The organism is Actinotignum timonense (assembly GCF_900155575.1).
GTDB classification, from domain to species: Bacteria; Actinomycetota; Actinomycetes; order Actinomycetales; family Actinomycetaceae; genus Actinotignum; species Actinotignum timonense.
The window spans coordinates 1,226,171-1,283,841 of sequence record NZ_LT706966.1 but is presented as its reverse complement, the minus strand read 5'-3'; the positions used below and the strand labels follow the sequence as shown (position 1 = coordinate 1,283,841).

The 57,671-nt window shown below is 63.3% G+C and carries 49 protein-coding genes (2 of these 49 running past the window's edge); 22 read left to right on the top strand and 27 right to left on the bottom strand.

Annotation, left to right across the window (positions count from 1 at the left end; genetic code table 11):
• From mtrB to CZ322_RS05345, 3 genes are all read right to left on the bottom strand, one after another.
• Positions 1 to 1,583 carry the 5' portion of an MtrAB system histidine kinase MtrB gene (gene mtrB, locus CZ322_RS05355; RefSeq protein WP_459543376.1) on the bottom strand. 940 nt of this gene lie to the left of the window's left edge, so only the first 1,583 of its 2,523 coding nucleotides appear in the window; it begins with the start codon at positions 1,581 to 1,583; its stop codon lies off the left edge, out of view.
• Between the two features lie 44 nt (positions 1,584 to 1,627).
• Positions 1,628 to 2,311 (bottom strand): MtrAB system response regulator MtrA, encoded by a 684-nt coding sequence (gene mtrA, locus CZ322_RS05350; protein ID WP_026428307.1) that lies wholly within the window; start codon positions 2,309 to 2,311, stop codon positions 1,628 to 1,630.
• Between the two features lie 152 nt (positions 2,312 to 2,463).
• Positions 2,464 to 2,853: a DUF3499 domain-containing protein gene (locus CZ322_RS05345; RefSeq protein ID WP_087070520.1), complete on the bottom strand. Its 390-nt coding sequence runs from the start codon at positions 2,851 to 2,853 to the stop codon at positions 2,464 to 2,466.
• A gap of 105 nt (positions 2,854 to 2,958) precedes the next feature.
• On the opposite strand from CZ322_RS05345, the gene CZ322_RS05340 reads away from it, so the two are divergent.
• On the top strand, positions 2,959 to 3,327 hold the full coding sequence (locus CZ322_RS05340; protein ID WP_087070519.1) for a metallopeptidase family protein: 369 nt from the start codon (positions 2,959 to 2,961) through the stop codon (positions 3,325 to 3,327).
• 61 nt (positions 3,328 to 3,388) lie between these two features.
• Here CZ322_RS05340 and CZ322_RS05335 read toward each other — a convergent pair whose 3' ends face one another.
• The 3 genes from CZ322_RS05335 to CZ322_RS05325 form a co-directional block, all read right to left on the bottom strand.
• Entirely contained in the window at positions 3,389 to 4,768 is a 1,380-nt protein-coding gene (locus tag CZ322_RS05335; protein WP_087070518.1) for a DUF5719 family protein, read from the bottom strand.
• Entirely contained in the window at positions 4,768 to 5,922 is a 1,155-nt protein-coding gene (locus CZ322_RS05330) for a glycosyltransferase (RefSeq protein ID WP_087070517.1), read from the bottom strand. The genes CZ322_RS05335 and CZ322_RS05330 overlap by 1 nt, the downstream gene beginning before the upstream one ends.
• A gap of 36 nt (positions 5,923 to 5,958) precedes the next feature.
• Entirely contained in the window at positions 5,959 to 6,309 is a 351-nt protein-coding gene (locus CZ322_RS05325; protein WP_425319833.1) for a WhiB family transcriptional regulator, read from the bottom strand.
• A gap of 301 nt (positions 6,310 to 6,610) precedes the next feature.
• On the opposite strand from CZ322_RS05325, the gene rfbA reads away from it, so the two are divergent.
• Positions 6,611 to 7,501, top strand: coding sequence for a glucose-1-phosphate thymidylyltransferase RfbA (rfbA, locus tag CZ322_RS05320; RefSeq protein WP_087070516.1), 891 nt, complete (start codon positions 6,611 to 6,613; stop codon positions 7,499 to 7,501).
• 111 nt (positions 7,502 to 7,612) lie between these two features.
• Here rfbA and rfbD read toward each other — a convergent pair whose 3' ends face one another.
• Both rfbD and CZ322_RS05310 read right to left on the bottom strand, forming a co-directional pair.
• Entirely contained in the window at positions 7,613 to 8,470 is an 858-nt protein-coding gene (gene rfbD, locus CZ322_RS05315) for a dTDP-4-dehydrorhamnose reductase (RefSeq protein ID WP_087070515.1), read from the bottom strand.
• 38 nt (positions 8,471 to 8,508) lie between these two features.
• A complete protein-coding gene (locus CZ322_RS05310) occupies positions 8,509 to 10,203 on the bottom strand; it encodes a DUF2142 domain-containing protein (protein ID WP_143231859.1) in 1,695 nt (564 codons plus the stop codon).
• A 166-nt stretch (positions 10,204 to 10,369) separates the two neighbouring features.
• On the opposite strand from CZ322_RS05310, the gene CZ322_RS05305 reads away from it, so the two are divergent.
• From CZ322_RS05305 to CZ322_RS05290, 4 genes are all read left to right on the top strand, one after another.
• Positions 10,370 to 10,987, top strand: coding sequence for a dTDP-4-dehydrorhamnose 3,5-epimerase family protein (locus tag CZ322_RS05305; protein WP_087070513.1), 618 nt, complete (start codon positions 10,370 to 10,372; stop codon positions 10,985 to 10,987).
• 2 nt (positions 10,988 to 10,989) lie between these two features.
• Positions 10,990 to 11,922, top strand: a complete 933-nt coding sequence (locus CZ322_RS05300; protein WP_087070512.1) for a glycosyltransferase family 2 protein — start codon at positions 10,990 to 10,992, stop codon at positions 11,920 to 11,922.
• A gap of 164 nt (positions 11,923 to 12,086) precedes the next feature.
• Positions 12,087 to 13,475 carry a DUF2142 domain-containing protein gene (locus CZ322_RS05295; RefSeq protein ID WP_159455003.1) on the top strand — a complete coding sequence of 463 codons (1,389 nt, stop codon included), beginning with the start codon at positions 12,087 to 12,089 and terminating at the stop codon, positions 13,473 to 13,475.
• Between the two features lie 57 nt (positions 13,476 to 13,532).
• On the top strand, positions 13,533 to 15,167 hold the full coding sequence (locus tag CZ322_RS05290; protein WP_087070510.1) for a glycosyltransferase family protein: 1,635 nt from the start codon (positions 13,533 to 13,535) through the stop codon (positions 15,165 to 15,167).
• Here CZ322_RS05290 and CZ322_RS05285 read toward each other — a convergent pair.
• The 3 genes from CZ322_RS05285 to CZ322_RS05275 are packed head-to-tail and all read right to left on the bottom strand — an operon-like array spanning position 15,081 to position 18,228.
• Positions 15,081 to 16,004 carry a lysylphosphatidylglycerol synthase domain-containing protein gene (locus CZ322_RS05285; RefSeq protein WP_087070509.1) on the bottom strand — a complete coding sequence of 308 codons (924 nt, stop codon included), beginning with the start codon at positions 16,002 to 16,004 and terminating at the stop codon, positions 15,081 to 15,083. The two genes, CZ322_RS05290 and CZ322_RS05285, sit on opposite strands and share 87 nt — an antisense overlap.
• Entirely contained in the window at positions 16,001 to 17,167 is a 1,167-nt protein-coding gene (locus CZ322_RS05280) for a glycosyltransferase family 4 protein (RefSeq protein ID WP_200807174.1), read from the bottom strand. The genes CZ322_RS05285 and CZ322_RS05280 overlap by 4 nt, the downstream gene beginning before the upstream one ends.
• Positions 17,164 to 18,228: a glycosyltransferase family 2 protein gene (locus tag CZ322_RS05275; RefSeq protein WP_087070508.1), complete on the bottom strand. Its 1,065-nt coding sequence runs from the start codon at positions 18,226 to 18,228 to the stop codon at positions 17,164 to 17,166. The genes CZ322_RS05280 and CZ322_RS05275 overlap by 4 nt, the downstream gene beginning before the upstream one ends.
• A 188-nt stretch (positions 18,229 to 18,416) precedes the next feature.
• Between CZ322_RS05275 and CZ322_RS05270 the strand changes: the two genes are divergently transcribed.
• Positions 18,417 to 20,468, top strand: coding sequence for a glycosyltransferase (locus CZ322_RS05270; RefSeq protein WP_159455002.1), 2,052 nt, complete (start codon positions 18,417 to 18,419; stop codon positions 20,466 to 20,468).
• A 58-nt stretch (positions 20,469 to 20,526) separates the two neighbouring features.
• Here CZ322_RS05270 and CZ322_RS05265 read toward each other — a convergent pair whose 3' ends face one another.
• Genes CZ322_RS05265 through CZ322_RS05255 form a run of 3 tightly spaced genes read right to left on the bottom strand, consistent with a single transcriptional unit; the run spans position 20,527 to position 24,621 of the window.
• A complete protein-coding gene (locus CZ322_RS05265) occupies positions 20,527 to 22,365 on the bottom strand; it encodes a hypothetical protein (RefSeq protein WP_087070506.1) in 1,839 nt (612 codons plus the stop codon).
• Between the two features lie 54 nt (positions 22,366 to 22,419).
• Positions 22,420 to 23,670, bottom strand: coding sequence for an ABC transporter ATP-binding protein (locus tag CZ322_RS05260; protein ID WP_087070505.1), 1,251 nt, complete (start codon positions 23,668 to 23,670; stop codon positions 22,420 to 22,422).
• A gap of 24 nt (positions 23,671 to 23,694) precedes the next feature.
• A complete protein-coding gene (locus tag CZ322_RS05255; protein WP_087070504.1) occupies positions 23,695 to 24,621 on the bottom strand; it encodes an ABC transporter permease in 927 nt (308 codons plus the stop codon).
• A 230-nt stretch (positions 24,622 to 24,851) separates the two neighbouring features.
• On the opposite strand from CZ322_RS05255, the gene CZ322_RS05250 reads away from it, so the two are divergent.
• Both CZ322_RS05250 and CZ322_RS05245 read left to right on the top strand, forming a co-directional pair.
• Positions 24,852 to 26,375 carry a hypothetical protein gene (locus CZ322_RS05250; protein ID WP_087070503.1) on the top strand — a complete coding sequence of 508 codons (1,524 nt, stop codon included), beginning with the start codon at positions 24,852 to 24,854 and terminating at the stop codon, positions 26,373 to 26,375.
• Positions 26,372 to 28,819, top strand: a complete 2,448-nt coding sequence (locus CZ322_RS05245) for a glycosyltransferase (protein WP_087070502.1) — start codon at positions 26,372 to 26,374, stop codon at positions 28,817 to 28,819. The genes CZ322_RS05250 and CZ322_RS05245 overlap by 4 nt, the downstream gene beginning before the upstream one ends.
• A 155-nt stretch (positions 28,820 to 28,974) precedes the next feature.
• Here the strand turns inward: CZ322_RS05245 and CZ322_RS05240 are convergent, their stop codons facing one another.
• Entirely contained in the window at positions 28,975 to 30,393 is a 1,419-nt protein-coding gene (locus tag CZ322_RS05240) for a glycosyltransferase family 39 protein (RefSeq protein WP_143231858.1), read from the bottom strand.
• Positions 30,394 to 30,519: 126 nt separating this feature from the next.
• Here CZ322_RS05240 and CZ322_RS05235 point away from each other — a divergent pair, with 126 nt between their 5' ends.
• The 4 genes from CZ322_RS05235 (at position 30,520) to CZ322_RS05220 (ending at position 33,891) form a co-directional block, all read left to right on the top strand.
• Positions 30,520 to 31,275 carry a glycosyltransferase family 2 protein gene (locus tag CZ322_RS05235; protein ID WP_087070500.1) on the top strand — a complete coding sequence of 252 codons (756 nt, stop codon included), beginning with the start codon at positions 30,520 to 30,522 and terminating at the stop codon, positions 31,273 to 31,275.
• Positions 31,250 to 31,624, top strand: a complete 375-nt coding sequence (locus CZ322_RS05230) for a DUF2304 domain-containing protein (RefSeq protein WP_234984475.1) — start codon at positions 31,250 to 31,252, stop codon at positions 31,622 to 31,624. The genes CZ322_RS05235 and CZ322_RS05230 overlap by 26 nt, the downstream gene beginning before the upstream one ends.
• 32 nt (positions 31,625 to 31,656) lie before the next feature.
• Positions 31,657 to 32,724, top strand: a complete 1,068-nt coding sequence (locus CZ322_RS05225; protein WP_087070499.1) for an NAD-dependent epimerase/dehydratase family protein — start codon at positions 31,657 to 31,659, stop codon at positions 32,722 to 32,724.
• An 87-nt stretch (positions 32,725 to 32,811) separates the two neighbouring features.
• Positions 32,812 to 33,891 (top strand): acyltransferase family protein, encoded by a 1,080-nt coding sequence (locus CZ322_RS05220; RefSeq protein ID WP_087070498.1) that lies wholly within the window; start codon positions 32,812 to 32,814, stop codon positions 33,889 to 33,891.
• A 61-nt stretch (positions 33,892 to 33,952) separates the two neighbouring features.
• Here CZ322_RS05220 and CZ322_RS05215 read toward each other — a convergent pair whose 3' ends face one another.
• Positions 33,953 to 34,840: a glycosyltransferase family 2 protein gene (locus CZ322_RS05215; RefSeq protein ID WP_087070497.1), complete on the bottom strand. Its 888-nt coding sequence runs from the start codon at positions 34,838 to 34,840 to the stop codon at positions 33,953 to 33,955.
• 213 nt (positions 34,841 to 35,053) lie between these two features.
• Between CZ322_RS05215 and CZ322_RS05210 the strand changes: the two genes are divergently transcribed.
• Positions 35,054 to 36,391: an MATE family efflux transporter gene (locus tag CZ322_RS05210; RefSeq protein WP_087070496.1), complete on the top strand. Its 1,338-nt coding sequence runs from the start codon at positions 35,054 to 35,056 to the stop codon at positions 36,389 to 36,391.
• A gap of 63 nt (positions 36,392 to 36,454) precedes the next feature.
• A complete protein-coding gene (locus CZ322_RS05205; RefSeq protein WP_087070495.1) occupies positions 36,455 to 37,444 on the top strand; it encodes a glycosyltransferase family 2 protein in 990 nt (329 codons plus the stop codon).
• A 52-nt stretch (positions 37,445 to 37,496) separates the two neighbouring features.
• Here the strand turns inward: CZ322_RS05205 and CZ322_RS05200 are convergent, their stop codons facing one another.
• Together CZ322_RS05200 and CZ322_RS05195 are read right to left on the bottom strand one after the other, a co-directional pair.
• Positions 37,497 to 38,273, bottom strand: coding sequence for a hypothetical protein (locus tag CZ322_RS05200; protein WP_087070494.1), 777 nt, complete (start codon positions 38,271 to 38,273; stop codon positions 37,497 to 37,499).
• 12 nt (positions 38,274 to 38,285) lie between these two features.
• Positions 38,286 to 39,557 (bottom strand): gamma-glutamylcyclotransferase family protein, encoded by a 1,272-nt coding sequence (locus CZ322_RS05195; RefSeq protein WP_087070493.1) that lies wholly within the window; start codon positions 39,555 to 39,557, stop codon positions 38,286 to 38,288.
• A 216-nt stretch (positions 39,558 to 39,773) separates the two neighbouring features.
• On the opposite strand from CZ322_RS05195, the gene rfbB reads away from it, so the two are divergent.
• Positions 39,774 to 40,766, top strand: coding sequence for a dTDP-glucose 4,6-dehydratase (gene rfbB / locus CZ322_RS05190; RefSeq protein ID WP_016443166.1), 993 nt, complete (start codon positions 39,774 to 39,776; stop codon positions 40,764 to 40,766).
• 212 nt (positions 40,767 to 40,978) lie between these two features.
• Positions 40,979 to 42,145, top strand: a complete 1,167-nt coding sequence (locus CZ322_RS05185) for a nucleotide sugar dehydrogenase (RefSeq protein ID WP_087070492.1) — start codon at positions 40,979 to 40,981, stop codon at positions 42,143 to 42,145.
• 117 nt (positions 42,146 to 42,262) lie between these two features.
• Here CZ322_RS05185 and CZ322_RS05180 read toward each other — a convergent pair whose 3' ends face one another.
• The 3 genes from CZ322_RS05180 to CZ322_RS05170 form a co-directional block, all read right to left on the bottom strand.
• The gene (locus tag CZ322_RS05180) at positions 42,263 to 42,892 is read right to left on the bottom strand and encodes a hypothetical protein (protein WP_143231857.1); all 630 of its coding nucleotides are present in this window, start codon (positions 42,890 to 42,892) and stop codon (positions 42,263 to 42,265) included.
• Positions 42,893 to 42,917: 25 nt separating this feature from the next.
• Positions 42,918 to 43,433 (bottom strand): N-acetylmuramoyl-L-alanine amidase, encoded by a 516-nt coding sequence (locus CZ322_RS10460; RefSeq protein ID WP_459543375.1) that lies wholly within the window; start codon positions 43,431 to 43,433, stop codon positions 42,918 to 42,920.
• 1,260 nt (positions 43,434 to 44,693) lie between these two features.
• Entirely contained in the window at positions 44,694 to 45,422 is a 729-nt protein-coding gene (locus CZ322_RS05170; RefSeq protein WP_087070489.1) for a glycosyltransferase family 2 protein, read from the bottom strand.
• Positions 45,423 to 45,531: 109 nt separating this feature from the next.
• On the opposite strand from CZ322_RS05170, the gene CZ322_RS05165 reads away from it, so the two are divergent.
• Genes CZ322_RS05165 through CZ322_RS05155 form a run of 3 tightly spaced genes read left to right on the top strand, consistent with a single transcriptional unit; the run spans position 45,532 to position 48,856 of the window.
• Positions 45,532 to 46,905 carry an LCP family protein gene (locus tag CZ322_RS05165; protein WP_234984474.1) on the top strand — a complete coding sequence of 458 codons (1,374 nt, stop codon included), beginning with the start codon at positions 45,532 to 45,534 and terminating at the stop codon, positions 46,903 to 46,905.
• Positions 46,906 to 46,907: 2 nt separating this feature from the next.
• Positions 46,908 to 48,317, top strand: coding sequence for an LCP family protein (locus CZ322_RS10260; RefSeq protein WP_234984473.1), 1,410 nt, complete (start codon positions 46,908 to 46,910; stop codon positions 48,315 to 48,317).
• Between the two features lie 20 nt (positions 48,318 to 48,337).
• A complete protein-coding gene (locus CZ322_RS05155) occupies positions 48,338 to 48,856 on the top strand; it encodes a GtrA family protein (protein WP_087070487.1) in 519 nt (172 codons plus the stop codon).
• Between the two features lie 76 nt (positions 48,857 to 48,932).
• Here CZ322_RS05155 and CZ322_RS05150 read toward each other — a convergent pair whose 3' ends face one another.
• The 3 genes from CZ322_RS05150 to CZ322_RS05140 all read right to left on the bottom strand — a co-directional run bounded on the left by CZ322_RS05150 (position 48,933) and on the right by CZ322_RS05140 (position 52,240).
• Positions 48,933 to 50,006: a sensor histidine kinase gene (locus CZ322_RS05150; RefSeq protein ID WP_087070486.1), complete on the bottom strand. Its 1,074-nt coding sequence runs from the start codon at positions 50,004 to 50,006 to the stop codon at positions 48,933 to 48,935.
• A 9-nt stretch (positions 50,007 to 50,015) separates the two neighbouring features.
• Positions 50,016 to 50,687, bottom strand: coding sequence for a response regulator transcription factor (locus CZ322_RS05145; protein WP_087070485.1), 672 nt, complete (start codon positions 50,685 to 50,687; stop codon positions 50,016 to 50,018).
• 77 nt (positions 50,688 to 50,764) lie between these two features.
• Positions 50,765 to 52,240: a hypothetical protein gene (locus tag CZ322_RS05140; protein WP_087070484.1), complete on the bottom strand. Its 1,476-nt coding sequence runs from the start codon at positions 52,238 to 52,240 to the stop codon at positions 50,765 to 50,767.
• 197 nt (positions 52,241 to 52,437) lie between these two features.
• Between CZ322_RS05140 and CZ322_RS05135 the strand changes: the two genes are divergently transcribed.
• Positions 52,438 to 54,114 (top strand): DUF885 domain-containing protein, encoded by a 1,677-nt coding sequence (locus tag CZ322_RS05135; RefSeq protein ID WP_234984472.1) that lies wholly within the window; start codon positions 52,438 to 52,440, stop codon positions 54,112 to 54,114.
• A gap of 19 nt (positions 54,115 to 54,133) precedes the next feature.
• Positions 54,134 to 55,348 carry a Maf family nucleotide pyrophosphatase gene (locus CZ322_RS05130; RefSeq protein ID WP_234984471.1) on the top strand — a complete coding sequence of 405 codons (1,215 nt, stop codon included), beginning with the start codon at positions 54,134 to 54,136 and terminating at the stop codon, positions 55,346 to 55,348.
• Positions 55,349 to 55,416: 68 nt separating this feature from the next.
• Here CZ322_RS05130 and fdxA read toward each other — a convergent pair whose 3' ends face one another.
• The 3 genes in view from fdxA to CZ322_RS05115 are tightly spaced (at most 51 nt apart) and all read right to left on the bottom strand, a layout consistent with a single transcriptional unit that may run on beyond the window.
• The gene (gene fdxA / locus CZ322_RS05125; RefSeq protein ID WP_026428348.1) at positions 55,417 to 55,746 is read right to left on the bottom strand and encodes a ferredoxin; all 330 of its coding nucleotides are present in this window, start codon (positions 55,744 to 55,746) and stop codon (positions 55,417 to 55,419) included.
• A gap of 51 nt (positions 55,747 to 55,797) precedes the next feature.
• Positions 55,798 to 57,660: a VanW family protein gene (locus tag CZ322_RS05120; protein WP_234984470.1), complete on the bottom strand. Its 1,863-nt coding sequence runs from the start codon at positions 57,658 to 57,660 to the stop codon at positions 55,798 to 55,800.
• On the bottom strand, positions 57,630 to 57,671 hold the final stretch of the coding sequence (locus CZ322_RS05115) for a hypothetical protein (protein WP_087070480.1). It continues 516 nt past the right edge of the window; 42 of the gene's 558 nt are visible here — the last part of the coding sequence; its start codon lies off the right edge, out of view — the gene reads right to left on this strand; it ends in the stop codon at positions 57,630 to 57,632. Before CZ322_RS05115 ends, CZ322_RS05120 begins: the two co-directional genes overlap by 31 nt.

Here is a 57,671-nt window from a genome sequence, read left to right as displayed (position 1 = left end):
ATATCCCCGCTGTCCTGCCAGTCTTCGGCAGCCGCCACCCGCAGGGGCAGCGGCGGGGTGAAGGCCGCTTTTTGGGTGCGGGGCACGGTGAGGAGGAAGGTGGATCCCACACCCAATTCGCCGGTGGCTTGCAGTCGCCCTTCGTGGAGCAGGGCGTCCTCGCGGGCGATGGTCAGGCCCAGGCCGGTTCCCCCGGATTTGCGGACCCGGGAGGTATCCGCGCGCCAGAAACGGTCGAAAACGTGGGAGGCCTGCTCGGGGCTCAGGCCGATACCGCGGTCGGATACTTCCACCGCCACCGCGGTATCCGAACCGACCACCCGCACTTTGACGGGCCCGCCTTCGGCATGCTCCACCGCGTTCACCACGAGGTTGCGCACGATGCGTTCGATGCGGCGCGAGTCCACGCTCGCCACGGTTTCCCCGCGCGCGGAGAGCGTGACGGGCACCCCGTTCGCTTCGATGAGGGGAGCCTGGGAGATGATCACGCGCCGCACAATTTCTACGACGTCGATTTTGCTGGTTTCCAGCACCATCGAACCCGCATCGAAACGGGAAATCTCCAGCAGATCGGAAAGCATGGTGTCCAGGGAAATAAGTTGGGAATGCTGGAGTTCAGCCGAACGGCGCAGGCTGGAGGGCAGTTCGGAACGCTTATCGTAAATGAGCTGGCCGGCCATCCGGATCGTGGTGACCGGGGTGCGTAATTCGTGCGAGACCGCGGATACGAAATTCTGCTGCACCTGGGAGAGCCGCTCGAGGCGGGTGAATTGGTCCTGGAGCGATTCGGCCATCTGGTTGAAGGCGGAACCGAGCTGGGCTAATTCATCTTCCCCGCGGTCATCCATACGCACATCAAAAGCGCCTCCGGCCAGCTGACGGGCATTTTCCGCCGCCGCCCGCACCGGCTTCAAGACCACATTGACGAGCACCCCGGTGGCCACCGCCACGATGGTGAGCAGGGCGATGGTGGCGAGCATCAGCACCCGGGAAACCTGGGCCACCGTCACTTCTTCGTTTTCCAGGGAATAGAGCGTGTAGAACTCATACATGCCGGCATTGGGCAGGCGTACGGTTGCGCCGATAAGAATCCCGGGGAGGGTGTATTCCTCCCCTTTAGCAATCGCCACCGCCTGCCATTGCGGGCTGGAAGATTCCTGCACGGCTTCGCGTAATTCGGGGGTGAGCACATCCATGACGGTTGCCGGGGTGGGTGCCCCCACATCGGCTACCAGGTAATTACCGGTATTCTGCCCCGGGGAGCGGATGAGGGCCGTGCCCACCACCCCGCGGATCGGCTCAAATTGGGAGCGCACCTGCGCGTTGGCGATTTCCTGAACCGCCCCGGACGTTTGGGCGTTCGCGGAGTCAAAAACGTACTGGGCTTGGGAGCGGGCGCCGTAGAACTGTTCGGTGGCGGCGCTCACCGCGCGCTCATAAAGTTGCGAACGCGTTTGATTGGCAACAATCACCGCGGTGACGATACTGGTGAGCACCCCGATCGCCACAATTGCGGAAACCACCCGCGCGTTGAGGGAAGTGCGCCACGATTGTGAAAATGAGGTGAGGGCGCCACGCCCCATGCTCCCGAGGCTGCGATGAATATAGCCGCGCCGCGAAAATTGACTCACTCCTGGGTTGCCCCCGCCCGGTAGCCCACCCCGCGCACCGTAATAACCACCTCGGGATTATCCGGGTCCTTTTCCACCTTGGAGCGCAGGCGCTGGATATGCACATTGACGAGGCGGGTATCGGTGGAATCGTGGCGGTAGCCCCACACCTGCTCCAGGAGTTCTTCGCGGGAAAACACCTGGTAGGGCTTGCGCGCCAGGGTGGTGAGCAGCTCGAATTCGAGGGGTGTCAGGTGCAGATCTTCCCCGTTGCGGGTGACCTGGTGGGCGCGCGGATCGATAACCAGATCGGCAACCCGCAGGGTTTCCGCTTCCGGTTCGGTACGCCGCAGCCGCGCCTTAATGCGGGCCAGCAGCACCGAGTTCTCAAAAGGCTTGGTGACGTAATCATCCGCCCCGGCCTCCAGGCCGGCCACCACGTCCACCGAATCGGTGAGCGCGCTCATCATAATGATGGGCACATCGCTTTCTTCGCGCAGCTGGCGGGCCACTTCCACCCCGCTCATCCCGGGAAGCATGACGTCCAGCAGCACAATATCCGGTGTTTCCGCCCGGAAAATAGGCAGGGCATTGGTGCCGGTGGCACACACCGTCACGGCGTATCCTTCCGATTCCAGCAGGATCGCCACCATTTCAGAGATACCGGGATCGTCATCGACCACAAGAACGCGCATAGTCATAGCGCCATTTTCTCACGTTCGTGCCATTCGTGCAGAAAAACGCACGAATGGTGTGCGCGGTTGCGTGCGGCGGCTGCGGGGCGTGCGGCGTGCGGCGTGGGTACGAAGCCGGGACGCGGTAGGCGCGGGGCCGAAGATGCGCCGTCGTACCTCTAGTTGTCTTTCGGCGTTTCCGGCTCTTCACTGCGCACCACGCTCAGGCGCGGGCGCACCTCCACATCGGAGGGGCGGCTCACCCGCCGGGTAGCGCGGGTGGGTTCGGGTGGCTGGCGGGTGGCGGTTTCGCGGATGGCGTCCGCGAGCGCCATGAGGTCGGTATCCGAGGGCGGGGCCGGTTCAAATTCGGTGCGCAGGCGGATCATCTGCCAGCCGCGCGGGACGGTCACCGATTCGGCGTGGGCTTCGCACAGGTCGAAGGTGCCCGGGGAGGCCACCGGTGAGAGCGGCCCGATCACGGCGGTTGCTTCCGCGTACTGGTACGTCAGCGTGGCAACGGCCGGCTGCTGGCACGTGGTGCGGGAACACTTTCTCAACGGACTCACGCCTTAGACGTTAGCACGCCCGTGTAACCTTGGGGTATGGACACTTTTCCTTCCCAGCCTCGCCCCCGCCGCCGTGATCGGCACGGACGGGGCATTCGAGGACCGGTGATCCCCTATACCCTGCCCGCCTGGCGCACCCGCGCCGATAAATTCGACGATATTATCGCCGCCGAACTCGCCACCTACCGCGCCCATTTCGGTGATGACATGCGCGATCTTGATTTCGCGGTGATGGACGTGCCGGCCTCCGATCCTTCGCCGTGGGAGGACGGCGTGCCGCTCGCGCGCCTGCTGCCTTTCGAACGCGGCGGCGCGGTGCGGGCGCGGCTGCTGTTTTACCGGATGCCGATGATGCGCACCGCGATGGCCAGCCCCTTCCCGCGTATCGTCATCCACGATATCGTCACCGAGCAGCTCGCCGCGGCGATTTCCCGCCACCCCGAAGACATCGATTTTTTGCGGCGCGGTTTTTAGTTTTTTGGTACGACGCCGCAGCTGCGGCCCGCGTGCCTGCCGTTCTTGCGCGCCGCGGCTTCTAGTTCTGGCGCACCGCGACGCGGGCGGAGAGCGCTTCGCGCTGGTCGGCCACCGCGCTCACCCAATCAATTCCGCTGGCCCCGCCGGCTTCCCCATTCGGGGCTAGGATAAGCGCCGCGGCACTCACCGGGTTTTCCGCCTCGATGCGGTAGCCGCGAGCCGCCTCAGGTAGCTCCACAGTGGCGTATCCGCGCACCTGAGCATTCACGGGATCGAGGTCCACGCCGTCGGCTCCCACCGGGGTGATGTCAACGTGGCCGCGCCCGGCAAGTGCCAGGCGGGCCGGGCCAGGCCCGAAGCTTCCCGCGGTGCGAGCGGCCGGAGCAACCGGGCTGGCCCAGGCCGCATCTCCCCCGCCGCCCAGTAACACGCCCGCGGCGAGGAGCGGCGCTCCGCGCACCTGCACCGCGTAGGTGCCCGGGTCGATACCGGCCAGGGTGAGGTCCATAACGGAATTCGCGGCGATCTCCACATCTTCCCCGCCGGGCAGGGTGCGGGTGGTGCCATCTTCCCCGGTGAGCTGCACCGTGAAGGTGGTGGCCTCCCCGGGGTTGGCAATGCGCAAGGTGGAACCCTCCGGGATTCCCGGAATGGTCAGCTCCGTGGCGGCCGGGGCGCCGGCCGCGAAATCCACCCCGGCGCCGCTGGTCCCGGAAATGTGCTGGTTTTGCAAGGTGGCTCCGAAAGTGCCGGCCTGGGTGCTCAGATGAAGAGCCAGGCGGGAATCTTCGGCGAGCAGGCCGTCCAGGGTGTGGCGTACGGTGGAACGCCCCGGTACCGCCACTCGCACCGTGCCGAGCGGCCCGGCCCCGCCCAGCCCGTCCACCCGCACGGTGATCGGCGCGGCTCCCGGATTGGTGAGGAGAAGCTGGTTGGAGTACCCCACGCTGGTGGCCGAGGCAGTAATCCACAGGTCTCCCGCCCCGCTCACGCAGGTATTCGTGGCCAGGCCGCGCCCGTTACCGCCCTGGGCGCTGTAGGCGACCGCGCCGGAAAGAACTTCGCCGGGATCCGCGCTAAGGATGGTGCCGGTGGGGAGCGCCGCGCGCGCCTCCTTATCCGCGGTACCGAAAAGCAGCACCTGGGTGGCGATATTTTCCGCGGTCCCCCCGGGGCTACCCTCCACGGTCATGCCCGCGGAAATGGTTTGTTCGAATCCGCCCCCGCAGAGCAGCTGGGTGGGGGCTTCTCCCGCGCTCGCCACCTCGGCTTCTACCGCGCGCGGCGCCCCGGTGGGAAGAACGACGCCGGCCGCCGCTACCGCGGCGGCGATTCCCAACACCGCGAGCGCACTACCGGCCCGCACCGTGAGGTGGCGCCAGCGCGCCCCGCGCCCGCTGGCACGCCCCACTTCGGCTTCATCGCGAACCTGGTCCATTACTCCACCACCTTCCGACGCACCGGGATGGCCACCACGAGCGCCGCGGCCACCGCGAGGAGCCGCGCGGCGGCCACCAGGGCGTCCCCGGTGCGGTTATAGGTAATCCTCAGGCGCCCGGAGCTCCCGGCCGGTATCTCAAAAGCTTGGGCCCACCCGGCGTTATAGGCGGGGNCGCGCCGTGCCGCGCGCACGTCGCGCCCGCGCGCTTCGAGGGCCGCGAGTCCGGCACGACTTTTTTCGGTGCGCCGGCGCCGCCGCCGGGCCCGCATCAGCGCGGGAAGGCTCCCGAGCAGGCGCGCGGCCCCGCGAATTTCACCGTCCGCGAGCCGTGCCTCTTTGCCCAGCAGCCGCACCAGTGCCCTCGCGGGGCCGAGCAGCACGTACCCGAGGAACAGGAAGGGTGCGAGCAGCGCGGGGGCGGCAAGCACCGCGTTGTAGAGTTGCGCGCCGCGGCGGGCCGCGAAGGAATCACGACCGTCGTTGCCGAGGGAGACGCGCGCGTGGCGCACGGTGGCGGAAGGTTCAACGACGACGCGCCAGCCCGCTCCGCGCAACCGCCGCGAGAGTTCGAGCCCATCCCCGAAAGGCCCCAGCCAGGTATCAAAACCGCCCACCTCGCGCAGGGCGCTGGCGCGCACGAGCATGCCGGCGCTTCCCACCGCGAGTACGTCGGAGCGCCCGTCCAGCTGACCGCCGTCGCGGTCATCGAGGGCGACTTCCGGGACTCGCCGCGCGCTGCGGGTGGCGCGGATTCCGACTTCCAGGAGGGCGCCCGGGTCCGCCCAATCCACCTGTTTGCAGCCCACCGCGCCAATATTGGCGCCGTTTTCCAGAGTGCGGGCGAGGTTCGCGAGGGCATCCGGGGCGGGTGCGCTATCGTCGTGCAAGATCCAGTAGGCGTCATAGGTGCCGGTGGTGGGTTCCGCGGAAGTCGATTCAGCCGGGGTGGACTCACCGGTGCCGCGTGCTTCGCCGCCCCTTGTATCACGGGCATCCGCGGCAACCGCGTCATTGACAGCTACCCCGAGTTTTCCGGTGAGCACGCTGATGGCATCGGGTTTTCGGGTGGAGGATTCCAGCGCGGCGAGGGTGTCCTCCAGGTAGGCGGAGCCCGGCCGGGTAATAACGAGAGCGCGAATTCTGAACTGCATTGCTGTTGATGCTACGCCAGCGCGGGCGCTGGGCGGTTATGCCTCGCCGACGCGGCGGCGTTGCCGGCTCAGGCGCCGGCGGTCATTATCCGACATACCACCCCAAATACCGTGACGAATATCATGTTGGAGGGCGTATTCCAGGCATTCCTCCCGCACCGGGCATTCGTGGCAGATCGACGTGGCAGGGGCGGTTGAGCCGCCTTTTTCGGGGAAGAAAATATCGGGATCGGTTTGGGCACACAGCGCGGATTCACGCCAATGCAGCGATGCCGAATCCGCTTTATCGTAACCGAGGTCGAAGATATCGAGCATGGCGTCCTGGGCGTCCTGCGGCGTCAATCCGCCGCTCCCCGCGACGCGCAAGCCGGGGTTAATCCTCCGCACATGTCCTCCTCTAACCAAGGTCTCTTTGTAAATTACAAGCGTGTCATACCCAAAAAGTCAAGCGAAAGCGGTATATTGCCCACCCGAACTTTCGTTCGAGTCCGGCGTGTTGCCGCGGCCAGGTGCGCTTTAGGCCACGTGAGCGATTTGCTCACAATCACGAGGAGCGTAACCGGTCGGTGGGGCTCGAACCCGGCCGGCAGTACCAGAAACCGGCCTGAAGGCACTGAAACCGGCCCGGCAGCCCCCGAAAGCGGCCCGGCCGGTGGCGCCCGGCCTGCAAATAGGCAAAAATGACCCTATGCGTGGAATCATTCTGGCCGGAGGCTCCGGCACTCGACTTCATCCCGTTACGCTGGGCACCTCCAAGCAGCTGGTACCCGTGTATGACAAACCGATGATCTACTATCCCCTGAGCACGCTCATGCTCGCCGGGATTCGCGATGTCATGGTTATTACAACGCCCGAAGATGCCCCGGCGTTCCACCGGCTCCTCGGGGACGGCAGCCAATTCGGCATCAGTATTTCCTTCGCGGTACAGGAAGTTCCTAACGGCCTGGCTACCGCCTTCACCATCGCCGCTGATTTCATCGGTAACGAACCGGCCGGCCTGGTGCTGGGCGATAATATTTTCTACGGTCCCACGATGGGGCGCCGCTTGGAACGCAATACCAATCCGGATGGTGGCGCTATCTTTGCGTACCATGTTTCGGATGCGCGAGCCTACGGCGTCGTCGAATTTGACGAGAATTTCAAGGCGATCTCCATTGAAGAAAAGCCCGCCCACCCGAAGTCCAATTTCGCGGTGCCGGGCCTATACTTCTACGACAATGACGTTATCGAAATCGCCCGGAACCTCGAACCCTCCGCGCGCGGGGAATACGAAATCACGGACGTCAATCGCAAGTACTTGGAGGCAGGCAAGCTCAAGGTTGAGGTGCTCGACCGCGGTACCGCGTGGCTGGATACCGGTACTTTCGATTCCCTCGCGGATGCCACCAGCTTCGTGCGCACCATCCAGGCCCGCCAGGGTCTCTCGGTGGGCTGCCCGGAGGAAGTGGCGTGGCGGCGCGGATTCCTCAGCGATGAGGAATTGCGAGCACGCGGAGAGAAGCTGCGTAAATCCGGGTACGGGGATTACCTGCTCGGGCTACTGGAAGCCCAGCACGATATTCCTTCGGCGAGCTACTAGAGCGGGCGCTCGCGCGAACGCGGCGGGCGAGTAACTCGGACCCATTCACACAATCGGGGCGGCTGACATGGTGTCGGCCGCCCCGTTCTTTTCTCGTGCTAACTCACATAACTAGCCGAGGTACTCCGCGAGCACGCTCGGGGCCGCGGCCTCCCAGCGTTCCTTCCAATCCCCGATGGGCTCGATACCGGCCCGGCGCAGGGCGCCGTGGGATAGCACCGAGAAATGCGGGCGCGGGGCGGGCCGGTTGAAAGCAGCCGCCGTCGTCTCCCCCACCATCGCGGGGTCTTTGCCGAGCGTCGAGACGATCTCGCGGGTGAAATTCCACCAGTTCGTCTTCCCCGAGGACGTACCGTGGTAGGTCCCGGAGGGAATATTCGCCTCGACCATGCGGTAGATGAGATCGGCGAGGTCCACGGTCCAGGTGGGCTGCCCCACCTCATCGGTCACCACGGACAGCGCATCGCGTTCGCAGGCCAGGCGCGCCATGGTTTTCGGGAAGCAATTGCCCTGGGCGCCGTACAGCCACGCGGTCCGCACGATGTAGTAGTCCTCCGTTTCGGCGCGTACCGCCCACTCCCCGGCCGCTTTGGTGCGCCCGTAGGCGCCCTTGGGGTTCATAACGTCATTTTCTTCGTACGGGTCCACGGCGTCGCCGGAAAATACGTAATCTGTGGAGACCTGTACCAGTTTCGCGCCGATCTGCGCGGTGCGCCGCGCCAGGATTTGCGGTCCGGTTGCGTTAATGGTGAAGGCTGCCGCCTCCTCACTTTCGGCTTTATCCACGGCCGTATGCGCAGCAACATTAACGACGACGTCGACCTTATCGACCAGGTGCGCCACCGCGGCCGGATCGGTAATATCCAGCTCGCTCTTATCCACGGCGAGCACGTTCTGCCCCCGCTGTGCCAACAGAGCAACGAGATCCTGGCCGAGCATTCCCCGGCTTCCGGTAACCATCCAGCGCATGGGTGTCCTTTCCTTGGTCTATACCCGCGTTATTGTACTCATTGGACCGCAGCCGCGGCAGGGTGGGAGGAGCCGGCGGGGCGGTACGCCAGCTCGGCGGGGCGGAACTGGGGTAGTAGTTCCGCTCGGGTGAGTCGATAGCACACAAGTCCGGCACCCAGGAGCGCGGCGTATCCGAGCGCCAGTGCCGCGCCGAGCACAGGTACCGGCAGCCCCGCCGCGAGCGCCCAGCGCTCTAGATTCATCCCGAAAAATGCTCCCGGGTAGCACGAACGCAGCCACAGCAGCATCGCGTATGCGGAGAGCAGCATGCTTGCGGCCACCACTGCCGGCAGGAGGAAACTGCGCCATCCGGCTTCTTCACGGTAGCGTGGCCGGCTCGCGGGCGCCGTGAGCGGCGGATCCCAATGGTGCCCGGCTGCCCCCATCGCAATAACCACGAGCAAGCCCAGGGCTCCGGCGAAAAGATAGCGGCCCTGCACCCCGCCGATAATTCCCAATCCGCGGTACTGGTTGTAGGCCTGCACGATGAGCATGCCCAGAACCAGCACAATATTCGCGGTGAAGAGAAGGAGGCGCCAGCGCTTATCCGGGTGGGTGCCAAGGGCACGCGCGAGGAAAAGAACGGTGAGGAGGGAGAGAAGAATGAGGAGGAGCGGTGCGAAGGTGATATCCAGCCAGCCGAAATCCGACCAGAAAGAATCCACGAAGGAGGTGGTCACCCGCTCGGCGAAGAAACCGATATCGGTGCCCGGCTCCGTGGCTTGGGCCTGGAAACCATCGGGTTGGATCACCCCGTAGCGCACGATATTACGCAGCCACCAATACCCGCCGGTGAGAACACCGATGAGTCCCGCGCTCAACCCCTGAGCCAGGCGCCGCCCCCATCCACCTATACGAGGATTAGCGAGGAAGGCGAGGAAAACCACCAACCCCATGGGGATGAAGGTTCCTTTGCTCCACAGGCCAAGCCCTAAGGCAAGCCCGGCCGCGAACACGGTGCGCCACTGCCCGGAACCGAACATAGCTGCACTCACTGCCGCTATGGTGAGCGCCCCGGCCCCGATGAAGAGGGCGTCGTTAGTGACCGAAGCGGAGATAAAGCTGAGCATGGGGATGGCGTAGACCGTGCCGGAAGCAAGGAGCGCACCGCGCCTACTTAGCCCGGTACGGCGCGCCGCGAAAATAAGGCAGGGCACCAGAGGTGAGGTCAGCACAATGGAGTAGAGCCGCAGGATAAGAATCTGGCGGTCCCAGGGGGCATCCGTCATTCCGGTGGCGCGTAACACCAGGGCTCCGCCGGCGTAATAAAGCGGGGGGTGCTGGGTCATCTGATCCAGAATAGGGACTGTGCTTTCAGCCCGCGCAGAGCGGCGTTGCTCGTGCGGGAGGAGTTTCTGGCTGCGGTAGGAATCCGTATCCGCGCCGATCCAGGCATCTCGCCCCAACCGGGTGCGGTAGTGCAGGGAGTAGCTGGGAGCTCCTTCCACCAGCAGGCCGCTGGCCCGGGAGGCTTCAAAAATATCGCGGTAGAGCCAGCTTGTTCCCGGATCGGGCCACTGCCCGGTCTGCTCGAGTCGAATAACGGAATTGAGGTGGTGAGGTTCATCCGGGGTGCGCAGCGGCGGGCTGGCAAGCGCCCAGAGCATCTGCCAGATAAGGAAAAGAACCGTGAGGAGCCCCGCGCACGTATAGAAACGGCGTGAGCTCATGGTGGTATCACTGGTTCGCATACGGTCCTTCGGGGAATTCACGGGGCGCCCGGCGATCCCCTCCTCACCGGATGGTACCGGTAGGGCCGCGGGAAGCGCGCTGGTTATCCCAGTCTAGCTTCCGCATCACCGGCGCGGAGAAGGTATCGTAGTTCCCGTACATCGAGTAGCCGAGTGAGGGAACATTATGGAGATTCGGGAATTAGCGATTGCGGGCGCATGGGAAATCACCACCAAGCATTTCCCCGATGAACGCGGTATTTTCTTGGAAGCCTACAAATCCTCTGTTTTTGAAGAAACAATCGGCCACCGTTTGGATGTGCGCCAGGTGAATACCTCGGTATCCAAGGCCGGCACCGTTCGTGGTATCCATTTCGCCGATGTGCCGCCCAGCCAGGCGAAGTACGTAATGTGCCCGCGCGGTGCAGTTCTCGATTTCGTTATTGATATTCGGGTGGGCTCCCCCACCTTCGGGAAGTGGGATTCCGTTCTTCTCGATGATGACACCCGGAAGGCGATTTATATTTCGGAGGGCCTGGGCCACTGCTTCGTGGCCCTGGAAGATGATTCCACCGTGGTCTACCTGTGCTCGGCGCAATACGCTCCCGGGCGGGAACACGGGGTGAATCCGCTGTGCTCGCAGGTGGGCCTGGTATTCCCGGAAACTGATCGCCAGGGTAAGAAGCTTGAGCTGCTGCTCTCCCCGAAGGATACCGATGCTCCCGATCTGGATGAGGCCGAACGCAGCGGGCTCCTCCCGAGCTATGAGGATGTCCAGGCTTTCCTCGCCACCTTGCGGAGCTAAATATGAAGCGGGCTGAACTGTCCGCCCTCGCCAACCAGGTCACCGCGGTTGTCATTACCTATAACCCGGACGGGAACTGCGAAACCCGTCTCACCGCGTTGGCCTTGCAGGTGGGGCACGTGGTGGTTATTGATAACGGTTCGGAAGAATCGCGCCGGGCAGCCGTAGCGGAAAGTGCTCGTGCGGTGGGTGCCCAGTTCGTTCCGCTCGCCCAGAATCTCGGGATTGCGGCGGCCACGAATATCGGTATCGAACAGGCCCGGGCTCTCGGTACTCGTTTCGTGCTGCTCATGGATCAGGATTCCCTGGTTGGCTCGGATATGGTGGCCCGCCTGCTTGAGGTACTGGCCGGCAATCCGCAGATCGGTGCGGCCGGCCCCCTCCCCAGCGAAGAACGCGAAGGGGAGGACCAGCTGGTGTACGTTGCCCGCGAGTGGGCCCCCAAGCGTGCCACCGCGGCCGAGCTGGAACGCCCGGTGCTTGACGTTGCTTTCCTTATTGCCTCCGGGTGCCTCATCCGGATGGAAACGCTCGATGACGTGGGCGGGATGGGCACCGCTCTCTTTATTGACCACGTGGATCTGGAGTGGGGCGTGCGAGCCCGGAGCCAGGGGTGGCGCCTGGTGTGCGTGACGGCCGCCCGGCTCTACCATTCCCTAGGTGACGCCGTCGTTCTTCTTCCCGGACGCACGCAACCGGTGCACGTGCACGCCCCGATCCGCAATTATTACCTGGTGCGCAATACCGCCCGCGTTATTGGCAGTTCGCTATTCCCGGGCAAGTGGCGGGTGCGCTATGCCTGGTGGCTGGCGAAATACCTGGCCTTTAACGGTTTCCTCCTGGACCGCGGGGCCGAGCGGCGCCAGCTTATGCGCCAAGGTTTACGTGATGCGCGGCGGCGGCGCGGCGGGCGCATAGGTGACCCGGCAGTATGACACCGCGCCCGCACCGCCAAGCTCATCCAGCTCGCCCAACTGACCCAGCTGCCCCAGCTCGCCCCGCGAACCCGCAAGCTCCGGATACGCCGCCCTCCCGCGGGCTGTGGTCCCCCCGAGTTTTCCTTTTTTCTTTCCTCGCTTTTCTTTGCTACACCACCGGCTTGAGTCTGCTCACTCCGCTGCACGGTTCCCCGGATGAACCCGTGCATGAAATTTACGGCTACCAGGTGGTCACGGGGAATATTCCCCTCGAATCGGAGCGGGTGCTCGCCCCGCGCTACCTGCGCTCGGGTGCTCCCGATTGCTGGCGTACCACCCGCTCCCAAACCGCGTGGTGTTCGCCCCCGATCAGCTCGGATGCCACCCTGCGGGAAATGGGAACAAGCGCGGTCAATTACCCGCCCCTCTACTACGCCCTCACCCACCAGCCGCTGCGCTTCCTCAGCGGAGCGGCGGCGCTCTGGGCGGTGCGGCTGTGTTCAGCGCTCCTCTTTTCCCTGTTGGCGGCTTTCGGGGTATCGGCTTTCGCGGCCGGCCTGCCCCACCGCCTCGAATCCTTTATTGCCCTCACTGTCCTCACCCCGGCGTTCTTCACTTTCGCCGGTTTTTCCAATCCCCAAAGTCTGGAAATCGGGGCGGCCCTCGCCATGGCCGGATGCCTCATCCCGCTCCTTCGGCCCCTCCCCCCACGGGAAACGGCGCGGCGCTGGATCGCGGGGGGCTGCGCGGCGCTGCTGCTCATCATGGCGCGCCCGGTGGGCCCGTACTGGGCTATTGCGATGTGCCTGCTCCTGGCCGGAGTATTCGGGCGCGAGCGGGTACGCACGTATATTCGCACCCGCGCCTTCGCGATATTCATGGCCCTGTGCGCTGCCGGCTGCCTGGCCTGGCTGGCCTGGACCCGCATCTCCACCATCTACGGCCCCACCCCCACCGAAGTCACCAATGACGGCTGGAGCGCCCTCACCCTGCGCCTCCTCGGGAATTTCCGCTACTACATGCACGAAACGATCGGCACGGGCGGGTGGCGCTCCGTTACTACCTCGGTGCCGGTCACGGTGCTCTACTGGGTGGTCCTCTTCGCCGTGGTGGCGGCCGCGTGGCGCTGGGGGCAGCGGCGGCACCGCCTCTCCATCGCCCTGGCGTTTATTTCCCTGCCGCTCAGCGCCGTCCTCATGAATACCCTGGTGCTCAGCCGCACCACCTTCCCCATCTGGCAGGGCCGCTACGGCTTCCCCTTCCTCTTCCCGCTCTTCTGGGTGTGCGTGGCTGTTATAGCAACCTCCGGGCGCCGTCGTACCAATATAAGCGGGGCCCTGGCGCGGGCAACCTCCACCCTCTTTTTCCTGGCGACCGTTGATATCACGGTGCGGATGGCCTGGCGTTTTTACGCGGGTATCACCACGGCGCCGCTGTGGCGGGTCCTCACCGATACCCCGCCGCACGCACTCATCGGTGCCGCCCTCGCTATCGCGGTAGCGGGCACGTACCTGGTGCGCACGTGGCGTTACACCCGCAGATGTGCCGATTCTTGCCTGCCCGTCATATAATTCCAGGGGCTTATTTGTTATGAGATGTACGTCAATCAATAACTCATCGAGGTGATCATGGGCGGCAATGCTGCTGAGGCGCGTTCCATCGATTTTTCGCAGGACCGCCGGCGGGTAGTGCACGGGAAAATGTTCCTCCTCGCATTCCTCGGGTTCTTTATCTATGCGATGGGGCTCAGTTTGCTCACCCCGCTCAATGGCGGCCCCGATGAAACCCAGCACGAGATTTACGGCTACGCGGTGGTCACGGGGCAAATCCCTCAAAAAAGTATTCGCGTGGAGGCCCCCGCGTTTTTGCGGCGCGGCGCCCCGGATTGCTGGCGCCACGACCCGGCCGCCACCGCCTTCTGCTCGCGTATTTTCACCACGAACGACGAACTTATCTCCCAGGGCACCTCGGCGGTTAATTACCCGCCGCTCTACTACTACCTCACCCACTGGCCCCTACTGCTCGCCTCCGGGAAATACGTGCTGTGGGGTATCCGGGTGCTTTCCGCCGGGCTTTTCGCCGGGCTGGCAGCGCTCGGCTTTTCTTCTCTGTACGCGGGGTTGCGCAGCGCCGCGCTCCCCTATCTCACCATCGGTCTGCTGGCCCCGGGTTTCTATTCCCTCAGTGGTTTTTCTAATCCGCAGTCGATGGAAATCGGGGCGGCCCTGGCCCTCACCGGTTTCCTCCTCCCCCTCCTCAACCGGGTTCCCGCCCGCGAAGAATTGTGGCGGTGGATTGGCGGGGGGCTGGCCGCCATCCCCCTCATTTGCGCGCGCCCGGTAGGCCCCTACTGGGCGATCCTGCTCTGTTTACTTTTCGCTATTATTTTTGGGCGCGTAGCGGTGCGGCATTACCTGCGCACCCCCGGATTCTGGATTTTCCTCGGGCTGTGCGCCCTGGGATGCCTGGCCTGGTTCGGCTGGAATTACCTGGCCTCCACCTACGGGAAAGCACCCGATCCGGTGGCCAATAAGGGCGCTTTCCGCATGGGCCTGCAAATCCTGGGGACCATGCCCTATTACATACACGAAACAATCGGAACCGCGGGCTGGCGCAACGTGGAGCCGAGCAGCCCGGTTTCCCTGTGCTACGTGATTTTCTTCGCCTGCCTGCTCATTGCGGTCTACCGGGCCGGGGCGCGCCACCACCGCCGCGCGGTTATTTTCGGGGTGGTGGTGCTGCCCTTCAGCGCCCTGCTCCTCAATACCGCGGTGGCGGATCGCATCCCGCTCGTCATGTGGCAGGGCCGCTACTGGTTCCCCTTCTTCTTCCCCTTCTTGGTGACCTGCGCGGCGGCTCTTCTCCAGCACCACGAGCTGCGTGAACGTACCGATTCTGCCCGCGATTCGCGCCTGATTCCGGTGCTTTCGTTGGCCGGGGCGCTGCTTTTCGCCGTGACGACCATTGATTTCACGGTGCGGATGGCCTGGCGTTTTTATGTGGGCTTGCGTACCCCCGTCTTCGCGGTTTTATGGACGACGCCGCCCCGCGCGCTGCTGGGTCTCCTTTTGTGCGTGGGACTTTCCTGCGTGGTTGCTTATCTTGTGGTGCGCCGCTACCGCCCGCACCTGAGTGCGCTACGCTGCGCCTGGCGTGAGTATCTGCATCCGCAGACCTTAGCGGCGGGCCGCGCGGCGCGCGGCGATTCCGGCGAGGAGTCCGAGGCTCACGTCCGCGAGGGTCGTGAAAACACGCGAAAGTAGTACGACGACGACAACCGGCCCGCTCCCTACCGCGGTAGAAAGTACTGCGGCAAGAGCCAATTCCCGCACTCCCACCCCGGCCGGAACGAAGAACACCAGGAAGCCAACGGTCCAGCCGAGCGCGTAACCGCCGGTGGCGAGCAGGAAGGTGGGCAGCGAAGCGGCCATGCCCTGGTAGATGAGCATGAGCCAGAGTTGGGCGCCCATAAGGAGCCAGCCGGCCGCGGCCCACAGTGCCGCCAGGCCGGTACCCCGCCAGCTCAGCTGGGCTTCCAGCGCCCCGCGCCCCAGAATTTTCAAGCCCAGGCTAATGATCCTATTGAGGACCGGTGGGATAAGAGCTACCACGCCCACGGGAATGGCCAGGGCGAGCCAGCCGTAATCTTCCATGAGGCCGGCCGGGCCCAGGAGCAGTGCGAGGACCGCCAGTACCAGGCCGGTCACGATAGAGACCACCATGGAGAGGAGCAGCGCCACGAAGGAGCGCCGCCGGGCGATGGAATGTGCCGCACCCATTTCCGCGGCCGCCACGAAATTCCACACTCCGCCAGGCAAGTATTTCGCCACCTGCGAGGTGTAAAAAATACGCCGGGCCACCCGGGCGGGCACGGGCTGGCCCACGTCATTGAGAAGATAGCGCCAGGAAACCATCGTGCAGGCCACGTAGAGCAGGGAAAGCGCGATACCGGCCAGGCTCACCCACCAGGGCAGCGCCGCGAGCGCCTCCCCCACCGCTTCCCGGTTGGCCACGATTGCCCAGATCGCGGCAATAACCGCGAGGAGCATAAAGCCGGCCCGCACGGCTGGTGCTTGCAGGACGCTGAGGATTTTCTTCACCGGGGGCTCTTTTCCTTGGCGTGGTGGGTGGCCGCGCCCGTACCCCGCCTGCCCACTACCCGGTCGAGGGCCGCGAGGAGAGGGCGTACCACGTGGGCAGGGTGGAAAGCATGATCCGCGCGCTCGCTGGCTCGGGTACGGGCCGCGGCGATGGATTCCGGATCCGCGGCGAAACTCTCCAGCATATCGGCTAGGGCACTCGCATCCCCCGCAGGAACATAGGAGGCGGCGTCCCCGAGCATATCGCGCTGCGGGGTGGTATCGGAGGTGATGAGGGCCAGGCCGGCGGCCATGCCCTGGTAGGCCTTATTGGGAACCACGCGCTGGGCCTTATCCGAAGTTCCGAAGATGCCTAGGCAGAGGTCATGACCGGCGATTTCGCGCGGTAGCGCGACGGCGTCGACCCAATCCCGCCACGTCACCCGCACGTGGGTGCTTTCGCCTTCCAGGATCGCGCGCGCTTCGGCGTAATCTTGACCGGTGCCGATGAGGGTGACCTCGAGGTCTACACCGCGCTCCTCGAGGAGACGCAGGGCGCGCGCAATCGTGACGGCGCCCTGGAGCGGGGTGAAAAGGCCGTAGAACACCACGCGGGGCGGGGTGTGAACCGGATGCGGGCTGCGGGCCGCGAAGAAGCTTTCGGGCGAGCCCACGGGCACGACGACGCCGCGAGCGCGCAGGCTTTCGGGCATCTGCGCGAGGTGCGCGGGGGTATCCAGGACCGTGATGGTGGAGGCGCGAATGGCGGCGCTATCCAGGGTGCGCAGCAGGCGGTCTTTGATACCGGTGTTGAGGCCGCGATCGGTGGCGGTGGTGGAGGCGAAAATGAGGTGGTCGAGCACGATGGGGGTGCGCGGGAAGAGGAGGCGGGCCAGGAGCACATCGAAGTGGCCGAGGTAGCCCACCACGATAACGTCCGGGGCGTGCGGGCCGCGGAAGCGCCGGGAAGCTCGCACCAGATGCCACCAGTGCCGGGCAATATCCGCTCCGAAGGAAAGCGCCCCGCGCGCGCTGGCGAGGGCCGCTACCCGGCCGGCGGTGCCGGTATCGAGGGGAATATTGAGTTCGCGGACCGTGTGGCCGTGCTCGGCCAGCCCGCGCAGCAGCACCCCGACCCGGGGGTGGTTCGCGGTGTTGTAGGTGCCAAAGCCGAGGATTCTCACCGGGCGGCTCCCCCGTTCGGTGCGGCAGCCGGATCATGTGGGTGATCTGGGTCATCCACTTCGGGAGCGTCGAGGGCATTGGGGGCTTGGTCGGTGCTCGCCGCGGCAGCCAGCGGGCGCGGCGGGCCGAAACGCAGGGCTTTGATGCCTTCTAGTTGCTGTTCGAGGAGGACGCGGTTGGTTTTGAGGAGGTCGGCGATGATGAGGATGGTGATGGAGATAATGGAGGCCACGATCATGGCCGAGCCGAAAATAAGGGATTGGATATGGCCGGCGCCCTGCCCCATGAAGTAGAAGATGAGGAAGCGAATGAAGGGGATGGCACCCAGGATCCCGGTGATTGCCGCCGTCCAGCCCAGGGGCACATGGGGTTTGAACATGAGGTAGGAGCGCACAATCGCGGTCCCGGATTTGAACATGTGCTGGAAAATATTGGAGAACAGGCGTGATTCGCGGGTTTTCGGGTTGGTGGTGATGGGCACGGAATCGATGCGCAGCCGCTTATTTCCGGCTTGGATAATGGTCTCCATGCAGTAGGAGAATTGGGTGACCACATTGAGGCGGTAGAGCGCGCCCTTGGAGTAGGCCCGGAATCCGGAGGCGGCGTCCGGAAGTTTGGTGCCGGCCGCCCGGTTAACCACCCGGGAACCCACATTCTGCATGAGCTTCTTGAAGCGGGAGAAGTGCGCGATTTTTGAGGTTTGACGGTCGGCAATAACGATATCGGCATGCCCGGCCACGATAGGAGCCACCAGTTCCGGGATGGCTTCCTGGGGGTACTGGTTATCGCCGTCGGTATTCACCACAATATCCGCGCCGTTCGCGAGCGCGTATTCCACCCCGTCCCGGAAGGAGCGGGCCAGGCCCTGGTTGCGGGCGTGGCGCACAAAGTGTTTCACTCCGTAGGATTTCGCGACCTCAACGGTGGCATCGGTGGAACCGTCATCAATAATGAGGATCTCGATGCTATCGATGCCCGGAATTTCCTTAGGGATGGATTCCAGTACCAGGGGCAAGGTCTTTTCCTCGTTCAAACACGGAACCTGCACAAATAGTTTCATATCCCTCTCCGCCGCAGTCGCGATGATCCAGCACCTAGCCTAACAAGCTCCGCGGGCTCTCACGCGGAGCTACGCTGCTGCATGCCGCGGCACCGCCACGTCCTCGCCTCCCGCGTGCCGCGGGTCCGCTACAGTACAATTCAAAGAGCAGAAAGCCGATGCCGCCTCTTCAACCAAAGGATTCCGCCGTGACCACTATTTCTTCCTCCTCGGCCAAAGCCGCACTCCGCTCCGCGCTCCGCCACGTTCCAGGTGCGGAAGCTGCCGGTCGCAAAGTGCTCCAGAAGGTTCACTACCGGGTGCCCTGTTCGGAGCAGCCCCTGGTGTCCATCATTATTCCGGTGTACGGGCATTGGAAGGAAACATTTGCCTGCCTGAAGGCGGTGGCGGCAACCGCGGGGAATATTCCTTATGAAATCATCGTGGTGGATGATTGTTCTCCGGATTCCACCGGGAAGAAACTGGATCGTATTTTCGGCTTGCGGGTCATTCATATGCCGAAAAACGGCGGCTTTATTCGGGCCTGTAATACCGGCCTCCAGCATGCTCGCGGTGAGATCGTTATCTACCTCAATAATGACACCGAGGTCAGCCCCACCTGGCTTATTCCTATCGTGGAACGCATGGAAGATCCCTCCATCGGGCTGGTAGGTGCTCGTTTGGTATATGCGGATGGCACGCTTCAAGAAGCCGGTGGCGTCGTTTTTGCCGACGGCGTCACGGAAAACTATGGCAACGGCAATAATCCAGAAAACCACTCCTATACCTATTTCCGGGATGTGGATTATTGTTCCGGGGCGTGCTTAGCAGTGCGCAAGTCGATTCTTGACGAGTTAGGTGGCTTCGATGAGCGCTATATCCCCGCCTATTACGAGGATACCGATCTAGCTTTTGAAGTGCGGCGCCTGGGCTACCGTACCGTTTATGAACCGCGCTCCCTTGTCATTCACCACGAAGGCGTCTCGAATGGAACAGATACCTCGCAGGGCACGAAGCGCTACCAGGTTATTAATAAGGCAAAATTCGCTCAGAAGTGGGCAAAAGAATTAGCATTACAGCCGCTGAGCCGCTACCAGGACCCGGACTTCGAAATGGAGCGTGCTGTTCATACCAAAAATGTTGTTATTGTGTGCGACGGCGCCGTTATCACCCCGGATCTGGACTCCGGCTCGGTGCGGATGGAGCAGATTCTGCTGGAGCTGCTCCGGCTCGGATACCAACCGATATTCATCCCGCAAAATAAGGAACGTCCCGAACCTTATGTTGGAAACCTGACGAAACGTGGAATTCAAGTAGTCTACGACTCGTTCAACGAACACGGCCAAACTAATATCAGCGCCTACGCTCTTACTATTTTGCTTCGTGGAAATGTACGCGGAGTGATCCTGTCCCGGGTCGGGGTGGCCGCAGCTGCCATCTTCCCGGTGACCCACGCACTTCCGGGCGTCCCCGTTATTTTTGACACGGTGGACCTGCACGGCACCCGCGAATTACGCGAAGCGAAACTGGCCGGTGATGATGCCCTTATCACCGCCGCGCATCAAACCAAGGAATTGGAGCTCGGGGTGATGCGAGCCAGCACCGCCACCCTGGTTGTTTCTTCCGAGGAAGCGAAGATGCTGCATGCGGACCATCCCGAACTTCCGGTCTTTGTGGTGGGGAATGTGCACGTCCCGGTGGAGCACCCCGCGAGATTGAAAGGGCGGCGCAGCATCAGTTTTATCGGTTCTTTCGCCCATCCCCCGAACGCGGATGGCCTGCACTGGTATTTCACCGAGGTGCACCCGCTGGTCCGCGAGGAACTGGGCGATGTTGAGGTCAATGTATACGGGAAGAACCCACCGGAATCGCTGCGCGTTTTCGAGGGGAACGGCGTGAAGCTGTGCGGCTACGCCGCTGATTTAGCTGATGTGTATAATCCGGCCCGGCTCTCCATCGCGCCGCTGCGCTACGGTGCCGGCGTGAAGGGCAAGGTTGGAGAATCTCTCTCCTGGGGCGTGCCTATTGTGACCACCGATATCGGTGCGGAAGGCATGGGCCTGGAGGATCGCCAGACTGCGCTGATCGCCAATAGCCCGGAGGATTTCGCGCGGGCCATTGTGGACGGTATGCGTGATGATGAGCTGTGGGAACGCCTCTCTACCGCGGGTGAACGCCATATTCAGGAGATTATGGGCGTGCCCCGCCTCCACCAGGATCTCGCAGCCGCCTTTGACTTCGCGGGGATCACGCGCGTCTGATCGTGCCGTTTGCTCACTAACGCACTGGTGCACCGGCTGCTGCTAGGGCACCAGTGCGTTACTCCGCGAGCGTGACGATGGTGAAGTCCGCGTGCGTCTCTATCCGCAGGCGCGGGTCGGAAGCAATCTGCTCACGCAGAGCCTGCGCTTCCGCGGCGAAAGCATCCGCGGATCCCTGTTCTATTCCCCAGCGGAAATCAAAATTCGGGATGACCACCGCTTGCACCTGCCCGGTATAGAGCACCTGCCACACCGAATGCCCAAAGTTCGCGTGCGAGCCGATCACGTCCTGCATTTCCGGCGTCCAGTTCTCCCGAGCCCGGGCCACATCTTTATCGCCGAAGGTGTTGTAGAGAACCAGATCCGATTCGCTGGCAATCACCCCGGCCAGGAAATCATTACCGTCCGAGACCGGAGAACTGAAAGCCACCACGGCATCGTCCGGCAAGGCCGCATCAAGTTTTTCTGGAATCTCACCGATAAGAGCCCCAAGATGGGTGGCCCGGTCGCTAGCGCCTACCGCCAAGCTCGCGAGGTTCGGGGCGGAAGCCAACACCGCCAGCGCGGCCAGCACTCCGCAGGCCACCCGCCGCCAGCTGCCTCGCGCTTCCCGGCGCACCAGCGCGCTAATGCCGCTCGCGAGCGCCGCGAGCAGGGCCAGGCGAACCACCAGCATCCAGCGGTAGATAGCCCGCATGAGATCAAGGCCGGGAAGCTCCTCGTAGAGCGGTGCCCACGGGAAGGTCCATAAGGCTTCCGAGCGGGGCATAAGATAATCAGTCACCTGAATCGGCGGGGTCAAAGGCCCTCGGATCTCCCACCATTTCAGTGAGGGCCCCAGGGCAATAACAAAGGCCACCAGGGCCACTCCCACCCACAGCAGCACGTAGCGGCGCGACCCGCGCGCCCACACCAGCACACAAACGAGCAGCACCAGCGCGGTGATACCGATGTAATTCCAGCGAACGTTGGTGCCGTCTCCCCACATCAGATCCGCATCGAGCCCGATTCCGAAAAGATCGGCCCACCATACGCTCGAGGTGGGGATAACCGTGGTGGCAACATCCACGCCCATGGAACGGAAGAAATCTTCGCTGGTACCCATACCGGCCAAGGCCCCACCGGCGCTGCGGTAATAGACCACGAGCGCCACGGCGCTCGCCACCGCCATATAAACAAAGCCCCGACCGGCATCGGGTAGGCCGCGGCGCCCGCGCAGCAGCGGCAGCACAATAACCACCACCCCGGCGATGAAACCGAGCATGACGAAAGAATAACCGTCAAGGAAAACAGCCCAGGTGAGAACCCCGCACCAGCTAGCTAGAGCAAGAAGCCGGCGCCACCAGGGCGGCCGCAGCCAGAATCGCAGCAGCACCACGCCCACGTAGACAGTGGCGGGTAGGAGTAGCGCACCCCAGAAGGTGGTACCGAAATTCCCCATGCCGATAACGGAAGGGTTGATCATCCATACCGCGGCCGCTATCCCAGCGATCAGACGGTGTGAGGTGAGCCAGAAGAACAGCCCGTACGCGCCCACCAGTGCCAGGAGGATCCAGATGAGGTACCACGCAGAGAGCGCGGCGGCGTCGTCGCCAGGAAAAATAAGTGCAAAGAAGGTGGCCGCGCGGCTAAAAATACCACCGTTGACCGCGGCGGTGCCTTCCGGGAAACCGATGATCGGGCAGCGGCCTTCTTGTAGGTACAGGCGCGGGAACTCGGTTCCGCATTGGAGGCGCCCGAGGTCGGCCACCCAGGCGTGTACCGGGCCGATGGCCCACGCGTTCACGCCGTAGATAAAGGACAGGGCGATGGAGTAGAGGAGGGCGCCCAGGCCCGCGAAGCCGCGGGTGCGCCATCGCAGCGGCGCGCTGCGTGGGTGGGCTTCGATAACTGGCACGTGGTTCCCCTCTATCCGCTCTATCCGCGGGAGCGATGGTGACCGCGAACGGTATTATTGCTCGGTTCCGCTCCCCGCCTCGATCTTAACATTGTGAACATAGACTTCGGGGAAGGTTTTGACGAATCCCGTGGTCATGCCATCGGATTTGGTGGTGAAGAGTGCAACGCTATTGCGCCGCTCGATTTCAATATCAGCACTGTCGAGAATCGCGAGATTGACGATATAATCGCCCTCCCCGATATGCAGATCGGGGAGCACCACCATGATGGTGGCGTAGTCTTTTTCTACCGCGGGGAGGGGAAGCTGGAGGCGGCGGCTGGACATTCCGAAAACCGGGGTGCCCTCGTTCATAGTGGCGATTTCCACCACCACGCCGTAATCGCGCATGGGTTCGTGAGCCACCAGATCGAAGGCAATGCGCATGGTATCACCGGAAATATGCACGAAAAGTCCGTCGTCGGAGGTACGCACGCCGTCCACAATCGCGGCATTGTCAATACTGCACGGGTGGGTATCCACCGCAGTGAGCACCCCGCCGTTCTTTTCCGCGAGTTCGGCGAGCATTTGTTCCTGGTAGCCCTGGTGGAGGCGGGACATCGCGTCACGCACATCCCCCACCATAACCATGGCGCCTTTATCCAGAACGACGGCGCGATCGCACACCTCAATCACTTGCGCCGCGGAATGTGACACCAGAATAATGGAGCGCCCTTCGCGCTGGAATTGACGAATTTTCTCCATGCATTTCTTCTGGAAAGGCTCATCACCCACCGCGAGCACTTCGTCCACGAGCAGGATATCCGGGTCGGAATGCACCGCCACCGCGAAAGCGAGGCGCACGTACATCCCGGAGGAATAGAACTTCACCTGGGTGTGGATGAAATCCCGGATCCCGGAAAACTCGATGATGGAATCAAGCTGGGCGTCGATCTCCGCTTCGGACAGGCCCAGGATAGAAGCATTGAGATAAATATTTTCCATGCCGGTGAGATCCGGGTGGAAACCGGCCCCCAATTCGAGGAGTGCGGCCATGCGCCCGCGGGTACGAACCTGGCCGGCATCGGGGGTGAGAATCCCGCCGATCACTTTGAGGAGGGTGGATTTACCCGAACCGTTCGCCCCCACCAGGCCCACCGATTCCCCGGCGGCCACGTTGAAGGACACATTTTTGAGCGCCCAGTATTCTTCCGCGTGGGTGCGCGAACGGGCGGCATTGACCAGGCGTTCCTTGAGGGATTTATCTTTGTGGACGATGAATTTCTTCGAAACTCCGTCAACTTGAATGACGTCGGGACGTGACATAAGAATCCTTGACTCGCCTTTCCTTTAGAGTTCCTGCGCGAAATTACGTTGCATACGGGCGAAGTAGCGCTGCGCGAGCCAGAGAAGCACCAGCCCGATGATCAGGAAGATTCCCAGGCGGGTGAGGAGATGGGAGGGCAGCAGGGCGTCCTGCCCGGCCGCCCAGAAGGAATGCTGGAAGCCCATAACCGCTACCGAGGTGGGGTTGAGGAGATAGAGGTTAATCATCCAGCTCGGCGCCGCCCCGGCGATCATCGCGAAAGAGTAGACGGAGGGGGTGAGCCAGAATCCGATGAGAAGAATAACCTCCACGAGGTATTGCACATCCCGCAGATAAACATTCGCGGCGGAAAGGAACAGCCCGAAGGCCACCGCCCACACCACCACCACGGCCAGGGAGATAGGGAAGTAGATGAGGGCGCTCCCCCACGGCACCCCGCGAATAATGAGCGCCCCGCATACCAGAATGGCCAGTTGGGAGAGGAAGTCCACAAAGGCCGCGCCGGCGGCGGAGAGCGGGAAGATTTCGCGCGGAAGATACACCTTCTTGACGATCCCGGAATTACTCACGATCGCCCCGGTGGAGGCCGCCACGATCTGGGAGAAAAGCCCCCAGGCGGTCAGCCCGGCGAAAACATAGATGGCGAAATCGGGGATGGCGCGTTCGGCGCCCAGCACTTTGCCGATGGCGAAGTAGTAGATGAGCAGGTTAATGAGGGGCCGCACCAGGGTCCACACGTACCCGAGCACCGAATCCTTGTAGCGTGCTTTGAGTTCGCGCCGGGTGAGCAGGCCCAGGAGGTGGCGATGGTCGAAAATATCGCGGACGGAAGCTCGCCATCCGCTGAAGAACCCGGTGTCAATAGCCACGCGCGTGAGATCTTGGCTGGCGAGTTTCTCGAAGCGTGCTTGCGCTTCGGGACTCACCTCGCGTTCGCGCTCTGCTGCCATACCCGACCTTTCCTGCCGGCATCCGCGCTGATGGCTCCCCACCCGGGTTAGCCGCGCGTATGCACCTATCTGTCTCATATTACCCAGGTGGGGGCCGGACCGCGCGCAGAATCGCGCACCGTCAGCGCCACCTCGCATCGCCTTGTACGATAGAGAAAGTAAGTTTCACCCGGGAGCCGCCGCGGCTATGCGAGCCGCGCTTGCCGCCCCGCGGAGGATGATAGGCAGTCATGAGTGTTTGTGTTCTTGTTCCCGCCGGAGCCGGGCCCGCTTTAGCGCGGGCCCTCCCCTACCGTGTTGCGGAGCTCATTCCGGGCCAGCCCGCCCCGCGCGCGGATCTCGCGGCGGGAGAAACGATCACCGCGGTGGTGACCGCTCCCGGTGCCATCACGAAAACAGCCCTCGCGCAGCTCCTGGCCAGCCCGGAGCGTAATACCGCGTGGTGCGCCCCGCTTGCTGGAGATCCGAACGGATCCGATTCCCGCAGCGTCCTCGCGGTTCCCGCCCCGGTCTACACTTTTGATTCGCGGGCGCTCCACCTGTGCGGCGGCCTCGATACCGCCTTCTCGCTTCCGGCCCTGGCCGTGGATGCCCAGTGGCGCCTGAGCGCCGCCGGAGTACCGGGTGAGCAGCGCACCACCGCCCTCCTCGAAACCGGCACCCCCGATCTGGATACCACCGATTACCTGCGCATCCTCACGAAGAATCTTTCCCCGGCCTACCAGCTGGAATTCCTCGCCCCGCTCTTCACCGCGCTGATCGATCACCCGATCCGCAGCTCCGAGGTGGATACCGCGGCCCTGGATCTAGCCCGCCGCCCCGGGAACGACGACGTCCCCTCCCTCCCCGTCCCCTCCACCACTTTCAGCGGTGCCCAGGTGGTGCGCGACTGGAGCGCCTCGCTGGCCGGCCTGGAAGACCGGCACGCCGCGGCCATCGCCGCCGCCCGCATCCCGGATCGCCGCCTGCCCCATATGGCCGATTTCCTTGACCGGGTCTGGGCCAGCGCCGGTATTCCCGCCGCCGAACGGGATTTCCTGGAAAGCGCTTTCGCTGATGTGCGCCGCGATGATGAGCCGAGTATCGCTTTCGCGGTGGCGGCTTCCGATACCGCGGCCCGCGCCCGTTTCGAGCAGATTGCCGGCGCGCTTTCTGAGCCGCTTTACCTGTGGGATCCGGAAAGCAAAGAGCTGAGCGAGCGCAGCGCCGATCCCGCCGCACCGTTCCAAGCGGCGCGCCGCGATATGGCCAGCGCCGTCGACACAATTGCCGTGACCTATATTCTCAATCTCCCGGCCCGCGCCGTTCCGTGGAGCGGAACCCACGGGGTGATCATTGCCGATGTCACCACCGCGAATCTCACCGCGATGGTCCGCACCGATTGGGTGGGGGTGACCGGCACGGAAAGCGTGGGCGCGAACGCCAGCGTCCTCAACGAAACTCTCACCGTTGCGGACCGGGTGATCACCGCGGATACCGCCCAGCGTGATTTTGTGCTCGGGGCCCTGTCCGGGAACTATCGTTTGGATCAGAATACGTACGACGACGATCACTCCCTCACCAGCCTCGTCGCCCAGGAAAACGGCGGTATTGCGGCGGCCCTCGCCGCGCTACGCTCCCCCATCCACGCCTATGAGCGAGTGGAAACCACCCAGCTGTACGAAGAGCCCGGCAAGCCCGGTGCCCGCAAGCATCCCCACCTGCGCCGCGCGCTGCGCGGCCTAGCCAGCACTCTCAAGGGAGAACGCAAGTGACCTCTGTTTCCGTTATTCTTGTCAATTTCCGCGGGGCGGAGGATACCATTGCCGCCGCGCACTACCTGCGTGAATGTGATTGGCCCGCGCAGGATCTGGAGATCGTCGTCGTCGATAATAATTCCGGGGATGGTTCCTACGAGCGCCTGCGCGCCGAACTGCCCGACTGCCAGGTACTGCAATCGGGCGCCAACCTGGGCTTCACCGGGGGCTGCAACTTCGGGGTGGAGCATTCACGCGGGGATATCGTGGCTTTCCTCAATAATGACGCCCGGCCCGGCAAGAAGTGGATTCGCGCCGCGGTGGAAGCGATTGAAGCGGACCCGAAGGTGGGCTGCGTGGCTTCCAAGGTGCTCACCTGGGAGGGTGACAGAATCGATTTCGTCGATTCCTCGATGACGTGGTTCGGGATGGGCTACAAGCGCGAGGCGGAACGGGAAGATACCGGCGCCTGGGATACCCCGAAGAATGTGCTCTTCCCCACCGGCGCCGCCATGTTCGTGCCGCGCCGCGTTTTCGAGGAACTGGGCGGTTTCGATGACCGCTACTTCATGTTCTACGAAGATGCTGATTTCGGCTGGCGCGCCAACCTGGCCGGATACGATGTGCGCTACGTGCCTGAATCGGTGGCCTACCACCGCCACCACGTCACCATGAAGAAGTTCGGGAATTTCCGGGAAACGTATTTCCTGGAACGCAATGCGCTGGCCTGCCTGTACAAGAATCTCGGCGATGATCTGCTCCGCACGGTTTTCGCTCCCGCCCTCGCTTTTGCCCTGGAGCGCAGCGCGGAACGCAGCGAGGTGGAGGAACGCCGCGGCCCGGATTCCTACCGTGCCGCGGAAGGCACCATCACGAAAATGGCGGCCACCGCGCCCTACGCGGTCTCGTATTTCCGCGATATTTTGCCCTCCCTCGTGGAATCGCGCCGGGAGATCCAGGCCGAGCGCAAGAAATCCGATGCGGAGATTATCACCCTTATGCGTAATGCCATGGAGCCGGCCTATCCGCTGCCGCGCTACCTGGACCTCCACGAGGCACTGGCGCGGTTCTTCGGCATCGCGAAGCGTTTTTCTGGGCAGGCGAAAGTGCTGGTAGTCACCGGTGAACCCATCGGGGAAAAAATGGCCGGTCCGGCTATCCGCGCCTGGGAGATGTGCACCCGCCTGGCACTTGAGCACCCGGTGCGGTTGTGTTCCACGGCCGGAGTTGGCAAGGTAGCCCCCCAGGCTTTCGAGATCCACAATGGCGATACCGATACCCTGCGCGCCTGCACCGATTGGGCCGACGTCATTATTTTCCAGGGCTTCCTGCTGGAAAGCGCCCCGTGGCTTATGAGCTCGGAAAAAATCATCGTGGCCGATATTTACGATCCCATGCACCTTGAGCAGCTCGAACAGGCCCGCGACCAGGGCCCGGAGGGCCGCGAACGCTCCATTACCGGCGTGACCGGGGTGCTCAACCGGCAGCTGGCCCGCGCCGATAAATTCCTGTGCGCCTCGGATAAGCAGCGCAATTTCTGGCTCGGGCAGCTGGCGAGCATGGGCCGTATCAACCGCAATGTCCTCCCCGACGGTGCGGATGTGCGCAGCCTCATCGATATTGCCCCCTTCGGCCTGGGCGAAGAAGCACCCCGGCAAACCGAGCACGCCATCCGCGGGAAGGTTCCCGGCATCGGCATGGATGACAAGGTCATCCTGTGGGGCGGCGGGGTCTATAACTGGTTCGACCCGCTCTCCCTCATCCGCGCGGTCGCCCAGCTTTCCCGCACCCACCCGGATGTGCGCCTCTACTTCCTGGGGATGAAACACCCGAATCCGGGAGTGCCGGCCATGCGGGTTGCTTCCGAAGCGGTGGCCCTGGCCGACGAGCTGGAGCTCACCAACCGCTTTGTATTCTTCAACCACGACTGGGTCCCCTACCACGAACGCCAGAACTACCTGCTGGACGCAAACGTGGGGGTCTCCACCCATTTCGAGCACGTGGAAACCCAGTTCTCCTTCCGCACCCGCATCCTCGACTACCTGTGGGCGGGGCTACCCATCGTGGCGACCAGCGGGGATTCCTTCGGGAACGCCCTCGATAGCGAAGGCATCGGTATCTCGGTGCCCCCGCGTGACGTGGAGGCCCTGGCCACCGCGCTCGAAACACTGTTATACGACGACGCCGCAGCGGCCCGCGCGCGTGCGAATATCGCCGGTTTCGCCCAGCAGTTCCACTGGGATAGGGCGCTCGCCCCGCTGCTGGAGTTCTGCCGGCACCCGCGCCGGGCCGCGGATCTGGCTTTCCGCACCGGCGACGATGTGCCGGGAACCATGCTCGGCTTTATCGACCCCGGTTTCAACCCGGTGCGCGATCTCAAACTCGTGGTGGATTACCTGCGCACCGGCGGCCCGAAGGTGCTGGCCTCCAAGGTGAAGTCCCGGCTGCGTAAATACCTCTAGGACATCTCGGACGCCTCGTGCTCCTGCGGCAGGTGCACAGATGCCCGCGGATCGCTCTTCGCGTTCCGCGGGCATCTTCATGTTCATGCCGCTGGCATTATGGGCAAGCTGCTACGTTGCGGCGCTGTACTGCCACAATGCGCCGCCACGCCGCCCTACGTTGCCGAGGGAATAATAAGGGCGTAGCCGTACATGCAGGCGGTCACAATTGCCAGGCCCCAGGTTACGGAATGGCGCAGCTTAATCCAGGCAGCAGCCGCGCAGAAGAGTGGGATAAGAACCATGCCGTAGCGGTGCTGCATAAAGGTGAGGGAGCCGGCGAGGATATTGAAACCGAGCACCACCCCCGGTGCGATACCGAGGAAGGACACCGCGGCAGCCTGGCAGAAACGCTGCTCCAGAGTAGAGTGGCGTTCCAGGATCCAGGCCACGCTCACAATGGCGGTAATTCCCAGCCAGAGCGCCACGCTCGCGAAGGGTGACTTCGGGTATTGCTCGGCTGTCCCACCAATCCCGGCGAAAACAATTTGCAGCGCATCATCGGTCATATAGGGCAGCTGGCGCAGATCGAGCACCCCGGTTGGATCCACCACAATATCCGGGCGTGCCACCGTAATGAAGGGACGGATAACCAACCAGGCCCCGCCCGCTACCGCGGACACCAGCCCGAGGGCGCCAATTTCCCACCAGCGCGGCAAGGCGGCAGGCTCCGCGGCAGCTTTCTTACCCCAGCCGTTTCCGGGCCGCATCCGGTACCACACCAGGAAAATAAGGGCCGCCACCACCGCGAAAATATTTTGCATTTTCACCACGCAGGCCACCGCGGCAATAAGAAGCAGCCAGCCGAGAGACCATTGCCGGCGCGCGTAGAAAATACTCCCGAAAATAATGAGGGTGCCCACCAGGAGATTGAGAGCATCCGGAGTGATATAGCAGTTCGTGGTGCGGAAGGTGGGCATGGAGGTGATGAGGAGCGGCACCGTGAGCGCCATCGCCCAGGTGGCACCAACGCGACGCATTCCCCAGGCAAGGACCGTCATCCCCAGCACCAACCAGAGCACGCTGGTGAGGCGAGCGCTACCCAGCAAACCCATCCCGAGCATCATAAACGGCTTAGCCAGCCAGGCGGTGAGGAAGTAGTAGACCGGGGAATGCACCCCGGCGGTGGTGTAGCCCGCGAAGGGGAGCTTCTCATCAGGGAAATCACCCCCGCACACTCCGATAGTTGCCGAACTCACCGGATTGGAACCGAAACCGAGGCAGGCCAGCACCTCACGGGCGTACGAATCCGTGGCCATCCCGTCACGCACCACGATCCCGCGACCGGCCTTATCAACCGCATCAAGGTACACATATTCATCGAAGGGAGACAGGTGCGGATTGGTGATGATGAAGTGCAGATTGAGTGCCCCACCCAGAATCCCGAAGAACAACAGAACGGCTAACCACACCACCCAGGGGCGCCCGGCACTGATTCTGCGCAACCGCGATACCAGAGCCGCCCGATGCTTAGAGTGCTGAGAAGATGAAGCGGCCTGGGGCGCCCGGACATCTGCGTGTGTGGCTGCAACCATGGATTTCCTTGAGATGGACAACGTTTCACTTGCCGCGTTATCTTATCGCGAAGTACCACCCCTCATATAGGGCACACAGCACGGGCGTTCGTTCAAGCCCGGGCCTCAATGGCCTAAAATCAAAGAATGACTTCTGAGCAAGACAGGCACCCACGTCTCGTCGTTCTCATTCCGGCTTGGAATGAAGAAGAGGCGCTGCCGGCGGTTCTCACCGAATTACGCCAGGCAGTACCGCACGCATCCCTCGTGGTCATTAATGATTGCTCCCGGGATGCCACCGCCCAGGTGGCCGCGGCCGGCGGGGCAACAGTCCTCAATCTGCCCATTAATCTCGGGGTGGGCGGGGCGATGCGTACCGGATACCTGTACGCCTGGCGCCACGGTTTTGACCGCGCCGTGCAGGTGGATGCCGATGGCCAGCACCGCCCGGAAGATATTGCCCGCCTCCTCGAAAAGATGGATGCCACCGGTGCGGATATTGTGATCGGGGCGCGTTTTGCGGAACGGGGCTCCTATCGGGTGCGCGGCCCGCGCGCCTGGGCCATGCGCTTCCTCTCCCGCGTACTCTCCCGCGTGCATCACACCCGGCTCACGGATACCACCTCGGGTTTCAAGCTCACGAACCGGAAGGCCATCGGGGTGCTCGCCGATGAACTCCCGGCCGAATACTTAGGCGATACCATCGAGGCTCTTATTATCGCCAGCAAAGCCGGGCTGCGCGTTACCCAGGTAGGCGTGGAGATGCGCGAACGGCAGGGCGGCACCCCCTCCCATAACCCAATCAAAGCCGCGCGCCTGCTGCTGCGCGGTATTATCGCCATGGCGGTAGCCTCTACCCGCCCCGGCCAAAAAGATCTTGACGGAACCGAAGGAAGGCAATAACGTGCTCTACCGCCTCTTGCCGATCGCCGCGAGCATCCTCTTCCTCGTGTACCTGTTCATCCTGCTGCGCTCGCGGCGGATGAAACAAACCTACGTATATATCTGGTTCCTTATCGGCATTGGCCTGCTCGTTATTTCGATCTGGCCCCAGGTTGTTTTCCTCGTCTCCCAAGCCCTCGGTTTCAAACGCGCCTCCAATATGATTCTGGTGATCGCGTGCGTGGTGCTCCTCATGGTAACGATCCAGCTGTCCACCGCCGTCTCCCGCTTGGAAGAAGACCGGCGGCGTTTGGCTGAAGAAATAGCTTTACTGCGCGCGGAGCGCGCTGCGCCCCCAGCCGAGGCGTAAACTTCATGTGCATCAATACAGGAAGGACTTCCATGCGCATTCTTGTTACCGGTGGTGCCGGTTTCATCGGAGCGGCGATGTCAACGTACCTCGCCGACCATCACGAGCAGGTTATCGCTTTCGATAATCTGCACCCGCAGATCCACCCGGATCACCAGCCCACGGCCGGCTTCGATAAGCGCGTGGAGCTCTACGAGGCCGATGTGACCGACCCGGCCGCCTGGGATACCTTGCTGGAGCGCTTCACCCCGGATGTTGTGGTCCATTTGGCGGCGGAAACCGGAACCGGGCAGTCCCTGACCGAATCCACCCGGCACGCCTCCGTGAACGTGGTGGGCACCACCACGATGCTCGATGCCTTCGCGCGCCACCAGGTCATCCCGCAGCGCATTGTTCTTGCCTCCTCGCGCGCGGTCTACGGCGAGGGTGCCTGGCGGCATACCTCCGGGGAGCACGCCGGTGAGCTGTTCTACCCCGGTTCGCGTACCGTGGCCATGTTCGAAAAAGAAGAATGGGATTTCCCGGAGGCCGAGCCGGTGGCCATGAACGCCGCCCTGGTGGAACCGCACCCGTCCTCTGTCTACGCAGTCACCAAAATCGCCCAGGAACAGCTACTGCGCATGTGGGGCGATGCTTTCGGCTGTGAGATCGGGATTGTGCGCCTGCAAAACGTGTACGGCCCGGGCCAAACTCCCTCCAATCCCTACACCGGGATTATGTCCCTCTTCTGCCGGGTTGCCTACAATAAGCAGCAAATTTCCGTCTACGAAGACGGCCTCATCCGCCGCGATTTCATCATTATTGATGATGTTGCCCGCGCCCTCATTAAAATGATCGAAATTGAGAAGTGCCCGGGAGTCTCCGTGGATATCGGAGCGGGCCACTACACCACTATCCTCGAAGCAGCCCAGATTATCGCGAAGATTTACGGGGCTCCCGAACCGAAGATCACCGGCCAGTGGCGCCACGGCGATGTACGCCACGCCTGGGCGGATCCGGCACCTGCCCGCGAGCTCCTCGGCTTCGAGGCCGAGGTGGACGTGGAAGAAGGCTTCACGCGCCTTGCTTCCTGGATTAACACCCAGACCCAGTATCTCTAAACCCGATAACCGCAGCGCGGCGTGGGGCGACGACCCGGCAACCGCGGCGTCGTCGCCCCACCGCGATGGGACCACGCGAAGGAACGTATGCGCACATGGCTTGACCCCCGCAATAATTCGCTGAATCTGATTCGGCTTGTTTTTGCGCTGATGGTACTTTTCCACCACGTGGGGCCGGTAACCCAGCTCGTCGGGGAATTCGAGATCACCCCCGGCGAATCCGTAGGTGCTTGGGCTGTTTTCGGTTTCTTTATGATTTCCGGGTATCTCATTACCGCGGCCCGGCTGCGTTCGGATGTGGGGCGCTACCTCAAGAACCGCGTGGTCCGGATTTTCCCGGCCTTCCTGTTTATCAATGTGGTGACGGCGTTCCTCCTCGCGCCCTTCGTCTACATCCTTGACCACGGCACCCTGGATGGCTACCTCACCACCGGCCCCACGCCGATCAGCTATATCCTGGGCAATTTCTTCCTCTACATGAACCAGTGGGGCATCGCGGATACCCTCCACAATGTCCCCTACCCCATTGCCTGGAACGGCTCGCTGTGGTCGCTCTACTACGAGTTCGTGTGCTACCTCATTGTGGGCGCGCTACTCACCATCCCCTTCTTCAAGCGGCATATCTGGCCCACGGCCGTGATTTTCCTGGGCACCTGCGCGCTGCGGGTCTTCCTCCCCACCGCCACGGTCTACCTGGGCACGATGAACGGCACCCTCGACCAGCTCTCGCGGCTGCTGCCGTTCTTCTTCGGTGGCTCACTGCTTTTCCTGGCGAAAGACCGCCTCAGCCTCACCACCTGGGGTGCGCTGGGGGCAACGGTTGCGGCCGTGGCGATTATGGTGGTGGCTCCGCATTCCGGGCCGCAGATTTCCGCGCCGCTCCTCACCTACGTGCTGCTGTGGATCGGGCAGACGCTCCCCTCCCCGCGGCTCTTCCAAGTCCACGATTTCAGCTACGGCATCTACATTTGGGGCTTCCCGCTCACCCAGCTGCTCACCCGCCTCGGGCTAGCCGACGCAGCGCCCTACCTGGTTTTCTGCGCGGTTCTTTTCGTGCTCACCGCCCTGGGCGCGGCATTCTCCTGGTTCCTGGTGGAACGACCCGCCATGCGGGCTTCGCGCGGGAAAAAGAATCCCTTCGGGGAGTTGCGCGCGCCGGCGCGCTAGTGGGTGCGAAGAAGCGCGCTGCGGTGCGTGCGTCGTCGTACCAAGAACGACGACGCCGGGCCTAGCTGCCGAGCAGGTGACGCAGCAGGGTACGTACCCCGGTGGAGCTGCGCTCCTTGAGGGCCCGCGGCAGCAAGGTGGCGGCGTAGAGGCGTGAGGTGGCGTGCAACCGGGCCGCCCGCTGGGCTTTGGTCCAGCCGCGGCGCTTCATCTCCTCCGCAGCGAGCGCGAAATAGCGCCGTTCCCCGGCGAAGCGGGTGCCGTCCAGAAGCTTGGAGGCGGAGGCGGAAGAATCGTGGCGGCGGTAACGGAAGCACACGGTGGGCTCGACGAGCATAGAGGCACCGGCGGCCAGCATATCGACGACGATAGCGAGGTCCTGGATGAGCGGGAAACCGGGGCGGAAGGGGGTGGCGCGAATCGTCTCGGTGCGGAAAACGAGCGAGGGCCAGTAAAGCCAGTCCCCGGTGAGAAGTACCGCGGCCGCACCTTCCCCGGAAATAACATTGCCCATCCGGGTGGAGCGCTTGCGCAGGGAAGTTTTGATACGGTCCCCCAGCGGAGAAATAACGGTGCCCTCCGCGTCAATGGGGCGCACCCCGGGCTGAATAATATCGATCGTGGGGTGGGCGGCAATAGCGGCCTGGATGGTGGAAACAAAATTCGGTTCCATCACGTCATCGCAGCCCATGAACATCATGTACTCGGCGGTGGCCAGCTTCAGGCAGGTTTCGTAGTTTTCGGTAATGCCGCGGTTCGTTTCGTTGCGGATATAGGTGATGCGCTCATCATGCAGCTGGGCGAAGTAGTCGGGAACGCTCTCATCGGGATAGCAATCGTCCACCACGGTGAGCTTCCACTCATCACTATCCTGGGCCAGGACTGATTCCACGGTTTGGAAGAGGTAGTCCGGGTTCCCCCAGAAGGGCAGCATGATATCGAGGCGCATCGGGCGTGATCCTTTCTGTGGCGAAGCGGCTTTCCGTTTCGCCGCCATCCGTACTAGCGCCTATTATGGCACGGGCGCGCTCAGGGCGCTGGTCCGGGCGGGCGCGCAGCGGGCGCGGTGAGCCAGCCTGCCCGAAGCGTGCCGTTAGCCCGGCTGCCCGGGCGGGCCGCGCCCTATACTTAAGAAATCCTGCGAAGAGAAAGGCCATCCGTGATGTCCACCGCCGCTGGCCAGAGCTCAGAAACTGCCGGGGCTGCGCTGCCCGTTGCCTTAGGGGGTGCCTCCGGGGCGCTGTCTGGTTTCTTTATTACGGTGGTGAGTGCGCGCTCGCTCTCCCCTGCCGATAACACCCTGTTTTTGACCTTCTGGGCCGCCCTTTTCGCCATTATTGCCATCGTGGCGGGCCTTCAAAATGAAGTGACGCGGGCGGTGCGCCGGGACCGGGTGGAGGGCTGCGAACGCGTGGAAAGCGGCGAACGGATGGAGAACCCTGAGCGGGTCGAAAACCGTGACCGGGTTGAGAGCCGCGCGGGTGTGGATTCCGGGGCCGCGGGCCCGCGTTACCGCACTTCGCCGGTCCTCATCTGTGCGGGGGTGGGCGTATGCGCCGCGCTCCTGGTGCTGGCTGCCACGCCGCTGTGGCTGCGAGTCTTTCACGGGTTTTCCGGGCACGGGCTCCTCATTGCTTTTATTGCCCTGGGGGTACTTCTCAATAGCGTGCATTTAGGGCTCCTCGGAGTTTTCGCGGGGCGCGGGAAATGGAAGATTTTCGGTACTCTCACCTCGCTGGAGCCGGCCCTGCGTTTCCTCTTCATTGCGGTGGCCGGATATCTCAGCCTTGCGCTCCACCTCTATGCCCTCGCCTGCGTGCTAGCCTGCGGTACCTGGCTGCTGCTCAGCGCCGCGCCGGGGGTGCGGGCTTTGGCACGCACCCGCATTAATATTGCGCCGCGGGGTTTGGCGCGCCGCCTCCTGCTGGCCATGGCCGCCACCGGGGCCAGCGCGCTCCTTATTAACGGTTTTCCGCTCCTCATGAGCCTGACCACTGAGCCGGTGGTATTCTCTGAAGCAGCCCCGCTCATTCAAGCGGTGTCCGTGACACGCGCACCCCTCATGCTTCCCCTGGTGGCTTTCCAATCCATGGTGATCACGGTCTTCGTCCAGCACCCTGAACGCACCCGCGGCTATGTGCTGCGTTTGGCCGTTATTGTGGGCGGAATTGGCGGGATTGGCGCCCTGGCCGCTGCCGCGTGCGGCCCGTGGCTCATGGCGGTTATTTTCGGCCCTGCTTATGCGAATACTCCCCTGATCCTGGGCTTCTTAGTGCTTGCCGCGGCCTGCCTGGCTCTTCTTACCCTGACTGGGGCAGTGGCGCTGGCCGCCGATCACCACCGGCTCAATATCCTGGGCTGGTGCGTGGCCCTGGTGGTCTCCGTCGCCATTATGCTTCTGCCCGTTTGCCTAGAAACGCGCACGGTTGCCTCTCTGGTGGTGGGCCCGCTGCTGGGGAGCATCTGCCATATCTTCGGCCTGGTGCGCCGCACTCGATAGCACGCTAGCGCCGGAGCGGCGCGCGGGTACCATGGAGACTACTGAGCTGACCTAGGAGGAAACATGGCACGGGTATCAGTTATCACTCCCGCCTACCGCGGTGAGGACACTATTCGGCGCGCGGTTGTATCGGTCCTGGGCCAAACCATGCCCGATGTGGAGCTCATCGTTGTGGATGATCACTCCCCGGATAACACCGCCGGCGTGCTGCGCGACCTGGAAAAAGAACTTGCCGATTCCCGTCTCACCGTGATCTACCACGAGAACAATACCGGGGTATCCGGGGCCCGGAACTCCGCCCTTGAGCACGCCTCCGGGGACTATATTGCTTTCCTTGACGGGGATGATTACTGGGAACCCACCTATCTGGAACGGATGTTGCGTGAAGTAGAAAGCGCGCCCGACACCGATGTGGTGTGCTGCGGACGCACCATTCACCTCTCCAACGGCCAGACGCGCACCGAACATTCCCGTTTCCTCGGCACCCTTGCGGGCCCGGAGGCGGTACGTGCTTTCCTCACCGATAACCTCACCCCGTTCCTCTGGGATAAGCTTTTCGCCGCTGCCACTTTCCAGGGACTACGTTTCCCCGAGCATATTCACCGCGGGGAAGATCAGGTTGTTGCCGCGATAGCGCTTTCCCGGGCCCGGCGCGTCACCTCAATTCCCGATGCCCTGGCCAATTACGTGGTGGGCACCCAGTCCCTCACTTGGGGTCGCGTTCCCGATCCGCAAGAATACGAGGATGCCGCACGGTTCCTAGCCAAGCAACTCGGACCGGAATGGATGGCAGAACCGGAGAACCTTTCCGCTTTTTTGGTGTACCGCACCCTCGCCATGATGATCTTGGCGCAATCGGCTATGCGTTCGGAGAAAGACACCGCCGATATTGTGCGTGCGGCACGGCGCGCTATTAGCTTGCCCATGCTGCGCGCGACCGCGCAGGCCCGCCCGCAGCTGGCGGCCGGAGCCGCCCTGCTGCGTACCTGCCCGGCGCTCTACCGTAAGATCTACCTGCGCTACGTGCGCAGCACCTACGCCATCGCAGATTAATAGCGAATCGCGAGCAGAGTAGGAGCGGCCTAGGAGCGGATGAGAGCGGCGCTTAGAAAGCCCAGCGCCATCCCGATCCCGGCACTCCCCAGGGATTGTAGACCAGGTAGCCGTGCTCCAGGGAGGTTTCCAGGACCACCTTGCCACCCGCGTTTTCCCCCGGGTTGATAAAGGGGGTGACCCGCTCCTCGGTGGAATAACACCCGTAGGATGCCATCGTGTGGCTATCTTCCTGGATATTTCCTTCCCGGTCCGTGAGATGGAAAGCATCCCGATCCAGGGTGAGGAAAGGAGCATCCGGGTCGTAGGCGGCATAATCAGCTGCCATCTGCGCGCTGAGATCAACCACGAGGAAAGTGCCGTTCTCGGGAGTGAAAACAGCTGGCTCCGCGATGCGCGAAGGGCACTCCTGTGTTCGGGTAATATCCGTGACTGTCAACGTGAATGCCGCCCGAGTGGCGCCGTCGACCGAAAGACCTACCGGCACCCCAAGCTGAGCTTCCACATCGCCGCTGGGCGCAACCGTAACCGGGCGTCCGCCTTCCGAACCGTCAGAACCATCGGTCACTGCGGCCCGGTCTTGCATAGTGTGATTCCCGGTACCGGACGCCCCGGAAACTCCCGGCATACTCGGCACAGCGGTAGCCACCGGAATTGGGGTCACCGGGTCAGGATCCCCCACCGCAACGCTGGAGCATCCGCCTAAACCAAGAACCGCTACTGCGCCGATAATGGCGAGCGAGCTCCCTAGTGCCCGGCGGCACAAGCCAGGGATGGAAGAAGGAGTGGTGTGAGAATTCTGCATCGTCTCATCGTCTTTCTTGTTCATGACTTCATCCCCTTAGAAGCGGTGGAAATCGCCGTGAGGTACAACGTAACCCCAGCGCCGCGCGAAATCCTGCCGCCATTTCGTTGCCACGTACATCCACGCCGGCCCATCCACGGTGGTGACGAGGTCGCGGGTGTAGTTCATATAGGCAGGGTTCTTACCCGGCACATAACCTTCCCAATCATCCATTTGGGCCACTTTGGCATCGTAATTCCACGGTCCGTACTTCAAGAGGTCGCCGCGCAGCCCGTGCGGGCCGGGAAGAGCCCAAGGCCACGGATTCCACCGCGGGCCGGTAATCCACAGTTCATACCCCGGCACCCAACTTTCTTTGATCCCGGAGTAGTTATTGACCACGAAGGCGGCCTCTTCACCCTGGCGCAGCGTTCCGTAAACCAGAATGGGGTACCCACCGGAATTAGGATCAAGGTTGGGTGGGCGCTCGCTATTGGGAGCTGGCGGCACATAATCACGGCGCACCGCCAGGGTGTCCACCCCGTCGCGGTTCCAGTCACCCACCAGAACGTTATCCCCGTGGCGCCCGTAAGAGAATTCGGTCGAGGCGTTCCCACCGGACACGGTCGAATTATTGACGTAGTACATATTGCCGCGGCGCACCGCGAAACTATCGATGCCATCTCCGTCCCAGTCACCCACGAGGACGGTGTCACCGTGGCGCCCGAAGGAGAAGACTGTGAAGTTCTCATCATCGTCGAGCACATTGCTGACATAGAACATATTGCCGCGCCGGATGGCGAGGGTATCGGTGCCGTCCCCGTTCCAATCCCCCGCGATCACTTCATCATCGGGCTGGCCGAAAGTGAAGCTATGTTCCCCGCCTCCGGTGGTGAGCTCATTGCGTACGAAATACGTATTGCCGCGGCGAATAAGGACCGTATCTCCCACTACCGCATCCCAATTGCCGATAAGGAATTGATCGGTGGGCAGCCCGAATTTGAAGTGGATATCCGCGTCCCCGGACAAGAAGGTGTTCTTCATATAGAAATCGGAGCCACGGTTCACGCCCAGGGTGTCCCGCCCGTCGCCATTCCAATCCCCGGAAAACACCACGTCCGTATGCCGCCCGTAGGACATCTCCATATCGGCCGTACCCGAGGTGAGAGAGTTTTTGAAGAAATAGTAGTTTCCCGCGCCCTCGTCCAGAGCGGGCGCGCCCTGCGCTACCGGCATGAGTCCCAGCGAGCTCGCGATCAGCGCCAGCGCTGCGATCACGCCAACCAGCAGCCCGGGGGTGCGGGCGCGCGCGTATGAATACCTCTCCAAGAGAACCTCCTCGAGTTGTTCGCGCCCCGGAGTGGTGCTAAATCCAGGCCGCGATGCGTGGACGATAGTTCCAGCCTAAACCCTCCGGGCGGCACAATTGTGGAGATCGCCCGTGTCGCCCTCGCATCGCACATTGTGGCACGGCGGGATGGGCTGACTCCTTACCCCGCAGTTCCGGGTAGAATTAGCCAGGAACTGACCCACGAAAGGAATAATATGCGTGTCCTGGTTACCGGCGGTGCCGGATTTATTGGCGCGAATTTCGTTCACCAAACTGTCGAGGATTATCCGGATGCCGAAGTTGTCGTCCTGGATAAACTCACGTACGCGGGTAATCCCAAGTCCATTGAGGGCCTGGACCGCGTCACCCTGGTCCAGGGCGATATTGCGGATATGGATACCGTTGATCCCCTGGTCAAGGACTGCGATCTGGTGGTGAATTTCGCGGCGGAATCCCATAACGATAACTCGCTCGTTGATCCCTCCCCCTTCATCCGCTCCAACCTGGTGGGCACCTACACGATTCTGGAAGCGGTACGCCGCCACGGGGTACGCCTCCACCATATTTCCACCGACGAAGTGTACGGGGACCTGGAGATCGACGAACCGCGCCGCTTCCAGGATGGCGATCCCTATATCGCTTCCTCCCCGTATTCGGCTTCCAAGGCCGGCTCTGACCTGCTGGTACGCGCCTGGGTGCGTTCCTTCGGGGTAGAAGCCACCATCTCCAATTGCTCGAATAACTACGGCCCCTACCAGCACGTGGAGAAGTTCATTCCGCGTACCGTCACCAACCTCCTGGATGGCATCCGCCCGCGTATCTACGGCACCGGCCTCCAGGTACGCGATTGGATTCACGTACGCGATCACAACGTGGCGGTATGGGAGATCATCAATAAGGGCCGGATCGGGGAAACCTACCTCATCGGCGCGGATGGCGAAAAGAATAACCTTGAGGTCGTCAAGATGATCCTCCAGGAGTTCGGCCGCGAACCCGATGATTTCGATCATGTGAATGACCGCCCCGGCCACGATCAGCGCTACGCCATTGATAATTCCAAGCTGGTGGAAGAAACCGGCTGGCAGCCTAAGTTCAAGGACTTCGCCGCGGGTCTGCATGACACCGTGGAATGGTACAAGGCCAATGAAGAGTGGTGGCGCCCGCAGAAGGAAGCCGTGGAGGCTAAGTACGCCAAGACCGGCCACTAAAGAGCCGCACCCCGGCCCTCATGCGCTGCCTGCATGAGCCGGCTTTCGCTGCCCCGTTCGCACTTCTCCGATGCGCACCCTGAGTGCCACGAGGAGCGCGAGCGGGGCAGCGCTATGCGTGGGAGCCTCGCCGCGGTCCCCCTTCCGTGTCCCACCGGGCCGCCGCGCGGCAGTCCGGCTATACTGAACGCAACCCAAGAGCTAGGAGCATCATGCAGATTGCTGTGATCGGGCTGGGCTACGTGGGCTTGGCCAACGCCGTCCTTCTTGCCCAACACCACGATGTTGTCGGATCGGATCTCAATCCCGCGAAAGTGGATGCGATTAACGCCCGCACGTCCCCGATCCAGGATGCCAAAATCGAAGAGTTCCTCGCCACGAAGCCGCTTTCGCTGCGGGCTACCACCTCGAATATTGAGGCGCTTGCGGGTGCTGATTACGCGGTGATCGCCACCCCCACCGATTACGATACGGAGACCAATGCCTTCGATACGGCCTCTGTTGAAAGTGCGATTGCGCAGGTAGCTGAGGCGAATCCCGGTGCCGTCGTCGTTATTAAATCCACTATCCCCATCGGTTTTACCGCGCGGATGCAAGAAACGTTCCCGCAACTGCGCATCGTCTTTTCCCCGGAGTTTTTGCGCGAGGGTAAAGCGCTGCACGATAATCTCAACCCTTCGCGCATTGTTGTTTCGGGCGACGACGCCGCAGCTGCCCACTTCGCCCAGCTGCTGAGCGAGGGAGCTGAAGCGCGCGACGTCCCGATTATCCAGGTGGGAACCCGGGAAGCCGAAGCGATTAAGCTTTTCTCCAATACGTATCTGGCCATGCGGGTCGCTTATTTCAATGAGCTGGATTCTTTCGCGATGGCGCGCTCCCTCAACGCCGCGGAGATTATCCGCGGGGTGGGTCTCGATCCGCGTATCGGGGATCATTACAATAATCCTTCCTTCGGCTACGGCGGCTACTGCCTGCCCAAGGACACCAAGGAATTACGCGCCGATTTCGAAGGCGTGCCCGAAAATCTCATGTCCGCCATTGTGGAATCCAATGACACCCGGATCGACTTCCTGGCTACCCGCCTGGCGGGGGCCGGCTACGCCACGGTGGGGATCTACAAGGTCGCCATGAAATCGGGCTCGGATAATCACCGGGCTTCGGCGGCCCTCAGCCTCGCAGCGCACTTGCGGGCGCGGGATGTGGAGGTGCTCGTTTACGATCCGGCGCTGAAACCGGGCGGCCTCGGGGATATTCCGGTGCTGGATTCCTGGGAAGAATTCCAGGATCGCGCGGATGTGATCATCACGAATCGCCTGGATGGCACCATGCCGGAAACCTCCACACCGGTGCTCACCCGCGATATTTTCGGGCGGGACTAAAACCGGTACTCAAGCACAGCGGCGCGCTTGCGCCTAAAGGTACGGGCCGGGGATCTTGCTTCGTCGTGAAGCATCCCCGGCCCGTATGTTGTGACCGAAACTAGTTCCTATCGGTGCTTAGCGCGAGCGCACCACCCCGAGGGTTTGGCCGCCCCGGCCATCCCAATCACCGAAGATGACCATATCGCTGTGGCGCCCGTAGGTAACATCTTCGGTCACCTCCGGACCGCTGAGCGGGCCGCGCACCACGTACACATTCCCGCGGCGCACCACGAGGGTGGAACGCTGGGGCTCAATCTTCGCGGCGAGCACCTCATCGCCCGGGTTCCCGTAGGCCATTTCCCCGGAGACCGCGCTGGTGGCCAGGTTATCGGTGAAGATAAAGACGTTGCCGCGCCGCACCGCCAGGGTGTCCACGCCATCACCATTCCAATCGCCCACCAGCCAGGTATCCCCCGGATTACCGAAGCAGTACACCGTGTCGGCCGGGCCGGAGGTAAGGGAATTGCGCACGAGCAGCAGGTTGCCGCGCCGCACCGCGAAGGTATCCACGCCGTCGCCATCCCAGTCACCTACGAACACCTCGTCATCGGCACGCCCGAAGCTGAAGACCCGCGTAGCAACCCCGGAGGTGAGGGTATCGCGCACATGGAAAATATTGGAGCGGCGAATCGCCAGGGTATCGCGCCCATCACCGTTCCAATCACCAGTGAGGATTTCATCGCCGCGCAGGCCGTAGTCCATCACAATATCGGCGGTACGGCCCCAGCCATTAGCGAGGAAGAAGCGCGGCGGGGAAGGGGGCCGCCGGCCCCTTTTCCCAACTCAATGTGGATTNAGTATTGCCCACATCTCGGTGCCCCACAATACGCGGCATCGCCTCGCCGGAACGGTAGCGCGCCGAATTATTGCGCTGCGGGATGGTCAGCGAGGTGGTGCCGCGCGGATCCAGGCCCGCGAGCGCGAATTTCCAGCCGGCCACATCCGCGAGGGTGTTAAGAATGGTTTGCGAGGGGCGGTGGTTCGCGGTGAAGGTGCCGAGCACAGACACGCCCATGGTTCCGGTATTGCGCCCGGCGGCGTGCGCACCAATCGCCATGGTGCCGTCCTGGGATTGCAGGGTGCCGTAGCGCCCTTCCCACTTCCCGCCGTATTTATCGACGATCACGTTGTAGCCAATATCGCCCCAATCGCGGGTGACGGCGTGGAAGGCGTAAATCCCGCGGATAACACGCGGCACCCCGGCTTGGGTGTAGTTATTCGAGCCGGCGGTGTGGTGGATAACCATGCCCTGGAAGGTGGCGTATTCCACCGGCCAGGTCATGAGGGAGCCGTCCGCGCCCCAATCGGCGCGGGTGTGGATCCCGCGGGTTCCGATGCGGTTGGTCCAATCGCGGGCGGTGGGAAGTAAGCCGTTCGCCACCACGCTACCCTGCTCCAGGGTGCCCCCACCGCGCGCGGCGGAGAGCGAAGCCCCCAGGGCCGGAATCTCTTCTTCGCCCTCTTCGGGATTGACCACCGGATCGGTTTCCGTTCCGCGTTCGGGCAGAATCGGCGCAGTTTCGGTCTCCTCTACCTCCACGGTGTCACCCTCGGCGGTGTAAGCAATATCGATGCGCAGGCCGGCCGGGAGCGGGCCCTCGCCCTGGGTAATACGCACCTGAATACCGGTGGACTCCCCCGAGACGTTGTACTCCGTGCCGGGCCGTTCACGCTCGGTTTGGGATTCCTCGCCCACTTCGTACCAATCCGACCACTGCTCCCCGTCCAGGGTGCGCATTTCGATAGAAGCACCCTCGGGCAGGCTCTCCCCGCGGTTCCAGGTCAGCCCGGCCACCGCGAAGGGTTCGTCCACCCGCACCGGGCTGGTGAAGACGGCGTAGTTATCGGCCAGTTCCGCGCCGTCCGCACTATCCTCGGCCCCGTTTTCCGCGTCCCTGTTTGCGGTGCCTTCGTTCTCGGTGCTTTCGTTTCCGGTTCCTGCGGCGCGCAGTACATTCGTGCGCACCGCATTCGGTACGACGCCGCCCGCGGGCCCGGCACTCGCTTCTTGGGCAGGCTCGGCTCCCCCGGTGGGGTGCGAAGCCTCGGTGGGGTGCGCTGCCTCGCGCGGCTCGGCTTCCTTGGAGGAGCCAGGCTTGCTCGCTGATTCTTCCTCGATTTGTGCGGTGGCGGTAGTGGTGAGATCCCCCGCTTCGGTTGTTAGCGGAATAACAATACTGCCCTGTGCATCATCGTTCTCGGCAAAAGCGTAGCCCACAATCGGGACGGCAAGGCCCGCACTCGCGAGCGCCAGCACGGTTCCTAGAACAAGACCGCGACGTTTGGTCATTTTTCCCTCCGGTTCACGCCGCCCACCACGATGAGAACTCATACGGGCAGCTTCCAGACTTACCTTACGGCAAAAGTCCCAACTTTCACACCCTTAACTCCGTTTTACTTTAACCTCATAAAAATACATCGGTGTTATTCGATTGAGGTCGCGGAGTGAGGGGTGGAGCCGCCTCGCGGATACTCGCAGCTCCACGTTGATTTTAATACGTTTTAGTTAGTGAGAACGACGACGCGCCGCGCGCGCCGCCCGCACGTGCAGCTGCGCCCGCNCACCCTGGGAGTGAATCACTTCCGCTTCGGGGAGGAAAACCGAGTGCCAGCCCGCCCGAGCCAGGGCCTCCCCCAGGGCCACGTCCTCGAAGAACATGAAATAGGAATCATCGAAACCGCCCACGGCCTCGAAAGCTTCGCGGCGGAGCAGCAGGCAGGCCCCGGAAAGCCAATCCACCGGGTGGGCACGGGTGACATCCGCATTGGAGCGGTAGGAGCGGGAGAAGGGATTATTCGGCCAGATATTCCCGAGCAGCGCGTGCCCCACCCCGGAAACAATCCGCGGGAATTGGCGGGCCGAAGGGTAGATCTCCCCTTCCGGAGTGCGGATGAGCGGACCGAGCGCGCCGGCCCGTGGGAAGCTTTCCGCCCCGCGCACCAGGGCGTCGAGCGAGCCGGGGGTGAACACCACATCGGGATTGGCCACCACCAGCCATTCGCCGGTGAAGCCCTGGGCTCCGCGATTGGCGGCCCGGCCGTAACCGATATTTTCGCCGGTGCGCACCACCTGCGCCCCGTGGGCGCGGGCTACCCGATCCACTTCGGCGTGCTCGGAGCCGTTATCCACAATGATGCATTCGTGGGCTTCCTGCAGGGCTGCCGGGAGGGAGGCGAGAAAAGCTTCCAGTTCCGGCCCGGGATTGAAAGCCACGGTGATGACACGAATGCGCATGGTCCTAGCCTAGCCGAGCCAAGCGCCTCCCGCCCGCGCCACCGTGCTTAACACCGCAGTGCGGCGCTTCTTCCAGCGGGCGACGCGCCCGAACCCCTATGATGAGGTGGTGGCAAAAAACTCACGCGCCGCAGCGCATCTGATCGGTGGACGCCGCACCTCTTCGTGGTGGCGGGTCGTGGTGCTGGTGCTGCTTGCACTTCTGCTCACCTTCGGCACGGCCCTGTGGTCCGCGTGGGCGCGCTACCAGGGGAATATCACCCGGGCGGATATTGATGATCTGGTTCCTTCCGCCGCCGCGGCGGAGCCGGTGGATCCTTCCGCGGGCCGCCCGCTCAATATCCTTGTTCTCGGTTCGGATGTGCGCAGCGGGGCTTCTGATATTGATAACGCTGGGGAATCCGGCGAAGTCGGGGGGATGCGCGCGGATACTACCATGATCATGCATATCAGCGCTGATCGTAGCCGCGTGGATATTGTGTCCGTGCCCCGCGATACCCTCGTGGATATTCCCTCCTGCACGATTCGTACGTCTTCCGGAGGTTCGGAAACGGTCACCACCCGTCCCGCCCCCGAAACCATGTTCAATTCCGCCTTCGCTATTGGCGGCCAGTACGGCGATGTTGCCAGCGCGGCCGCCTGCACCATGACCACCCTCCACCAGATGACCGGCATTACCTTCAACGGTTATATCGTGGTGGATTTTGCGTCCTTTATTTCTACCGTGGATGCCCTGGGTGGGGTTCCCATGTACTTCGCGGATGATCTGTACGACGAGCGCGCCGGCCTCGATATCGCTTCCGGTTGCCGCCTCCTCAACGGCACCCAGGCTCTGGCCCTGGCCCGGGCCCGCTACAGCGTGGGGGACGGCTCGGATATTTCCCGTATTGGCCGCCAGCACGAATTGGTGAGCGCGGTAGCCGCCGAGGCCCTCCGCTCCAATCTCCTCACCGATTTCGGCCGCCTCATGCGCCTGCTCGACGCCGCCACCCAATCCCTGCAAACCTCCCAGGAAATCGGTTCCATCAGCAATATTGTGGGCCTGGCAAATTCGCTGCGTTCCATCGACCCGGCCAATATCCGCTTCTGGACCATGCCTTTCGCGTGGGCCGGGAACCGCGTGGTCGCGACCGATAGCGCCGAATACGTGTGGGAGGCGCTCCGCCGCGACGTTCCGGTACGTGCGGAAAAGAATGCCGACGGCGTTTTCATTGGCCTTCCCCCGGAAGGCAGCCCCGATGCTCTTCCCAGTACCGCCGCGGGTGCTACGCCAAGTGCCGGCAGCACCGCTGCGGGCAGCGAAGGAGCGTCCGGAGCCGCGGGGGGCGCCGATAGCGATACCGCCGCCACCGACGCGAATTCCGAGAGCACGCCTACGCCGGCCTCTCCCGGCGCGGATGAGACCGCTTCCGCCACTTCTCCCACCACCGCCCAGAGCACCGAGTCCGCGCCCGTGTGTACCCGAGAGAATGCGATTCCCTGAGCATGAACCGTTTCCATGGGACTACCCCACCACCGTCCTTCCCGCCTAAGCGCAGGCTTCCGCGGCCTTCCGCGCAGGGCGCGCAGCCGGTCGGCCGCGGCCGCGCCGTGCCCCCGCAGGCACGCGAACAGCATCCTGATGTTTCCGGGGACCCCCGCGGCGCCGGGATTGCCCCCGCCGCCGGTGCTATCCCCGCTGCCGGAGCCACCCGCAATGCCGGGGCTCCGCGCCGGCCCGCTCCCGTGCAGCCCCCCAGCTTCGCGCCGCAGCGCCAGGTAGCGCCCGCTCGCCCGGCTGAGTCTTTCGAACAGGCGCCCTCCTACCCGCCGGCTGCTTCCCAGGCGCCGGCTCGTGCCTACGCTCCCCACGCTCCCAACGGCGGCTTTGCGCAGCACAGCGGCTTTGCGCAGCCCGCCGATTTTGGGCAACCCGCACCGGACATGCCCGGAATGGGTGCGCCTGCCCGGCGCGCGCGGCGCCGCCATCCGTGGCGCTGGGTAGCTGGCGTCGTCGTCGTTCTTCTTATTCTTGCGGTGACCTGGCCTACCTACCTGTTCTTCTACGGCAACTCCAAGCTCACCCGCGCGGATGCGCTGAGCGGGGCCGCGGGAACGGCCGGGACCACGTACCTGATTGTGGGCTCGGATGTGCGCGAGGCGGACGGGATCGATGACCCGACCGAAGGCGAGCGCGCGGACACCATTATGCTGCTGCACGTGCCCGAATCCGGGGCGCCGGCACTGGTCTCCCTCCCTCGCGATTCTTACGTGAACGTGCCCGGGGAAGGTGAACAGAAGCTCAATTCTTCCTTCGCGTTGGGCGGGCCGCGGCTGCTGGTGGAAACGGTGGAGGAACTTTCCGGGATGACCGTGGACCACTACATCCAGATTTCCATGGCCGGGGTGCAGCAGATTGTGGACGCTGCCGGCGGGGTGCGCCTGTGTTACGACGCCGACGTGGACGATGCGGACTCGGGCATGGTGTGGGAAGCTGGCTGCCACGATACCAACGGTGCTCAGGCCCTTGCTTTCGCGCGGATGCGTAAATCTGATCCGCTGGGTGACCTGGGGCGTACCAACCGGCAGCGCCAGGTGGTTTCCTCCCTGATTGGCAAGCTGAAGACCCCGGCAACGCTGGTGAATTTCCCGCTGCAGCGGCGCATGGTCGGCACCGCCGGCTCCATTCTCACGGTGGATGAAGGGACCTCGCTGTATAACGTGGGGCGGGCCGGGTTGGCGCTCGGAACTGTGCTGGGCGAAGGTGGCCTGGCCGGCGTTCCCCCGATTGCCGATCTGGACTACCGGGCCAACGGGCAGTCCAATGTGCTCCTCGATCCGCAGCGCACCCCGGAGTTCTTCCGGAAGATGCGCGAGGGGACCCTGACTCCCGCCGATATGCTTCCTAGTTTCTAAAGCGTGATAGTCTCAGCGCGATGACTAGCCCAGCACCAGAGCCAACACCAGAACCGCGTTCCTCCGCCCGCGCCCGGGTGGACAAGCTCGTGCGCCGTTTACTCAAGGGCCAGACCTTCCGGCAGTGGCTCGTGGAATTCATGCAATTCTGCACGGTGGGTTTGGGTGCCTATATCGTCAATGTGGGTATTTTTAATCTGCTGGCGCATACCGGGCTGGTGCGCCTGCCCGGCGATCAGTCCATGACCGCGAAGGTCATTTCCGTTACCCTTTCCGTGATTTTTTCCTGGGTGGCCAACCGCTTGTGGACCTTCCGCACCCAGCGTTCGGCGGAAAAAATGCGGGAATTCCTGCAATTCGTGGCGGTGAATCTGTGCGGGATGGCTATCGAGCTGGGCTGCTTGTGGTTCTCCCGCTACGTGCTGGATATGCGCTCCCAGCTGGCCGATAATATTTCTTCCAATGTGGTGGGGCTGATTCTGGGGACCGCCTGCCGCTACGTGCTCTACCGCTACGTGGTGTTCCGGGTGCGCGAGTAGCGCCGTCGTTCCTACAAGTGCCGGGACTCTCACCGCGACCCTCGCGAAGCTGCACCTACGCGAGGCGCCGCACCGTTTAGAAACGCCGGCGGCGTGCTCCCACCGAAATTTCCCCGCCTGCCGGGAAAACTTTCGCCGGGTCGAGGGCCGCCGGGAGCGCGGCGAGCACCACCGAAAAAATAGGGGGTTGGGCCTGGGATAATTCCAGGCGCCCGCCGTTGCGTTCGGCCAGTTGGCGGGCCAGCGGCAGGCCAAATCCGGTGGAGCCGCCCAGGGAGAATCCCTGCGTGAAAATAGCTTCCACGAATTCGGGGGCTACCCCCTCCCCCTCGTCGCTAATATCGATAATGACGCCCCGGCCGGCTGGACGCGAGGTGACCGTCGTCGTTCCCGCCCCGTATTTCAGCGAGTTTTCCACGCACGTGGCAATAATTTGGGAGAGCGCCCCGGGATCGGAAAGCACCGGGCCGTGCTGACCCACCGTGAAAACCACCTTGCGGCCCGCGGCCGCGAAGGCACGCTCCCATTCCACGCCCTGCTGGGTGAAAATCGGTTGCAGCGCCACCGCTTCCGTGGCGCTTTCCTGGGCGCGCGAGGCGTGGAGCAGATCGGTGACCACCCCGGTGAGGCGTTCCACCTGTTCCAGGCAGCGGGTGGCTTCTTCTTTGACGTCCGGATCGTTGCTCAGGTACTGGATTTCTTCCAGGCGCATGGATAGCGAGGTGAGCGGGGTGCGCAGCTGGTGGGAGGCGTCGGCAGCGAATTGGCGTTCGGCGGAAAGCCGCCCGGCCATCCGATCCGCGGCCCGCGCGATCTCCTCAAAAACCAGGTCGATTTCTTCGATACCGGAGGGTGCCATTTGCGGGCGGGTGGTTCCCGCACCCAGCTGTTCCGCGGCGGCCGCCAGATAAATAAGCGGCGCGGAGATACGGCGCGAGACCCGCATGGCGATCCCCACCGCCACCAAAATAGCCACGATAATCGCCAGGATTTCCGCGCCCAGGAAAAGCAGCATATCCCGGCGGGCCCGCGCTTCATCGAGGGCATTGCGCGGGATCGTCACCCCGCCCATCACCAGCGCCGGAATCCCGACCAGCAAAATGGCGGCCAGCGCGGTGCGGATCGTCATCCGCAAAGAACGTGCGCGCATGGGTTCTTCTTAGCGTGTTTCGAAACGGAAGCCCAGTCCCCGCACCGTGGAGATATAGCGAGGGCTATCAACGTCGTCGCCCAATTTACGGCGCAACCACGAAATATGCATATCGAGTTTCTTCGAGGCGGAAGCCTTTTCATCCCCCCACACTTCACTGAAGAGTGCCTCACGCGAAACAACATCCCCCGCGCGGCGAATGAGCGCGGTGAGCAATTCAAATTCTTTCGCGGTGAGCGCCAGCTCCACGCCCCCGCGCAGCGCCCGGCGCGCCCCGGTATCCACCGAAATATCTTGGGCGGTGAAATGATCGGTGCCCTGTTCGGTGCGCCGCAGCAGCGCCCGCACCCGGGCCAGCAGTTCCGCGAGCCGGAACGGCTTGGTGACGTAATCATCGGCCCCGCTATCCAGACCCACCACCATATCGACTTCTTCGGCGCGCGCGGTGAGAATAAGGATAGGGAAAGTGTGGCCTCGCCCGCGGGCCTGCCGCGCCACATCCAGGCCGTCCATATCCGGCAACCCGAGATCCAAAACCATAATATCTACTCCGTGAGCGAGCTGTTCCAGAGCATCCAGCCCGGTATCAACACACGTCACGGCATATCCTTCCCGCGCGAGCGCACGGGCCAGCGGTCCGGAAATAGCGGCGTCATCCTCAACAAGAAGCAAAGTAGTCACACTGAAAGTCTAAGCTATTTTCTTTTTTCACTCAGGGGCGTGGCCTGGGGGCGCAAAGCGGCGCCGAAACACCGTTCTTAATGCGCCCGAATGCGGCGCAGCTCCAGCACCTCGGTGGCCCCCAGGCCCTGGAGGGTAGGAGTCCCCACCGAGATCGTGGTGAAGCGATTCTCCCCCACCGCTTTGAGCGCGGTAGCCACCGGCCGCGAGGTGAGGACCGTGCCCGGGGAGGCCACATCCGCCAGCCGGGACGCCATATTCACCGAGGGCCCGAACACGTCACCGAAACGCCCGAGCACCGGCCCCCAGGTGAGAGAGGCCCGCACCGCCGGAATTTCCGGAGTATCGCGCAGAGCCTGGGTCACATCGCAGACGATATCCGCCCCGGTGACGATATCGTCCGCGATAAAGAGGAACGCATCGCCCATGGATTTCACCACGCGTCCGCCCCCGCCGGTAATCACGGCCCGGCAGGTGTAATCGAAACGCTCAATAAACTCCATGAACTGCCGCGATGTCATCCGCTCGGTCCGGTTCGTGAAAGACACAATATCGATAAAGCCAACGGCGCGCGGCAGCTGCGGGATCGCATCATCCTCATTAATATGCGCGATTTCCGCTTCGGTGTGGCGCAGCAGCGCAGCGGCCTGCCGCGACCAGGTGTAGGCCGCGGTGCGCCGCAAAAATTCTTCAATATCCGGGAAATGATCAAGCACCCAACGCCGTGCATCCACCGGCCCGAGCCCGCCGCTAGTTTCCGCCAGCTCCAGGAGCGTTTCCACATGCCATTGCAGCATGCGATCCACGTTGTGGGCACTGGCGCGCAGCAGCGAAGTGAGGGCCGATTCGGTGAGCGGAGATTCCCCGAGCGATTCCGCCATCGCCCGCATCGCCCGAATATCCCCGTCCGTGAAAACAAGTTCACTATCTTCATCCACGATGGAGGGGAAACCGAGGGCCAGCCAAAAACGCCGCACCCCTTCCGTATCCATATTGGTCAGCTCCGCCGCCTGACGCAGGGTGTAGCGCGGCAGCCCACCCTCGAGGTGTTCCATATAGGCGGAGAAAGCGGTGCCTTCCGTTTCCGCAGGCTGCGGCTCATTGCGCGGTTCTTTGTGTTGCGACGACGCCGGCGCAGCCGGCAGTGCGGACTGCGGAACGCGCGTGGCACCCCCGGGCCGGCTACCACTATCCGGGAGGGAGGTGCGCGAACGCTGCGGGGTGCGGGCGGCGGTTTCCCGGCTCGGCACAAAATTACGATCCACCGGGGCTTCCATACGGGCGGCATTCCCGGAGCGCGGCACCCCCGATTCGGGGCCAAGGGGCAGATCAGCTGCGGTATTGCGCCGCAACTGGGCCATATCATCCGCGCTCAGCTGCGCGCTAGCGGCCGGCTGGGCCCCGCCCCCGAGGAGGTAGGCGATGAGGTCCGGGCTCATGGCCGGGCCGATGCTGGAGTGCTCCCGCGCACTCCGGCCCGCCCCGGCGCCGGTTCCGCGTGATGTTTCGGATTGGGATGCGGGGCGCGGCGCGCTAGCGAATTGCTCAGCCACACTCGCCCCTTCCCTAGCTGCTTAGCACCGGCGCGGCGCCACCTCAGGTGAGGAGAACGGGGAGCGCCAACCGCCAGCTATAAATAAAGTGCCTTCCATCACAGTATACTAGTCGTCCTTGACACTAACGTCCATGTTTTCATCCGGGGATTTTGCTGGGAGTGGAGTGGCGGGTAGCCGCGGGCTATTCTGGAGCAGTGGAGAATAAACGAGAACACACAGAGATTGATGCCCTCGCGGACCGCTATTTCCAGCGCGTCCTCGATACCTCACCCGAAACGGTGACGTTCACCGGCCTGCCCGGTGCCCCTGAAACCAAGCTTGATGATTACTCCCCCGCCGGGATTGCCGCGCATATCGATAATGTGCGGGAGACCCTGGCGGCCCTCGATCACCTTGAAGAGCGCGATGCCACGGATCGGGTGACCGCCGCCGGCCTGCGCGATCGCCTCGGTCTGGAAATTGAACTGTATGAAGCCGGCGAAGAAGTCGGCAAGCTCAATGTTATTGAATCCCCGCTCCAGGGGATTCGCGATGTTTTTGATGTGATGCCCCAGGAAAATGCTTCCGATTGGGAAACCATCGCGGCGCGCCTGAGTGATGTGCCGCGGGCCCTGGCCGGCTACCGGGAATCCCTGGCCCAGCGGGCCGCGTCCGGTCCTGTTTTCGCGGCTCGGCAGGTGGAGCGCTGCTTGGAGCAGGCCCTCGCTGCCGCCTCCGATTCGGGTAGTTTCGCCGGGCTGGCCCAGCGCGGTGCGGCCACCGCCCCGGAACTTACTGAGGCTTTGGAGCAGGGCGCAGCTCAGGCCCGCGCCGCTTACGGGGAACTGGCGGAAACCCTGCGGGGTCTGCTCCCGGGGGCCACCGAAAATGATGCGGTGGGCCGGGATCGTTACGCGCTGCATTCGCGCGAATTCCTGGGCGCCGTCGTCGATCTGGATGAAACATACGAGTGGGGTATCCACGAACTGGAGCGTATCGACGCGGAACAGCAGGCCATCGCGCGCGAGCTGTACGGGGAGGGCGTGAGCGTGAACGAGGCCCTCACCCGCCTCGATCAGGAGGAACGCTACACCCTGCACGGCGTGGAGGAATTGCGTTCGTGGATGCAGCAGACCGCCGATGGTGCCATGGCCGCTGCCACGCAGTACTTCGATATTCCCGAGGCGATGCGCACCATCGAATGCATGATCGCGCCTTCGAATTCGGGCGGTATTTACTACACGGGTCCCTCCGATGATTTTTCGCGGCCGGGGCGTATGTGGTGGTCGGTGCCGGAAGGCGTGACCGAATTCCACACCTGGCAGGAAAAGACCACCGTCTACCACGAAGGGGTGCCGGGTCATCATCTCCAGCTGGGTCTGGCCGTCTACCTCAAGGATCAGCTCAATGCGTGGCGCCGCCAGGCCTATTGGGTTTCCGGGCACGGGGAAGGCTGGGCGCTGTACGCCGAAGCCCTCATGGCCGAGCTCGGCTTCCACGAGGATCCGGGTGACCGCATGGGCGTGCTCGATTCCGAGCGGCTGCGCGCGGCCCGCATCGTGGTGGATATGGGCGTGCACCTGGGTAAGGATGCCGGGAAGGTGGCCGGCGGGCAATTCGGCACCGGCGCTTGGGATCACGACGCCGCCTGGCGTTTCCTGCGCGCGAATGTGGCTATGGAACAGTCCTTCCTCTCCTATGAGCTGGATCGCTACCTCGGCTGGCCGGGGCAGGCCAGCGCCTACAAGGTGGGCGCGCGGATCTGGAAGGAGCTGCGTGAGGAAGCCCGGGCCCGCGCGGGTGCCGGTTTCGACCTCAAGGCGTGGCATATGAAGGCCCTGCGCCTGGGCGGGGTGGGCCTGGACGTGCTGCGCAGCGAGCTCTCGCGCTAGGCCGGTCTTTCCTATGCCGATGACTCATGACGGGGGCGGCGCGGCGCATACGCCCGCGCTGCCCTCCCTTACCTTGGCGCTGGCCAGCCAATCCCCCGCGCGCCTCGCCACCTTGCGGGCCGCGGGCGTGGAGCCGCTGGTGCAGGTTTCGCACGTGGATGAAGATGCACTGCTCGCGCGAGTGCACGGGGGTCCTTCCCAAGGGGTGCTGGCGCTGGCCGCGGCCAAAGCCCGCGATGTGGCCGCCACTCCCGGGCCAGCCCAGGGCGCCGATTTTGTGGTGGGCTGCGATTCCATGTTCGAATTCGAGGGCGAAGTTTACGGGAAACCGCATTCCCCGGAGGTGGCCCGCGAGCGCCTGGCCCGCATGTCCGGCAATTCCGGGATTCTCCACACCGGGCACTGCCTGGTTCACGTTCCTTCCGGGCGTTCCCTGGCCGGGATTTCCCGCGCGAAAGTGACCTTCGCGCACCTGAGCGAAGCGGAGATTGAGGCGTATATCGCCACCGGGGAACCCCTGGAAGTGGCCGGTTCCTTTACCGCGGACGGCTTGGGAGGCCCCTTTATTGACCGCCTTGAAGGTGATTACCACGGGGTGGTGGGGATTTCCCTACCGCTGCTGCGTTCCCTGGTGGAGCACCTGGGCCTGTCCTTCACCCAATTCTGGGCGAAGCCGGCCCGCCCGGCCCTCGGGGTGCTCCCGGAGGCCGCGCAGCGTTTCTTAGCCGATAGCCACCACGGCACGGTTCATCACGGCGCGGACGGTTTCCTGCTGTGCGGTTGCGGGAAACGCCATTGGGGGATGAACGGGGCGGCCGGAATCGCGGCTTTCCGGCGCCACGCCGGGCATATCCAGATCCTGCTTCAACACCGCTCCCCCTGGAGTCACGGCGGTGCCACCTGGGCTTTCCCGGGTGGAGCACGCGAATGGGACGAGGAGCCCTGGGAGGGTGCCCTGCGCGAATTCACCGAGGAGACCGCACTGGCTCCCACGGATCTGCGCCGCGGCGGGGAGCTCACCACCGCGCATGTGGATTGGTCCTATACCAGTTTTGTGGCGCGCTGCCGCGATGGGCTGGAGGCGGTGGCCGACGGGGAATCCATGGAGTTGCGCTGGGTGAACGTGGAGGATGTTGCCTCCTACCCGCTGCTTCCTTCCTTCGCGGCCACCTGGCCGCAGGTGCGCGAGCTGGCCCGCACCACCCTCGATTGGAACGACGGCGCGCGCGGCTAGCGCCGCGCGATCGCTCTCCCGCGCGTAATTAGCGCGGCATGGAAGCCGTGGTCGAGCAGGTCTCCGGCTCAGGAATCCTCGTTGACGTTCGCCGGCAGGCCGGCCACATAGGGGTGGTCGGTGCCGGTGGGCCCGAGGCTTTGCGCCCCGCCCGGGGAGCCCAATTCGGAGAAGAATTCCGCATTGACTGCGGTGAATACTGACCATTCTTCGGGAACATCATCTTCGTAATAGATGGCTTCCACCGGGCAGGCCGGTTCGCAAGCCCCGCAATCCACACATTCGTCCGGATTAATGTAGAGGGTACGGTCCCCTTCGTAAATGCAATCCACCGGGCATTCGTCCACGCACGCCCGATCTTTGGTATCGACGCACGGCAAGGTAATGACATAAGCCACCGGTGTCACCTCCTCCTCTACCGTAATCCGAGCTCACGCCCAGCACCAAATCTAGTGACCGGGCGCGGGGGCTGGAGCTGGTGCGGGAGCGCCTTCGGCTTGCGGAGCGGGGGCGGGCGGAGCGGCCGGCTCCGGCTTCGGGCAGGTGCGGCCGTGATCGGGCTGGTAGGTCCAGTCATAGGACGAATCCTCAACGACCTTATCCCCCAATTTCACGGTGCGAGACACGGTCACGGTAAATCCGGGATCGCCCAAGCCTTGGGGCTCGCAATCCGGCCCCTTACCTTCCGTCATAACCGGCTGGCGGTAATTGCGCGGTTCCGAGGTCCAGGTTTCGACGTCGTAATACTTCGTCGACCACAGCTTCGTGACCACGTACCCGCCCTCGAGATAGGTGTCGATCACCGCGCCGTACGGGGTGGTGTTCTTCCATTTCACGTCTATGGAACCGGACCACAGCGTTGATTCGCGGCCCATGGGGTAACGGGAAAAATGCTTGGTGTGGGGGCGGTGCTCCACATCCTCGTAACCGGCCAGGTAACCAATATTGAACACATTTGTGGCCAGCTGGGAAAGCCCGCCGCCCAGGGCCTCGTTATTGAAGCCGTTCATAACCACCCCGGAGGACACGAAGCCTTCTGAGTATTCGATGGGGCCGAGCGCTGCTTCCAGGGAGAACGTCTCATCGGGTTTGACCAGGGTATCGGTGATTTTCCGGGTACCCACCCGCAGGTTGGTGGTACGCACCGAATCGCTGGTGAGCGGGGTGGAAATCTCCGAGACCACTTCCTTGACCCCGAGCTTTTCCGCATCCGCGGTGCTGAAGGCCGCCGGAATCGGAGCGGGGCTCAGTTCCACGAGGCGCTCGGCGGCAGCGGTGCGCAGCGCGGCCACCTGGGCGCCGGAAGCGAGGGCGGCGTCGTCAATACCCACGCCGTCCTGGGAGGGAATAATCGTGGGCGTGGTGTGGTCCACGATCTCAATGCGGGCATCCACACCCGGTTTGAGCAGGTCCGGGGCGGCGGCCCGTACCGCATCGCCCAGAACCTTGCCGTCCAGCTTGAGCTGAAGCGCCGCGCCTTCCGGCACGAAAGAGGCCGCCTGCGCCAGAGTTTCCGGGCTAAGGTTCACGGCCCGGTCCCCCACCTTCGCGGTGAGATCGCCGGATACCAGCGGCCCAGCCAGCTCCGCGCGCGCCTTTTCGGCAGCTTCGGTGCTAATGGCAGGCTCGGCGGGCACCGCTTCCAGTTCAATACGTTCTTGGCCGCGCAACGGTTGCTCAATCAGAGCGGTGCGGGTAGCCTCCGGGTCGACGGCGCGCCCGGCTTGCGCCGGGCTGAGCTGCGCCGTCGTACCTTCCATCATGAGGGTGGCATTACGCGCTTCCACCCCGGTGCTGTTACGAATGGTATCTACCTGGGCGGATAATGCGGCGTCGTCCACGGTGACCTTCGGGGCGACCTCGCCCTTGCCCGTGAGTTGGTGGAAAATCTCCACGGGGTTGAGGGTGAAACCGGTCAGGCTCTCCACCGTGGCCGCCGCGTCCACGCTCAGGGAGTAATCGCCCGGGTTCACGCTCACGCTGGTGCCCTCCACAACTACCTCAACCGGGCGGGCCACCCGCGCGGCGACCTCACCACTGAGATGTTCGGTGGCGGTGGCGGTATTCATCCCGCCGATCTCAATGCCGGCCACCGTGGTACCCCGCGCGACGCGGTCGGCGCTGTACCAGGCATAACCCACGTAGGCGAGCAGCAAAATCGCAATAACCGCGGAAACAATCCAGGGCCAGCGCAGCTTGCGGGTAGCTTCCACCTGCCGGAATTCCCCGGTGTCGAAAGGCGTGTCAGAACCCGCGGGGCGCACCGCGGTATCTTCGAGACCTACACTTTGCGGCGTGTGCTCAGGTCGCATGCGTCCTCCTG

Coding starts and splice junctions, on each gene's coding strand:
- mtrA (WP_026428307.1), bottom strand. CDS start 2,311: ATGACTATGCGCGTTCTTGTGGTCGATGACGATCCCGGTATCTCTGAA.
- CZ322_RS05335 (WP_087070518.1), bottom strand. CDS start 4,768: ATGGACCAGGTTCGCGATGAAGCCGAAGTGGGGCGTGCCAGCGGGCGC.
- rfbA (WP_087070516.1), top strand. CDS start 6,611: ATGCGTGGAATCATTCTGGCCGGAGGCTCCGGCACTCGACTTCATCCC.
- rfbD (WP_087070515.1), bottom strand. CDS start 8,470: ATGCGCTGGATGGTTACCGGAAGCCGGGGAATGCTCGGCCAGGATCTC.
- CZ322_RS05310 (WP_143231859.1), bottom strand. CDS start 10,203: ATGCGAACCAGTGATACCACCATGAGCTCACGCCGTTTCTATACGTGC.
- CZ322_RS05305 (WP_087070513.1), top strand. CDS start 10,370: ATGGAGATTCGGGAATTAGCGATTGCGGGCGCATGGGAAATCACCACC.
- CZ322_RS05300 (WP_087070512.1), top strand. CDS start 10,990: ATGAAGCGGGCTGAACTGTCCGCCCTCGCCAACCAGGTCACCGCGGTT.
- CZ322_RS05290 (WP_087070510.1), top strand. CDS start 13,533: ATGGGCGGCAATGCTGCTGAGGCGCGTTCCATCGATTTTTCGCAGGAC.
- CZ322_RS05275 (WP_087070508.1), bottom strand. CDS start 18,228: ATGAAACTATTTGTGCAGGTTCCGTGTTTGAACGAGGAAAAGACCTTG.
- CZ322_RS05260 (WP_087070505.1), bottom strand. CDS start 23,670: ATGTCACGTCCCGACGTCATTCAAGTTGACGGAGTTTCGAAGAAATTC.
- CZ322_RS05255 (WP_087070504.1), bottom strand. CDS start 24,621: ATGGCAGCAGAGCGCGAACGCGAGGTGAGTCCCGAAGCGCAAGCACGC.
- CZ322_RS05250 (WP_087070503.1), top strand. CDS start 24,852: ATGAGTGTTTGTGTTCTTGTTCCCGCCGGAGCCGGGCCCGCTTTAGCG.
- CZ322_RS05240 (WP_143231858.1), bottom strand. CDS start 30,393: ATGGTTGCAGCCACACACGCAGATGTCCGGGCGCCCCAGGCCGCTTCA.
- CZ322_RS05235 (WP_087070500.1), top strand. CDS start 30,520: ATGACTTCTGAGCAAGACAGGCACCCACGTCTCGTCGTTCTCATTCCG.
- CZ322_RS05225 (WP_087070499.1), top strand. CDS start 31,657: ATGCGCATTCTTGTTACCGGTGGTGCCGGTTTCATCGGAGCGGCGATG.
- CZ322_RS05220 (WP_087070498.1), top strand. CDS start 32,812: ATGCGCACATGGCTTGACCCCCGCAATAATTCGCTGAATCTGATTCGG.
- CZ322_RS05215 (WP_087070497.1), bottom strand. CDS start 34,840: ATGCGCCTCGATATCATGCTGCCCTTCTGGGGGAACCCGGACTACCTC.
- CZ322_RS05210 (WP_087070496.1), top strand. CDS start 35,054: ATGTCCACCGCCGCTGGCCAGAGCTCAGAAACTGCCGGGGCTGCGCTG.
- CZ322_RS05205 (WP_087070495.1), top strand. CDS start 36,455: ATGGCACGGGTATCAGTTATCACTCCCGCCTACCGCGGTGAGGACACT.
- CZ322_RS05200 (WP_087070494.1), bottom strand. CDS start 38,273: ATGAACAAGAAAGACGATGAGACGATGCAGAATTCTCACACCACTCCT.
- rfbB (WP_016443166.1), top strand. CDS start 39,774: ATGCGTGTCCTGGTTACCGGCGGTGCCGGATTTATTGGCGCGAATTTC.
- CZ322_RS05185 (WP_087070492.1), top strand. CDS start 40,979: ATGCAGATTGCTGTGATCGGGCTGGGCTACGTGGGCTTGGCCAACGCC.
- CZ322_RS10260 (WP_234984473.1), top strand. CDS start 46,908: ATGAACCGTTTCCATGGGACTACCCCACCACCGTCCTTCCCGCCTAAG.
- CZ322_RS05155 (WP_087070487.1), top strand. CDS start 48,338: ATGACTAGCCCAGCACCAGAGCCAACACCAGAACCGCGTTCCTCCGCC.
- CZ322_RS05150 (WP_087070486.1), bottom strand. CDS start 50,006: ATGCGCGCACGTTCTTTGCGGATGACGATCCGCACCGCGCTGGCCGCC.
- CZ322_RS05130 (WP_234984471.1), top strand. CDS start 54,134: ATGACTCATGACGGGGGCGGCGCGGCGCATACGCCCGCGCTGCCCTCC.
- CZ322_RS05120 (WP_234984470.1), bottom strand. CDS start 57,660: ATGCGACCTGAGCACACGCCGCAAAGTGTAGGTCTCGAAGATACCGCG.